Source organism: Kitasatospora sp. NPDC042419 (genome assembly GCF_056437345.1).
The window spans coordinates 1-57,671 of the sequence record NZ_JBWKAW010000016.1 but is presented as its reverse complement, the minus strand read 5'-3'; the positions used below and the strand labels follow the sequence as shown (position 1 = coordinate 57,671).

The window sequence follows — 57,671 nt, the reverse complement described above, 5'->3', positions numbered from 1 at the left end:
GGCTCTCCAGTTCGGTGAGGTAGTCGCGGAGGCCGGCGTAGTCGCGCGGAACGCCCTGGTAGACCGGCACCTCCAGGTTGAACGGCACGCACCGGTGGTCGTCCAGGCCCAGGGGGTTGCCCTGGATGCGGGGGCCGAGCGCCTCGCAGGAGTGCTCGCCGTCCGGCCACGAGGTGACGTCGGTGTTGCGGGCGGCGGCGAGGACCCACTTGTCCTCCGCGGCACCCTCGGCGGTGTCGACGTACCAGCCGTCGGTGATCCCCTGCTTCTTCTGCGGCTTGCTCGGGTTGCGCCGCTTCTCCACCCGCACCAGCTGCCCGGCCCGGACGGTGAGCCGGATGTTGGTCCCGTCGAGCTTCTCCGTCGGGGCTCCCTCGCCGTCGAACACCCATGCACACTCCCCCCGTGGCCGGTCGACGACCCGGAAGTCGCCGTCACGCTCGAACAGTGTGGGGATCTTCTCCATGACCTGCCTGCCCTTCCTGACCTGACCGACCAGTTCCTCGTGGGTGACGGCACCCGTCGCCAGACCGGCCGCCAGCGCGCGGACCAGGTCCGCGACCGAGACCTCGGCCTCGACGGCGACCCGCTTGAGTGCCTTCTTCTCCTCGGGCGAGATCCAGGCCACCAGCCGGGACCAGCCTTCGGGCGGTGTCCACCGCGCCAGCTGCTCCGGGTTCTTCCGGGGCCGGCCGCGCCCCCTGCGTTCCTCCATGGGCGGGACCCTAGGTCGGCAATTGAAGTTGTGTCAATTGGCATAACAGAAAATGGGAGGCCGGGCCCCCGCCCGCCCGCGCCCCCGCGCGGGCGGGCAGGGGCCCGGCGACCCCGAAGGGTCCCGCCGGCCGCCTCCGAAGCGCCCCGCCGGCCGCGTCCACCGACCCCGCCCCGCCGTCGACGTTCGAACGCGGAACGACGGCGCGGGCACACACCCCGGCCGCGACGAAATCCTGCCGAAATATTGCACGGACCGGACCGGGCGGTAGTATCGGTTTCCGCGCTGACTGGCAATCAAGCGCGCGCCATTCATTGGACATTGCTGTCGGGGGGCGTCGGACCGCCCCTCGGGTGGGGACGACGTGGGAAGTCGCCGGGCCGCGCCCCCCTTCCCACCCTCCGCACCGGAACCGGCCACCGGAACCGGTATGAATCCAGAGAGCGTCCATTGGTTTCCATCGCACATTCCGAGCTCGATGTCTTTCCACTCTGCCTCGGCGGCAGCGTCTTCGGATGGACCGTCGACGAGCAGACCTCGTTCCGCGTTCTCGATGCCTATGCCGCCGCGGGCGGGAACTTCATCGACACCGCCGACTCCTATTCGCAGTGGGCCCCCGGAAACACCGGCGGGGAGTCCGAGTCCATCCTCGGCAACTGGCTGGCGGCGCGCGGCCGGCGGGACCGTTTCGTGATCGCCACCAAGGTGGGCCGGCTGAACGGGCTGTCCGGGCTCACCGCGAAGGTCGTCCGGCAGGCGGTGGAGGACTCGCTGCGCCGTCTGCGGACGGACCACATCGACCTCTACTACACGCACGCGGACGACCCCGCGACTCCCCTGGAGGAGACCCTCTCCGCACTCGACGCCCTGGTCACGGAGGGGAAGGTGCGGCACATCGGCGCCTCGAACGTCAGCGGCGCCAGGCTGGCCGAGTCCCTGGAGGTCTCGAAGCGTTCCGGGCTCGCCCGGTACGTGGCCGTCCAGCCCCCTTACAACCTCATGGAACGCGAACCCTTCGAGGGCGGGATCGCGCCGGTCTGCGAGCGCGAGGGCGTCTCCTGCGTCCCGTACTTCGCCCTGGCACAGGGCTTCCTGACGGGCAAGTACCGCGAGGACGCACCCGCCGTCCACAGCGTCCGCAGCGACGCGGCGCGACCGTACGGTGAGATGCCGCGCGGCCGCGCGGTGCTCCGGGCGCTGGACACGATCGCCGCCGGGCACGGCACCGCCCCGGCCGCGGTGGCCCTGGCCTGGCTGAGGGCGCAGCCCCACGTCGTCGCCCCGCTCGCCAGCAGCAGGACGCCCGAGCAGCTCGCCGAACTGATCCCGGGCGCGACCCTGGAGCTCTCCCCGGCCGAGGTCGACTCGCTGGACACCGCGTCGCGGACCACCGCGGCGGACGACCGTGCGCACGTCGGCTGAAGGGGGCGGAGTCGCCGTGTCCCTCGCCCCGCACACCGTCCTGATCGGGTTCGACGCCCTCAAGTCCTTCATCACGGTCGCACGCGACGAATACGAGGCCTGTACGCCGGAGGAACCGCCCTCCTGTTTCGCCCTCCTGCTGGGCACCGTCGTCGACGGTGTCGCGGCCGTCACCGCCGTCCAGTTCGCGAGCAACGTCCGGGCCACCGACCCGAGGGCGCTGGAGGAGTTCGCGCGATCCATAGAGCCGTGCTTCGGAGCCGCCTACCGGAACCCCCGCCGGGGATTCTGGTGCAGCTCGAAGGACCTGCTCCGCATTCACCGGCAGGCGGACAGTGAAGGGGTCGAGATCCTGGGCTCCGTCCACCTGCACCCCGACTGGCACCGGATCGGCCCGCCCGAGGAGCGCGGGCTGCGAATAAGCGAGGATCCGACACCGATGGACCGCTACATGTTCGACAACAGCCGGTACCCGGTGAACATGATCTGCTATCTGGAATCCGGCCCGCAGGGGGCTTCCGCCGCGCTCGCGGCGTGGGGTCCTCCCCCCGAGGGCGAGGAATCGGCGCCGTGCCCCCGCCTCGTCCTGAGGTTCAGCGCCTCCTGAGGTCCGGCGCTCCCCGAGCGGCGGCAGGCCGGCTCGGGAGCGGTTCCGGTGTGCGGTGCGCCGTACACCGGAACCGCCCCCGGCAGGAGCCGGAGCCCTCAGGCCTGCCGCTTCACGCCGATGACCGCCGCTCCCAGCAGGCACGCGGCGGCGGCGGTGACGTAGGCGAGGTGGTAGCCCGCGAGCTGGTCGTCGGTGGTCGCCGCGACCAGGACCATCACCGCCACTCCCACGCTCGCGCCGATCTGCTGCGTCACGACGTTCACCGCCCCGGCGACGGCGTGCTGCTCCCCCGGGACCCCGCTGAGCCCGGCGGACGTCATCGAGGGGAAGTTCAGCCCCTGGCCGATGCCGCTGAGCACCAGGCCGGGCAGCACGTGCTGCACGTAGCCGCCGTCGTGCGGCGTGCCCATCCACAGCCCGGTGCCCACACCGATCAGGACGAGGCCGACGGCCATCAGCGTCCGCGGGGTGTACTTGGCCAGCAGGCGTCCGGTGGCGAAGTTGGCGGTGAGGAACACGGCCAGGGACATCGGCACCAGCGCCAGGCCGGACTCGAAGGGCGAGTAGTCCAGCATCCCCTGCAGGTAGAGCGGTGCGAAGAACAGCATCCCGACCGACCCCATGTACTGGAGGAACGCCGCCAGGCTCGCGGCCCGCACCGAGGCGATCCGGAAGAGGCCGAGCGGGAGCACCGGGTCGGCGGTGCGGTGCTCGCGCACGACGAACAGCACCAGCGCGACCGCCGCGGCGAGGAGCAGGACCCACGCCGAGGCGCCGTCACTGCTCACGCCGACGATGAGCAGGGTGAGTCCGAGCGTGCCGGAGATCGCACCGGGCAGGTCCAGCCGCCCGCTGTGCCCGGCACCGCCGGGCAGTCCGGCGCGCGTCGCGGCCAGCACGGCGAGCCCGAGCAGCACCGAGAACCACAGCACCGAACGCCAGCCGAAGAACTGGGTCAACACGCCGCCCAGCATCACCCCGCCGCTGAAGCTGGCGGCGCCGACCGCCGCGTAGACGCTGAGTGCCCGGTTGCGCGCCGGGCCGGCCGGGAACGTCTCGGTGAGCAGGGCCAGCGCGGCCGGCCCCGACAGGGCGGCGCCGATGCCCTGGGCGGCGCGCGCGGCCAGCAGCACCCCGATGCCGGGAGCGACCGCCCCGACCAGCGCGGACACGGTGAACAGGGCGACGCCGACCTCGAACACCCGCCGCCGTCCGAGGACATCGGCGAGTCGGCCGCCCACCAGCAGGAAGCCGGCGAAGGTGACGGCGTAGGCGGTCATGACCCACTGGAGCGTGCTGTCGTCCAGGTCGAAGCGCTCGCCGATGGACGGCAGCGCGGCGTTGAGCACTCCGAGGCCGCTCACGTCCAGTGCGAGCGCCCCGGCCAGTACGCCGAGTGCCAGCCCCGGCCGGTGCAGCGGCTCGACCGCGGTGTCGGTCATGCGGGCCCGCCGTCCGAGTCGCGGCCGGCGGGCGCCGGACCGGGTCGGTCACTGCGCCGCGGCCGGGCGGGCGCCTCCTCGGGGGCTTCCGGCCCGGCGGTGCCGGCCCGCGCACCGGGAGGTGCGGCCACGGGCACGCGGTGATGCGGGGGACGTCCGGCTAAGGAGCCGTCGGCGCCGGCTGACGCCCTGTCAGAGATCTCAACTGCCATGGGGGTCAGCTTGCATCGGCCACTCATCCGCTGTCCACCCCACCCCGTGCGCACACGATACTGGACCGCCCTCCAGCCGTTTCCCGGCATTCCGCCCACCGTGAGGGGGGCGCCGCCGGTACGCACCCGAGGCGGCCGCGACGGCCGCGACCCGCCCCCGACCCGACCGCGGCCGCCCCGTGGCCGCGGCCGTTCCGGGCGGGGACGCCCGGTTTCGGGCGTGAGGCCCGGGATGCCGTACCGACCTCAGGTCCGAGGGGAATGAACCGGACACTTTGGCGATCAAATCTCGCCATCGCCTCAACCGGCGCCCGAACGTGGGCGATCCTGTGGTCGACGCACTCTTCGTGCTCAAGGTCGGATGAAGCGACCAGCGCTGCGGGATCCTCAGCAGCGAAGTGCCCGGGAGACCGATCGACGAGAGCCGCACTCGTCGGTGACAGTACGCAGTGACCTGCCGATCCGTCTTTTCGCGACCACTCAAGCAACCTCGAAGCCCCTGATCCTCAACACGCACTGCTGAGTCGTGCGGTCGGCGTTTCGGGTACTCCTGCATGCCACGAGAGGAGCAGCGTTGCCCGAGCGCAAACCCACCCATGTCATGTCCAGGTCGAGATCATCATCGGCCGGGCGCCTGCGGCCGACGGGGTCGTCCCACCGCACCTAGCCACCGCGGCGTCCGTTTCCCCGGCGGCGAGGACGAGCCGTGCCGCCGGGTGGACCGGCGCGGCTCGGACCGGGGTTCCCGCCTCCCGGCGCGGGACCGGACACGCCGGTCCCGTCCTCCCGCTGCCCGCCGGCCGCGTCTCGGCACGTACCGCGGCGGCGAGGAGACCCTCCCCCGCACGAGCTGTCCCCCGGTCCGGCCGCCCGGACACCGACCGGCCCCTCCGCCCCGACCGGCCCCTCCCCCGACCGGCCCCTCCGCCCCGACCGGTCGTCCGTGAAGCCCCCACCCGTCCATTCCACCCGCCCTGCTGAGGGAGTCGCCATGCCCCAAGAGCGCGCAGCGCGAGACGTGTCCGCCGTCACCGATTTCCTGCTCTCCCGTTTTGCCGAGCTGTTGGACGTGCCCGCGAGCGCGGTGGACCGCCGGGCGCCGATGCACCGGTACGGACTGGACTCGCTGCGGTCGGTGTCCCTCGCGGCCTCGCTGTCCGAGTTCCTCGGCTGGAGGGTCCCGGCCACGTGGATGTGGCAGTACCCGACCGTCGAAGGGCTGGCCCGCGCGCTCGTCGACGGTCCGGGTGCCGCGCAGCCCGTCCCGGGCACGGAGCGCCGCGGGGCCTCGCACGAGCCGGTCGCGATCGTGGGCATCGGCTGCCGGTTCCCCGGCGGTCCGGACCCGTCCTCGTTCTGGCGGCTGCTGGTCGAGGGCGGCGACGCCGTCGGACCGGTGCCGGCCGCGCGGCGCGAGCTCCTCAACGACCGGGTGCGCTGGGGCGGGTTCATCGACGGCATCGACCGGTTCGACCCGCTGTTCTTCGGCATCTCGCCCCGCGAGGCCGTCCAGATGGACCCCCAGCAGCGGCTGATCCTGGAGCTGTCCTGGGAGGCGCTGGAGGACGCGGGCATCGCGCCCCACAGCCTCCTCGGCAGCGACACCGGCGTGTTCATGGCCTCCTGTTGGGGCGACTACGCCGCGCTGGCCCACTACCGCGGCCCCGACAGCCAGATCACCCCGCACACCGCGACCGGCATGCACGACGGCATCATCGCCAACCGGGTCTCGTACATCCTCGGCCTGCAGGGCCCGAGCATGGCCATCGACGCCGCCTGCGCCGGTTCGCTGGTCTCGGTGCACGTGGGGTGCCAGTCGATCCAGCTCGGCGAGAGCGACCTGGTGCTGGCCGGTGGCGTGAACCTGAGCTTCGTCTCCGACTACTACACCGCCATGGACGCGATGGGCGCGCTCGCCCCGGACGGCCGGTGCAAGTCGTTCGACGCCCGTGCCAACGGCTACGTGCGCGGTGAGGGCGCCGGCGTCGTCGTGCTCGCCCCGCTGAGCGTGGCGCTCGAACGCGACCTGCCGGTGTACTGCCTGATCAAGGGCAGCTCCTCCAACAACGACGGTCTGAGCAACGGCATGACGGCGCCGAACCCCCAGGCGCAGGAGAAGATGCTCCGCACCGCGTACCAGCGGGCGGGCATCGCACCGCACCTCGTGGACTACATCGAGTGCCACGGCTCCGCGACGCCCCTCGGCGACCCGATCGAGGCCAACGCGATCGGCGCCGTCCTGGGCGGCGACCGCGCGGAGCCGCTGCGGCTCGGTTCCGTCAAGTCCAACGTCGGGCACCTGGAGGCGGCGGCCGGCATCGTCGGCCTGGTCAAGCTCGCGATGTCGATGCGCAACGGCGTGCTGCCGCCGAGCCTGCACTACAGCGCGCCGAACCCGCAGATCCTGTTCGACGAGTACAACCTGACCGTCCAGGACCGGCTGACGCCGTGGCCGCGACGGTCCGACGCCCGCCGGGGCGGCGTCAGCTCGTTCGGGTTCGGCGGCGCGATCTGCCACGTCGCGGTCGAGGAACTGCCGCGCCCCGAGAGCTCGCTCCTGCTGCTGGCCGCGGACTCGCGGGAGGCGCTGGCCGAGCGGGCGCTGGCGCTGCGCGACGAGGACGACCTGCGCGCGGTCTGCGCCCGGACGCCCGGCGACGGCCCGTTCCGGCTCGCCGCCGCCGCCCGCGACATGGCCGAACTCAGGACCCAGCTCGACGCCTTCGGCAGCGGCGCGACGGCCCCCGGACTGAGCGTCGGGGAGCACACCGGACGCCGGCCGCGGGTGGCGTTCCTGTTCTCCGGCAACGGCTCGCAGTGGGTGGGCATGGGCCGGCAGCTGCTCGCCGGCATGCCCGTGTTCCGCCGGTCCATGACGAGGTCCGACAAGCGGATGCGGGAGCTGCTGGGCTTCTCGCTCGTCGACCAGCTGCTGGCATCCGACGGCCGCATCGACGACATGGACGTCTTCCAGCCGCTGCTGTTCTCCATGCAGGTCGCGCTGGCCGAGACCTGGCGCTCGCTCGGGGTGGAACCGGACGTCGTCCTGGGACAGAGCGTCGGCGAGTTCGCCGCCTCCCACATCGCCGGCGCACTCGACTTCGACGACGCCTCCCGCCTGGCCGCCCACCACGGCCGGCTCCTCCAGCAGCTGGCCGTGGGGCGCGGCGAGGGCATCGTCGTCATGACCTCCGCGGACGAGGCCGAACGGCACCTGACCGGCGGGCTCACCGTCTCCGGCCGCAACGGCCTGAACTCCACCCTGGTCACCGGCACGCCGCAGGAGATCGACGACCTCGTCCGGCGGCTGACCGAGCAGGACGTCACGAACCACCGGGTGCGGATGGGCCACGCCCCGCACTCGGCGCTGGTCGACCACGTCCTCGCCCCGCTGAAGGCCGAACTCGACGGCATCAGGCCCCGGACCACCCGCATCCCGATGATCTCCACGGTCACCGGCGAGATCGTCGACGGCTCGGAGCTCGGGCCGGACTACTGGGCGGACAACCTGCGTCGGGAGATCCGGGTGGTCGACGCCCTGACGAACCTGCGCGGCCACGACATCGACGCGGTGATCGAACTCAGCCCGCACCCCGTCCTGCTCAAGTCGGTGTCGGAGATCCTGACGGCGGCCACGCTGCCCTCGCTCCGGCGCGGCGCCGACGAGGCCGCGACCCTGCTCGGCTCGCTCGGCGCCCTGTACACCGCCGGGCTCCCCGTCGCGGCCCACCCGTTCCTCGCCGGCGACCGGGGGCGGCACGTCGCGCCGGTCCGCGGCGACGCCGCGGCCGACGAGCAGGTGCACCTCGTGCCCGTCACGGCCCGGACGGCGGACGCGCTGACCGACACCTGCCGCGAACTGTCCAACCACGTCGAACGCGACCCTGGCCTGCGGGTCTCCGACCTCGCCTACACGCTCGCCGCCCGGCGCACCCACCACAACCACCGGATCGCCCTGTTCGCCCGCAACCGGCAGGACGTCCTGGACGGACTCGCCCGGGTCGCGGCCGGCCAGGCGCACCCCGACGTCGTCACGGGCACGGTCTCCGGCGGCACCGACCGGCGGGTCGCGCTGGTGTTCTCCGGCGGCGGCACCCAGTGGGTCGGCATGGGCCGCGAGCTCCTGCGCACCCACGCCGGCTTCCGCACCTGGATGAACGCCTGCGACGCCGCCGTGCGCGCGGCCGGCGGCTGCTCGGTGCTCGATCAGCTCGCCGCCCCCGCCGACGGGGCCAGGTACGAGGAGATGGACTTCCAGCAGCCCGTGCTGTTCGCCCTGCAGGTCTCGCTGGCGAAGGTCTGGATCGGGCTCGGCATCCAGCCGACCGCCGTGGTCGGGCACAGCCTGGGCGAGGTCGCGGCCGCCTGCGTCGCCGGCGCGCTGTCGCTGGACGACGCCGCCCGTGTCGTGGTCACCCGGTCGCACCTGCTGGAGCGCAAGGCCGCCGCGGGCGCCATGATCTCGGTCGACCTGCCGGAGGCGGAGCTGCTGCCCCGGCTCGCCCCCTACGCCGAGCACGCGGCCGTCGCCGTGGTCAACAGCCCCACCAGCGCTGCGGTCTCCGGCTCGCCCGAGGCCGTCGACGCCCTGGAGGCCGACCTCAGGCGGGACGGGATCTCGGTCCGGAGGATCCGGGTCGAACGGCCCGTGCACAGCCCCGGCATGGACCCGCTGCTCCAGCCGCTGCGCGCGGGCATCGACGGCATCACCCCGCTGACACCCGGCATCGACTTCCACTCCACGGCGCTGGCCGACACCGTGAACCCGGTCGCCGACATCGACTACTGGGTGCACAACCTGCGCAACCAGGTCCGGTTCGCCGAGACGATCGGTGCGCTGGTCGACCAGGGCATCGGCACCTTCGTCGAGATCGGCCCGCACGAGACGCTGCGCGGCGCGGTCGAGGAGATCGCGCTGACCCGCGGTGCCCGGGTGCACGCGATCAACTCCCTGCGGCGCGACGAGAGCGACGTCCGCTGCCTGCTGGGCGCCGCCGCGTCGCTGTACGTCAGGGGCCTCCCGCTGACCTTCGAGCCGCTGTTCGCCGACGACGTCGAGGTCGTGGAGACCCCGCTCGTCCAGTGGCAGAAGGACCGCTACTGGATCGACACCGACCCCCGGCAGGCACCCGCCACGGCCCCGGCCGTCGGGACCGCGGCCGGTGTCGCGGCCGGTGTCGCGGCCGAGACCCGTCCGGTGGAGGACCGGTCGGCGCAGGGCGCGCCGGCCGCGGACCGTCCCGTGGCGGACCGGCCGGTGGAGGAGGTCGTCCTCGCCGAACTCGCCGACGCCCTGGGCGTGTCGGTGGGCAGGTTCGACGCCGACGCCGGCCTGCGCGACTTCGGCCTCGACTCGATGCTGGCGATCCGCCTCGTCAACCGGATGCAGTCGCTGTTCGGGCACCGGGTCTCGCCGGTGGTGTTCCTGGACGGCCGGAGCATCTCCGAGGTCGTCGGCCACTTCGTCGGGCTCACCGGCGGAGCGGCCGCGGCCGCTCCGGCACCGCCCGCACCGGCCCCGGCACCGACGCCGGTCCCGGTCCCGGCCGCCGCACCCGTCCCCCGGACCGCGCCGGACCGGGCGTTCCTCGACGAGCTGTCCGACCTGGACGCCGAGGAGCTGCTGGACGAGCTGGACGCGCGCGGCCTGCTGGAGGCCACCGACGCCCCGGCCGCGGAGCAGCTGCGCGCCGACGGCCTGGGCCTCGAACTGGCGCCGACCTCGCACGGCCAGGCCTCGCTCTGGTTCATGCAGATGGTCGCGCCGGACGCCGTGCCCTACAACTTCATGGTGACCGCCCGGATCCGGGCCGCCGTCGACGAGAAGGCCCTGGAGCGCGCCGTGCGGGCCGTGCTGGACCGGCATCCCGCGCTGCGCACCCTCTTCGTGGAGGCGGGTGGCAAGCCGTACCAGGTCGTCCTGGACGAACCGGTGTACGAGTTCGTCGTGGCGGACGGCTCCGCGATGGACGACGAGCAGGCCCGCGAGGAGCTGGCCCGGTACGGGCACGAGCCGCTCGACCTGGACAACGGGCCGCTCGTGCGGATCGTCCTCCTGACGCGCGGGCCGGCCGACCACTACCTGCTGGTGCTCGTCCACCACATCGCGTCGGACGCGGCGTCGGCCGACGTCATGATCCGCGAACTCCAGGCCTACTACGAGGGCGCCGACCCCGCCGACAGCGCGCCGGTCGCCCCGTACACGGAGTTCGTCGAGTGGGAGCGGCAGTGGCTGGCGGGACCGGCGGCCGGCGCGGCCCTGGACTGGTGGTCGGGGAAGCTCGCCGACCCGCCCGCCCACCTCGACCTGTCCGACAAGGAGCGGCCGCCGGGCGTCACCTACGAGGGCCGCGACATCGCGTTCCGCTGGAGCGCCGAAGAGACGCGCCTGCTGCGGGAGTTCGCGGTGCGCGAGGGCGTGTCGGTGAGCACCGTCGTGCTGGCCGGGTTCTTCGCCACGCTGAACCGTGCGGTCGGCACCGAGGATTCGGTGCTGGCCACCGCGATCGCCCAACGCGCCGAGCCCGGCTGGGAATCCGCCATCGGCTACTACCTCAACACCGTGCTGGTCCGGGCGAACCCGGCCGGCGACCGCAGCTTCCGCGACCTGCTGCGCGAGGTCCACGCCTTCTCGCTCGGCCTGCTGGAGCACATGAACTACCCCCTCGACCTGCTGGCGTCCCAGCTCAAGCCGCCGCGGGCCGAGGGCCGCTCCCCGTGGTTCGACGTGGTGGTGAACTGGCTGTCCTCGGACGCGTTCCCCCGCTCGGTCAAGCTCTTCCACGGGGTCGGCGACACGCTCACGCCCGACGGCGCGCTGCCGCTCGAACCGCTGCAGGTGCGCAGGCACCTCGCCAAGTTCGACCTGGAGATCTCGATGGCCGACATCGACGGCGAGGTGGCCGGCCACGTCCAGTTCAAACCGAGCTACCTGGAGAGGCCGACCGTGACGGCGCTGCTCGCGCTGTACCGGACCGTCCTCTTCGCCTCGATCGCCCAACCCGACCTGGCCCTCGGCGACATCGCGCCGACCGGCCTCCCCGAGGAGACGGACCAGTGACCGAAACCCTGCACTCCGAGTTCGTCGCGCAAGCGGTCAAGAACCCCGACGCGACCGCGGTCTACTCCGACGCCGGCGTCCTGACCTACGGCGAACTGAACGAGCGCTCCCAGGCGCTGGCCGAGCGGCTGGTCGCCGACGGCGCGGGCCCGGGCGTCCCGGTCGGCATCTGCGTCGAGCGCACCCCCGACCTGCTCGTCGGCATCCTGGCCGCCCTGCGCGCCGGATCCTGCTACCTGCCGCTGGACCCGAACTACCCCGCCGACCGGCTGACCTTCATGGTCCAGGACAGCGGGACCCGCCTGCTGCTCACCACGCCCGCGTCCCGGGCCAGTTGCCCGCCCGGCCCGACCGTGGTCGTGCTCGGGGAGAGCGTGACGACCGAGCCCGGCGCCGAGCCCGTGCCGGTCGTGCCCGAGGACACCGCGTACGTCATCTACACGTCGGGGTCCACCGGCAGGCCCAAGGGCGTGGCCGTCCGGCACGGCGGCTGCGTGGCGATGCTCGCCGAGATGGACCGGGTCCTGGAGGGCTGCGACCTGAGCGGGGTGTCGGCGGCCAGCTCGGTCTGCTTCGACATGTCCGTGATGGAGATCTTCAACGCGCTGTGCCGCGGCGGCGCCGTCGTGCTCGTCGAGAGCGCCGTGCACCTGCCGGAGAGCCGCCACGCCGACCGGATCACCCACCTGAACGTCGTCCCGTCGGTGATGAACAGCCTGCTCGACGCCGGGGCCCTGCCCCCGAACGTGCGCTCGGTCGTGTTCGGCGGCGAGGCCCTGCGCCGCAAGCTGGTGGACCGGACCTACCGGGAGACCGCCGCCGACCGGGTGTTCAACGCCTACGGCCCCACCGAGGGAACCGTGTTCTGCTCGTTCGGGCCGGTGCCCGCGGACGGGACGGGCGAGCCGACGATCGGCCCGCCGACGACCACCGACCTGGTCTACGTGCTCGACGAGAACCTGAAGCCGCTCCCGGCCGGCGAGTCCGGCGAGCTCTACCTCGGCGGCGTCGGCCTCGCCCACGGCTACGTCAACCGGCCGCGCACCACCGCCGAGCGCTTCGTGCCCGACCCGTTCCGGGCCGGCGAGCGGATGTACCGCACCGGCGACGTCGTCGAGTTCACCGAGGACGGCGAACTCCGCTTCCTCGGCCGCACCGACCACCAGGTCAAGCTGCGCGGCTACCGCATCGAGCTGGAGGAGGTCGAGGCCCGGCTGACCGGCTGCCCCGAGGTCCGGGAGGCCGCCGCCGTCGTCCGGGGCAACCGGCTCGTCGGCTACGTCGTGCCCGCCGGCGACGCGGCGCCGCAGGACGGCCCCCGGCTGGACGCCGCGCTCCAGGGCGCCGTCACCGGCAGGCTCGCCGTCGAACTGCCCGACTACATGGTGCCCGCCACGCTCGTGTTCCTGCCCGCCCTCCCGCTCGGGCCGGGCGGCAAGCTCGACCGCAACGCGCTCCCCGAGCCGCCGGCCGCCGGCACCGGCGGGCCGCTGACCGCCGCCGCCACACCGACCGAGGTGGCCCTGTCGGAGATCTGGGGCCAGCTGCTCGACCTCGAACCGTCGGCCATCGACGTCCAGGCCGCCTTCTACGACCTCGGCGGCGACTCGCTGCTGCTCATCCGCCTCGCCCGGCTGATGACCCGGCGCTTCGACCGCCGGGTCCGCGTGCCCGACCTGTTCAGCTTCCGCGACATCTCCTCCCTCGCCCGCTGGCTCGACGACGAGAGCGGCGCCACCCCCGAGGTGGTCCAGTCGGCCCGGGCGCGCGCCACCGCCCGCCGTGCCGCGCTGCGCGGCCGCGGCGGCGCGACCGGTCGCTGAGTCCCCCACTCGAAACGAAGCAGGAGCCTTCCCATGACCGACAGCCCCGAGCAGGACTACGACCCGGGCGATGTGGCCGTCATCGGCATCTCCCTGCGGGCGCCCGGAGCCCGCACCAAGGAACAGTTCTGGGACAACCTCGTACACGGCAGGGAGTCGGTGTCGTTCCTGGCCAAGGACGACATCCACGTCGACGAGACCCTGATCCACAGCCCGTTCTACGTGCGGGCCTGCGGCGTGCTCGACACGTACGACAAGTTCGACCCCTCGGTGTTCGGCATCGGCGACCGGATGGCGGCCGCGCTGACCCCGGAGAACCGGCTGTACCTGGAGAGCGCCTGGGAGGCGCTGGAGGACGGCGGCTACGACCCGGTCCGGCTCAAGGCCGAGGTCGGCATGTACGGCGCCAACAACCCGCAGACCGCCGCGCTCTACAGCTCCCCGCCGGACCGGGTGTCGGTCGGCCCCGAGGCGATCGAGGCCAGCCTGGCGTGGTCGCCGGACACCATGACCTCCAACGCGCTGTACTACATGGGGCTCACCGGCGAGGCCGTCACCGTCGCCTCCGTCTGCGCGGGCTTCCACTACGCGGTCCACCTGGCCTGCCAGTCCCTCCTGCTCGGCCAGACCGACGTGGCGATCGCCGGCGGCGCGATGGTCCGCCTGCCGCACCCCCGCGGTCACCTGTGGGAGGAGAACCGCATCCTGTCGAAGGACGGCCACTGCCGCCCGTTCGACGCCAACGGCACCGGCACCGCGCTGTCCAGCGGCGTCGTCACCCTGCTGCTGAAGCCGCTGGGCCGGGCCGTCGCCGACCGCGACCACGTCTACGCCCTGGTCAAGGGTTCGGCCGTCAACAACAACGGCGTCAGCGCGATGGCGTACGGCCTGGCCCAGCCCGAGCGGCTGAGCGCGTGCATCGCCGCCGCCATGGAGGTGGGCGGCGTCACCCCGGACACCGTGTCCATGTACGAGGCCAACGGGCTCGGCCTGCCGATGACCGACGAGCTCGAAGTGCACGCGGCGGGCATGGCGTTCGGGAAGCAGACGGCGACCACCTCGATCGGCGGGGTCAAGGGCAACGTGGGCCACGGCGGCGTGGTGTCGGGCGGCTTCGGCGCGGTGAAGGCCGCGCTGGCGCTGTACCACCGGACGCTCCCGGCGACGATCAACCTGACGGAGGTCAACCCGGACCTCGACTTCCCCAGCACCCCGTTCGTGCCGCAGGTCGAGGGCGCGGCCTGGGAGCCGGAGGCCGGCATCCGCCGCGCGGGCATCACCTCGATCGGCGGCGGCGGCTACAACGCGCACCTGCTGCTGGAGGAGGCGCCGACGGCCGCCGTCCGCGCCCCCGAGGAGGAGGGCAGGCCACGGCTGGCCACCCTGTCCGCCATGGACGACGACGCGCTGGCCCGTCAGCGCGCCCGGCTCAGGGACCGGCTGGAGGCCGACCCCGAACTCCGGCTGGACGACGTCTGCTTCACCCTCAACCTCGGCCGCAAGGTGATGGCCCGCCGGTGGGCGGCCGTGGTCCGCACCCGTGCGGAGCTGATCGCGGCGCTGTCCGACGACGCACGCGGCCCGGCCACCACGACCGCCGCCGCCCCGCGGACCGACCCCGGCTCCTTCTCGCGCGACGACCACGGGATCGTGCCGTCCGGCACGGACGCGCAGGCGCTGTCCGACCTGGCCGCCGCCTGGGTGACCGGGCAGCAGGTCGACTTCGACGCCCTGCACCGGGGGGAGGCCAGCCACCGCGTGCCGCTGCCCACCTACCCCTTCCAGCCGCGCCGGTTCTGGCGCACGGACTGGTGACCGTGAGCACGCCCGCACTGGACACCCCGGACCCGGCCGCCCCGGAGCCGGCCGCCCCGGAGCCGGCCGCCCCGGACCTGGGCGACCCGGCCACCTTCGCGGACCACGACCTGCACGGGTTCTGGCGCACCCTGCGGGACACCGCCCCGGTGCACTGGAACCCTCCGGCCGACGGCCGCCGGGGGTTCTGGGTGCTCTCCCGCCACGACGACATCATCGCCACCTACCGGGACAACGTGAACTTCACCTCCGAGCGCGGCAACGTGCTCGTCACGCTGCTGACCGGCGGTGACGCCGCGGCCGGCCGGATGCTGGCGGTCACCGACGGCCACCGGCACCACGAGCTGCGCAAGATCCTCCAGCGGGTGCTCTCGCCGAGGGTGCTCGACGAGGTCGCGCGGACGGTCCGGGTCAACACCCGGCAGTGGATCCGCGAGGCGGTCGAGTCCGGCGGCTGCGACTTCGCGGAGCAGATCGCCGGCCGGATCCCGATGACCACCATCTCGAACCTGCTCGGCGTGCCCGAGGAGGACCGGGACTACCTGCTCGGCCTGACCAAGACCGCGCTGTCGGCCGACCACGAGGACGCCGACGACGTCGACTCCGAGATGGCCCGCAACGAGATCCTGATGTACTTCATGGACGTCGTCGAGGAGCGGCGCGAGTCCCCGGGCGACGACGTGATCAGCATGCTGATCGGCAGTTCCGTCGACGGCGTGCCGCTGTCCGACGAGGACGTCGTGCTCAACTGCTACAGCCTGATCATCGGGGGCGACGAGACCAGCCGGCTGACGATGATCGACTGCGTCCGCACGATCGCGGCCCGGCCCGAGCAGTGGCGGCGGCTCAAGCACGGCGAGGTCGCGGTCGAGACCGCCGTGGACGAGGTGCTGCGCTGGGCGTCCCCCACCATGCACTTCGGGCGCAGCGTCGTCCGGGAGACCGAACTCCACGGCGTACGGCTGCGGCCGGGCGAGATCGTCACGCTGTGGCACGCCTCCGGGAACCGGGACGAACGGGTCTTCGCGCGGCCCGAGGAGTTCGACCTCGGCCGGACCCCCAACAGGCACATGGCCTTCGGCTACGGCCCGCACTTCTGCGTCGGCTCGTACCTGGCCAAGGTCGAGATCGCCGAACTGCTCAAGGCCCTGCGGGACTTCACCACCGGCTTCGAGCAGACCGACGAGGCGATGCGGATCCGGTCCAACTTCCTGACCGGGTTCTCCACGATGCCGGTGCGGTTCACCCCCGATCACTCCGGACTGAAAGAGGTCGACTGATGAGCGGCAACCCCTTCGACGGCGGTGAGGGCGACTGGCTGGTCGTGGTCAACGACAGCGGGCAGCACGCACTCTGGCGGCCCCACCTGGAGGTGCCGGAGGGCTGGCGGGTCGTCCACTCCGGCCCGGACCGCGAGGGCGCCCTCGACCACGTCGAGCGGCACTTCACCGCGGCGGCGGGAACGCCGGCGACCTGACGCGGACAGACACCCGGCCAACGACCGCAGGAGCGCGGATGAACATCTACATTTCAGGACAAGGGGCGTTCGCGGTGCAGGTCGCGGAAGCCCTGCTGGACAGAGGGCACAAGATCGTCGGCGCGGCCGCCCCCCGGCTGCGCAAGGGCAAGTCCGACGAGGGCAACGCGATGTGCTGGGACCGCCTGCGCTCCTGGGCCTACCACAGGGACACACCGTGGACGGACTCGGCCGAGCTGCGCGCGATGCACATCCCGGACGGGGTCGACCTCATCGTCGCCGCGCACTCGCACGCCTTCCTCGGCCGCCACACCCGTGCCAGGGCCGCCGTCGCCACCATCGGGTACCACCCCAGCCTGCTGCCGCTGCACCGCGGCCGGGACGCGATCCGGTGGACGATCCGCGACGGCGACAAGGTGACGGGCGGGAGCGTCTACCACCTCACCGAGCGCACCGACGCCGGCCCGCTCGCCGCCCAGGAGCACCTGTTCGTGCCCCCGGGCTCGACGGCGCAGAGCCTGTGGCGCGACCACCTGGCGCCGCTGGGTGTGCGGCTGCTCCTGAAGGTGGTCGCCGACCTCGCCGCGGGCCGGCGGATCGAGGTCCCCCAGGACGAGAAACTGGCGACCTGGGAGCCCGCGATGGGCGCGCCGCCGCTGTTCAAGCCCGAACTCATCGCGCTGCCTGGGACGACGCCGGTCGACAGCAGCAAGTGGGCGCTCCACGAGCGGTGAGACCCGCGTGCCGCTCGGCCCCCGGCCCCGCACCCGCCCCGGGTGCGGGGCCGGGGCGTTCGCGCCGCCGGGGCGTTCGCGCGCCGGACCGGTGACCGCCGGGACCGGCGCGCGTCCTCCGTCCGTCGCCCTGCGCACCGGCGCACCGGCGCACCGGCGCACACGTGCACGCCGATTCGCGCGCCTCCACCGTCTCGACGGGGCCTCTAGAATGAGGGACCATCGCGAGTGGTCGGTCCGCGCACGCACCGAACGTGCGCACGGGGTAAGGGAAGAGGTGTGCCGTGCCCGACGCAGCCTCCGTTGCGTCCACGCTCGCAGCGAAGCTGGACCGGCTGTTCGACGTGGTCCGCCGTCCGGACCGTGAGCAGTACAGCCACGAGGAGGTCGCCCGGGCCTGTCGGGAGGCGACCGGCGAGAGCTTCTCGGCCACCTACCTCTGGCAGCTCCGCACCGGCCGCCGGGACAACCCGACGAAACGGCACCTCGAAGCGCTGGCGCAGTTCTTCCAGGTGCCGCCCACGTACTTCTTCGACGACCGGCAGAGCGCCCGGATCGCCGAGGAGTTGGCGCTGCTGGGAGCGCTGCGCGACGCGGGCGTGCGGGACGTGGCGCTGCGCGCGGTGGCGCTCTCCCCCGAAGGGCTCGGCACGATCAGCGACATGATCGAGGCGATCGCCCGCCGCGAAGCCGGTGGCAGGTAGCGGAAATCGACGTCGAAGCGGTTCTCCCGGCGCTCGCCCGTCCGTAGGATCGCCTCCCGACCGAGGGCGGTCGGACACCAGGGGGTACAGGCGTGGGGCAATCGGGTGGGGTCGATCGCGAACTCTGGCGGCGATGTCGGGGAATCGCGGAGTCGATACCGCTTCCTGAACCGTTCGGCATCACGGCGCTGAGCGAATCGCTCACGCGGCTGCGTGGCAGACCCATCGAACTGATCCCCCTCTCCGGCCCGGCGCCCTCGCCGTGCGGCGTGCTGATCAGCACCGACCGGGCCGACTACATCGGCTACGCGGTCGACACCACCGCACTGCACCAGCAGCACATCGTGCTGCACGAGGTCGGCCACCTGCTCTGCGGTCACACCGGCGGCACGGGCCTGAGCGCGACGGTGGCGCGCGAGCTGGCACCCCGGCTGTCGGAGGAGCTGGTCCGGCGGGTCCTCGGCCGGTCGGTGTACACGGAACGGCAGGAGCAGGAGGCCGAGCTCGTCGCCTCGCTGACGCTGCACCGGGTGCTGCGGCGTCCCCGGCCGACGGCGTTCGGCCGGCTCGGTGACGGGATGGCGCAGTTGTGGCACACGGTCGGTCGGCCCCGGCCGCGGCCCCGGCCGCGCGGCGCGGCGTGGCGCGGGTGACCCGGCTGCCGGCGCCGGCGGCCTGCCTGTCCGGTGCGGCCGCGCTCTGGGAGGACTGGGGCGGACGGGTGCGCGCCCGGCGCGACCACCGCAGACTGGGTCCGCTCTGGTCGGCGGTGCGGTCGGTGCATCCGGAGATCGAACTCGTCACCCAGGACGAGCACTTCGGGCGTGCGGGGAAGCGCCGGCCGGACGTCCGGTTCGCCCTGTACCGGCGGATCATCGAGATCCGGGACGGCCAGCTGTCGCTCCGCTCCCACCTGCATCCTCACGTACCGCTCTGGGTGCGGGAGGTCACCGGACCGGCCGGCACCGGGTCGACCGGCGCCGAGGAGGCCGGCGCCGAGGAGTTCGCCGTCGTGGTGGAGGCTGCCGCCCTCGCCGCCGCGCTGGAGGCGGCCCGGGCCCGGCACCACTTCCCCGCCGGTCCCGGGGAGGGGTTCGTACCGCACCCGCTGGTGGCCGGGCTCCGCGAGGAGGCGGCCTGGCTGGTCAAGGTGGCCGCCGCCTACACCGGTTCACCGGCCGTGGCCCATGTCCGCAGGCGGGTGCGCGAGGAGCTGGCCAGGGCCAGGGCCACGGTGCCGCACTGACGCGCCGGGCACGGGTACGGATACACGCACAGGCACGAACACAGGCACCCGCCGGCCCGCCGCACGGGGGTGGCGGCGGGCCGGCGGGCACGGACCGGGCGGTTCAGGCCCGGGCCAGCTCCGGCATCAGCTCGTACACCAGCTCGGCGGAATCGGGATCCGCCTCCAGGCAGGCGAGCAGGTCGGCCCTGGCGTTGTCCGCCCGGTCGAGTCCGATCAGGCAACGGGCCCGCTGCAGCCGGGCGTCCAGGTCCTCGGTGGAGTCGACCACCTCGTCGAGCAGCGGGAGGGCCTCCGCGAAGCGCCCGGCGTCGTGGTGGACCACGGCCAGGTTGAACCGGATGCCGGGCTCCGTGGAGAGCTCGACGGCGCGCGCCAGGTTGCTGCCGGCCCCGTCCAGGTCTCCTTCCTGGTAGCGGAGTTCGCCGGTCAGCGCCCATGCCTGGGCGCAGTCGGGGTCGGCGGCGAGCGCGGCCGCGTAGGCCTCGGCGGCCGCCGCGGTGTCACCGTCGGCGACCAGCAACTGGCCCTTCAGACAGAGCAGTCGGGAGTGCTCCGGGGTGCTCGCGAGCCCGGCCCTGACGTCCTCCCAGGCGAGCTGCCGCGCTCCCGATTCGAGCAGCAGGGCGGCCCGGTTGAGGCGGGCGTCGCCGAACTCCGGGTCGAGCTGCAGCACGTACCCGAAGTCCGCCACCGCCGCTTCGGTCTGGCCGAGTTCGGCCAGCACGTCGGCCCGGTTGAAGTACGCCTCGGGGAAGGGCGGCGAGAGCCGGATGGCGCGGTCGTAGTCGGCCAGGGCCTCCTCCGGGCGGCCGAGGTCGCGCCAGAGCATGCCCCGGTCGAAGTGGTACTCGGAGTAGTTGGGGTCGCACTCGATCACGGCGGTGTAGTCGGCGACGGCTTCGGCGTGGCGGCGCAGGCCCGCGTACACCTGTGCGCGGTTGTAGCGGAGCACGGACCGGTGCAGCGCGTGCTCGTGCGGCTCCAGGGTCTCGTCGAGCCGCGCGATGCAGCCGTCGAGGAGCTCCAGCGCCGCGTCGAGGCGACCCTGGTGGACCTCGATCAGCGCGAGCCCGTTGCGGTTGAACACGACGCGCGCCTCCCGCTCCTTCGGGTCCGGGTGCCAGCCGGCGAAGGCGATCGCCTGGTTGACCCAGGCGCGCGCGAGCTGGTGGTCGCGCCGCCCGGCGTCGAAGTGGCGGGTGTGGAGCATGGCCGTGGCGTACGCGGCCTGCATGTGGACGTCGGGCGAGGTGCTGAGCGCCCGGGCCTCGTCGTACAGCGGCAGTGCCCGCTCGGCCAGGCCGAGTGCGGCGAAGGAGGTGGTCATCTTGGTGGTGAAGGCCCACCAGTTGGTCGGGTCGCCGTCGTGGGTGACCAGCCGCCGGCCGCGCTCGCCGATGTCCACGACGGCGTGGTAGAACCCGAGGTCCATGCAGTGGTCGAGGGCGTGGCGCAGCGTGGCGGCGCCGGCGCCGGACGGGTCGCTGCCGTGTTCCGCGTGCCAGGTGATGGCGCCCAGCCGCAGGGACGACTCGCCGACCGTCTCCAGCTCCGCCCGCCGCAGGTCGTGCAGCCGGGCGCGTTCGGAGCGCGGCACGGCGAGGTAGGCGGCGAGCTCGTCGGGGTCGTCGCCGACGCCGTCGGCGGCGATGTAGGCGCGGCCGAGGGCGGCGGTGTCGGCCGGCGGCCGGAGCTCACCCGCGCCCGCGGCCGGGTCCGCCCCCGGTACGTCGAGCACCGCGCAGCGGGCGGCGAGCGCGTCCGGCAGCACCTCGTTCCCGGGGCCGTCGGGCCGCTCCGGCGGTTCGGCGCCGGTGGTGACCACCACGGTGAGCAGCTCCGGGTCGATCCGCCGCAGCAGGACGGCGAGGAACTCGGCGTCGGTGGGGTCGGCCCGGTGGGCGTCCTCGACGATCAGCGAGCGCGGGCCGGGGCCCGCCGCCCGCAGGTACGCCTCCAGGAACTCGACCAGGCCGTGGGCGATCCGCAGCGTGCGCAGCGCGGAGTAGAACCTGGTGCGCTCCTTGGGCACCGCCAGCGAGGTCAGCGTCTCGCGGGTGGCGGGCACCAGGCCGCGCAGTTCCGGCGTGGTGGAGAGGATCTCGATGTCGTGCCGGGTGACGGCCTCGGGGCAGCGCGCGAGCGCGTCCGGGACGATCGCGCGCAGGATCGATCCGACCGCCGTGTAGGGCCCGCGCAGGCGCCGGTCGGCGTTCACCAGGGCGAGGACGGGCGGCAGGTCGAGCCGCTCGCGGGCGGCGGCGCGGTCGGGGCGCCGGGCGGCGCGGACCCAGTGGTGACGGTGCTCGGCCATGACGCAGCTGCCTTTCGTGCTTCGGTGCGATGACGTGGTGGCGTGGTGGTGCGGTGGTGGTGGTGCGGTGGCGTGGTGGTGCGGTGACGCGGGTGACGTCTTGAGGCGGCGTCACGGTGGCACGGGGCGGGGCGGGGCGGGCGGGCGGGTTCGGGACCGGGGGTTCGGGGTCAGGCCGAACGGGCGGCCCGGCGCTCGCGGACGGCGAGGACGACGACGGCGGCGGTCTGCGCGAGGCTGAGCACCATGAGGGCGAGCGAGTCGAGGCGGCCCGCCGTGGAGGTGTGGCCGCTCAGTCGCAGCCACACGTCGTGCAGGAGGCGGTAGGCCGTCGGCACGACGACGGCGGCGAACATCGTGAGGGTCGCCGCGTAGCCCACGAGCATCAGCCAGGCGTACCAGCGGGCCGCCTTCCGGTCGACCGGGTGGTGGGCGGACAGGTCCAGCGGCGGCCGCCCGGTCACCCGCCGGGCGGCGTTGCGCAGCACGTCGGCGGCGGCGGCGTGGAGGTTCACGCTGCCCAGGAGGGTGCTGAGCAGGACGTAGAGGTCGGTCCGCAGGTAGAAGAAGCCCTGCCAGGCGAGGCGCAGGACGGTGGCGTAGGCGATCGCGAGGCAGAGCGACGCGACTCCTCCGGCGCTGCCGAGCGTCGCGTCGGCGACCAGGGTGAGGACGGCGATCGCCAGGACGTCCGCCAGCATGCCCGCCATGATCGGCAGGTAGCGCTGCCGCCGGGGCACGCCGACCAGCCCGTCGAGGGAGGTCTCCAGGACGAGGTACACCAGACGGTGGCCCACGGAGAGCCTCGACCGCAGTCCGAGCCGGCGGCCGGCCAGCGCGTGGAAGGCCTCGTGGAGGGCGAGGAGCGGCGCCTGGCCGAAGAACAGCATCAGCACGACGAGGGTGTAGGACGGGCTGAAGAAGATGTTGTCGATGCTCGGGACCAGCCGGGGGACCCGGATCATCTCGACCACGGCGACGGCCGTCACCAGCGCGTAGCCGGTCATGGCCGGCCGGCTGAACACCGCGCGGCCCAGCCGTTGCCAGCGCACCGGCTCGGGTTCCTCCGCGGGGGCGTCGGCGGGGCGGACGAGGTCGAGGTCGACGAGGGCCTCGATCAGGTCGGCGATGTCGACGCTCTCGCCGTGCACGGTCTCGTAGCGCTCGGCGGCCTCGCGCGGTGTGGCGCCGTCGGCCAGCATCCGGACGAGTTCGGCGCCGTCGGCCGGAAAGACGGCGTAGGTGTCGGTCTCCGGGCTGCCGATGGTGACTTCGTCGGCCTCCGGCAGGTAGACGAGCCGGCGGAGCGGCACCGGGCGGTCCAGGTCGGAGCCGGGGGTGCCGGAGCCGCTGTCCACGGAGGCGTGCACGGATCCTCCTGGGTAGGTGGGCGAGGGGCGGGGGGAGCGGTGCCGGCCGACTGTGCCGCGTCGGGCCGGCACCGCGTCCCCGTTCCCGGGGAGGGGTGGGATCAGACCTGGACCATGCAGTCCCACGGCAGGTACAGCGCGCGCGCCGTGCTGGTCAGACGGACCGGGCCGGCCTTGCGAACGACGATCTTCTTCATGACGTTCACCTCCTTTTGCGGTTGGTTACCGGGCAGCCATGAGCTGAGATGAATGCGAATCTGACGCCCACTCACATCAGCTCGGCCAGCACCAAGAGTGCTGAGCTTGCGGCGATCGCGTCAAGGCACCGAATCGCCCGGCTCGGGCGGCACCGGGGCACCTGGAGTGATTCCGCAGGTCGCAAGCGGCGTCCGGCAAGCGGCACCGGGGGCTCCGGGTCGGATCCGCGCGGCCCGACAGGGGAACCTCTCGCCAAAATATAAACTGAAATAAATGACAGACAGTCAGAGATCTACCCCAGCTGGAGTACTCGACGGAGTGCCGCCCGGAGGCCGACTGCGGCGCAGGTGCGGCCGGGTCGGCCCGGGACCGGCCCTCGGCCGACCCCGGCGCCACCGTCGACGCGCTCGCGGCCCGGGTCGGCGACAGCGACCGCCCCCTGGAACGAACTGCCGCTGACCGGCCACGGGAAGCTCGACCGGGACGCGCCGCCGGCGCCGGCGGAGGACGGCTTCCGCCCCGGCCGGGCACCCGCGGACCCGGAGGAGGCCCTGGTCTGCGGGGTCCTCGCGGACCTGCTGGACCGGCAGGAGGTCGGCGCGGACGACGACTTCTTCGACCTCGGCGGCCACTCCATGCTGATGGTGCGGCTGCGGGACCGGCTGGACCGCGAGGCCGGGGTCCACCTCGGCATCGCCGACCTCTTCACCCACCCGACCGCCGCCGCACTGGCCGGCCTGTTGAGAGCCCGCGGCGTCCGCCGGACACCCTGACGACGTGACGGGGCGTCCGGCGGGGCGGGACCGGGGCGGACACCGAGCCGGTGCCCGCCCCGGTCCTGCTGCCGCGTCAGACCACGGCCGCGGCGGCGGTCTCGGACCCGCCGTCCCGGTGCGCGGCGTCCCGGTGCGCGCCGTCCTCGTGCCCGCCGTCCTGGTGCCCGCCGTCCCCGACCGCGAGGCGTCCGGCGGTGAAGACGTACCGGACCCGGCGGAGGGCGTCGAGGTCGGCCAGCGGGTCGCCGTCGACGACGAGGACGTCGGCGCGCATGCCGGGGGCCAGGGTGCCGGTGTCGGCCAGCCCGAGGGCGTGGGCGGGGCCGGTGGTGGCCATGTCGAGGATCTCGGGGCGGCTGAAGCCGAGGGAGGCGAAGAACTCCAGCATGCCGACGTAGTCGCCGAAGCGGGCTCCCGGCACCCCGGCGTCCGTGCCGGCGATGAACCGGACTCCGGCCTCGCGCATCTCCCGGATGACCCGGGCGAAGGCCTCCGCCCGGTCCGGCCCCAACTGCCCCAGGAACAGCCGCCAGTCCCCCGACACGCACCGGCAGACGGCGATGTCGCGCTCGACGATCCGGCGGGTGGTCTCCAGGTCGTGGACGATGCCCTCGGCGGTGCGCCAGGAGCAGTGCTCCAGGGTCCGGACGCCGGCCGCCACGCAGTCGGCGATGGTGTCGGTGCCGTGCGCGTGCGCGGCCACCCCCAGCCCGTGCCGGGCGGCTTCGTCGACGATCAGCCGGAGCCGGTCGGCGGTGAACTGCGCCTCCCACATGCGCGGCCCGTTCGGTGTGAGGGCGCCTCCGGAGGCCATGACCTTGATCAGGTCGGCCCCGGCCGCCGCATTGCGGGCGATCCGGTCGCGGATCTCCTCCTCGGTGGCGACCTCGCCCCCGAGGAACCCGCAGTGGCCGCCGGGCGAGGTCAGCGGCGCGGTCGCGGCGAGGATCCGCGGACCGCGGGCCTTCCCGGACCCGATGGCCTCGCGCAGCTCCACCGCGAGCGCGTCGCGGTCTCCGAGGTCCCGCACGGTCGTCACCCCGGCCGCGAGCATCTGCTCGGCGCGGGCCGCCATGGCGGCGGCGAGCTCGGCGGGGTCGGCGCGGGCCACGGCGGCCACCGGGTCGGGCCCGGCGTCGAAAGCGAGGTGGACATGACAGTCGATGAGACCTGCCATCACCGTCGCCCCGGGGCACCGCAACCGCTCCACCCCCGCGTCCACCGAGCGTTCCAGCGCCGCCGCGGAACCCACGGCGGCGACCACGCCGTTCTCCACGAGCACGGCACCGTCCTCGACCACCCGGCCCGCGGGTCCGGTGACGACACGGTCAGCGGTGATCAGTAGCGTCTTCACGACTGCCTTTCGCATAAGCCTGGGAGATGGCGACGAGTTCACGGGCGTCGGCCCCGAGCCCGCCCCCCGAGGGGAACGCCACCCGCGCGGCGGGCAGCGCGGCGTCGGGGTCCTCGACGGCGGGCTTCAGGGTCAGGGCCTCGGCGATGTGGCGGGCGAGCCGGTCGGCCGGTCCGCCGGCGAGGTCGTCGGCCGGGGCCACGCGCGCCAGGTAGGGGCTCAGCCGCACCAGCCCGTCGCGGCACTCGATGAGCCGGCGGTAGAACCGCTCATGGGTCCGGCGAAACCGGATCCGGTTCCAGCGGGACCCCTGCGGCTCCCGCTTCAGGACGAGTTCGGGATACGCGGTGACGAGGGCGGTCCACAGCGGGGCGAGCCCCTCGTACATCCGGCGGTGGTGCAGCACCGAGCGGACGTGCGCGACGAGTTGAGCGCCGGCCGAGTAGCCGATCCCGATCACCACCAGGCCCATCGCCCAGTCGTTCACCGACCAGTTGACGGTGTTGAACGCCTGGTACGACCCCGGTTCGCGGATCCGCAGGCACACCCAGACCACCCGGTTGACCGAGGTGACCGCCAGCACGGCCAGTCCGAGCGTCATCGTGCGCAGTCCGAGCGCCAGGTGCCGGCTCGCCATCCGCGCGTAGCGGGCCGCCCAGAGCGCCGAGGTCAGGTAGGCGTAGAGGAAGTAGGCGTTGCCGACGACGTAGAACGTCGCGATGGACGGCCGCGCCATGTGCGGGGTGCCCAGCGAGTGGCCCCGCAGGGCCTCCGGCGTGGCGAGCATGCACAGGACCAGGGTGGCCACCACCGCGCCGAGCAGTCCCGTGTTGAACCGCATCCGGAAGCGGTACCCCTGGTACCCGCCGCGCAGGGAGGAGACGAAGAACAGGATCAGCGCCGCCAGCCCCGCCATGTAGATCGCGTTGAACGCGAGCTTGCCGACGCCGACCGCCGTGGCCGAGTCGATCGCGCGGAGGGCCTGCGGGAAGCTGAGGATCTCACCGGTGGTCAGCAGGAGCAGGCAGGCCACCAGAACGCGCAGGGCTCGGTCGTGCGGCGCGCGCACGAGGTCGATGGTCTTCCATATCGATCCGATGATCAACATGAAGGTCACGGGCTCCTGGAACACTACGTCCACCCCCAGCGGGAGCCGAGGGCGGAGCGCAGCGGACCGACGGCGGCGTCCTCCGGACCGCGGGGCGTGACGTGGTCGGTGACCACGGCCCACTCCTGGACGATCGTCGCGACCAGTTCGGCCTCGCGCTCGTGGTCCTCGGTGTAGCAGGGCCGGCGGAGCCCCCACCGCCCCTCGCCCCACCCCTCGCCCCGGACGTACTCCGGGCCCAGGTCGGGGAACCCCTCGACCGCGTCCCCGTCGTCCTGGTGATCGGCGATCATGTGACCGATCTCGTGCAGGATGATGTGGTCCTGGTGGACCCGGGTGGTCTCCCGCTGGTAGAAGATGCACTCGTCGTCGGCCCGGGACATCCAGAGCCCGAACGGCCCGGGGACCGGGAGCGACCAGGGGATCAACCGGATCGGCCGACCCCGGTGCTCACCCAGCCTCCGGCACAACTCGTCCACCCGCAGAGGGGGCTGGATCTCCAACTTCCGTAAGAGGCGTTTGCAGGACCGGCGTAGGTCACGTTCGTGTACAGGCACCCGCCCATGGTCACATCCCGGGATCCGTCGTTGCAGCCCGATCGCGACTTTCGCCATCCTGATCGACCTCGAACGGGCGGAGCGCGCGACGCGACCGCCGTGACCGCCGTGACCGCCTCCGCCAGGGGGACGGCCCCGGCGGTCCGGGGGAGCGACGGGCCGACCGCGCCCAGGGTACCGAGGAGTTGACGGACCACCAGACTGACGGCCCGACAGGTGGACGGCTCGACAGGTGGTCGGTTCGACGGGCCGGCCGGTCAGTCGTCGATCCGGTGGGCGGCCCAGAACGGCGCCAGGTCCTCGGCCGCGACGGCCTGGGCCGCGGCCTTGAACGCGGGAGTGCTGCTCACGCCGTACCAGTGCTCCCGCGCGTAGCCGCGCAGCAGGCCCTCCATCACGTCCGCTCCGAGCAGCCGGCGCAGCTCGTGCAGCGCGCACGCGCCGTACCCGTAGACGACCGCCTCGTACCGGTCCGGGTGCTCGTCCCAGTACGCCATGCCGTTGGTGGTCCGCTCCTGCGGCGAGGACCACGCGACGCCCTTCCGGCAGCCCGCGCCGTCCCGGCCGAGGGCGAGGTCCGTGGCGTACTCGGCGAACGACTCGTCCAGCCACGGCCGGCCGTACTGGTCGTCGCCGACGATGCCGTACCACCACTGGTGCGCCACCTCGTGGGTGAGCGCGGTCCGGTTCACCCGGTCCAGGACGAACCCCGGGTACTCCATGCCGCTGAACCAGAACTCGTCGTCCAGGACGGCGTCCAGCTCGGCGTACGGGTAGGCGCCGAACGCGCGGGAGTGCGTGTCCAGCGCGGACTGCGCGACGGCCAGCATCGCCCGCGCGTCCGCCGCGCCGACGCCCGCCGCCGTGTGGACGGTGACCGCGACCCCGCCCGCGGAGACGCCGGACACCGTGCCGAACGGGCCCGCCGCCCAGGCGAAGTCACGGACCTGCCGGGCCGTCGCCGTGGTGACGGTCCGTCCGGCGGAGCCCGGGGCGTCGGTCGAGCTGCCGGTGGCGGGCACGCCCAGACCCGCCGGGTGGTCCAGCGCGACGGTGAAGTCGGCGGCCAGGGTGTAGAAGGACTCCCCCGTCCCGGTGTACGGGTCGAGGTGCCAGCCGGCGGCGTCCCGCACCGCGAGCACCGGCAGCGCGTTGCCGAAGTAGGCGTACGCCCCGTGCCGCCCGAACCGGTCGGCGCTGTCGGCGAGTTCGGGCGCCCGGACGGTGAGGCCGAAGCCGATCGTGTGGCGCCCGCCGGGACCGAGCGGCGCGGGCAGGGCGAGCCGCAGCGCGGTGCAGTCGGCCGAGAGCTCCGCCTCGGCGGCTCCGGTCGGCGCCGTCACGGCGACCGCGGGATCCGAGCAGCCCCCGCGGGCGTTGCCCCACAGTCTGAGCCGGACCTCCCGGAGCGGCTCCGAGGAGGTGTTGGTGAAGCTCACCTCCTCGTGCCCGGACCAGCCGCCTCCCGAGGAGTCACCGGTCAGCGCGACCGTGTAGGCGGCCGCGCCCGGGGCCCGGGCCTGCTCGGACCGGCCGCCGCCGACGGGCCTGAAGCCGGCGGCGGACGGCGCGGAGCCACCGCCGGACGGCGCGAAGCCGGTGGCGGTGGCGGTGGCGGTGGCGGTCAGTGCGAGGCAGCAGAGGAGTGCCGACAGGAACCGTGCGGACCTGCTCATCCGTCCTCCCCGGGAGCCGGCGACGGGGTCAGGGTCGGGGTCGGGGTCGTGTGCGGAACGGCCGGGCTCCGGCCGGAGCCGGAGCCCGGTCCCGGGCGGTCGTCGCTCACCGGCCGCCGCGGCCCTCCCGCCGGCGCAGCACCGCCCGCTCCACCGCCCGGTCCACCGCCGGCAGGCAGGCGGCGATGTCCGTGTGGACCACGTACTCCACCGACGCCACCGTGTGCAGGCCCTGCACCAGGAAGGTGTACTCCCTGCCGCGTTCCAGCAGCAGGACGATCGGCTTGTCGAAGGCGCTGGCCCAGCCGATCTCGATGTGGGTGCCCGGGGAGGCCGGGTGGCCGGGCAGGGCGACGAAGACGTCCGCCTTGCGGATCTCGTCCTGGTCGAGCCGGGTGCACTGCTCAGGCCGCATCAGCTCGGCGCCCCACGCCTCCCGGCGGTGGGCGTTGTGGACGGAGAGGCCCTGCGCCTCGAAGTGCTTGATCAGGACGTCGAACGGGGCCCGGGCGTCGGCCGGCATCTCGCCGGTCTCCGGGTCCAGGAGCTGGATGAAGGGGCCGGCGAGGAAGATCGAACGGATGCCCGGGTCGGGGCGGGAGCCATCGGGCGGCGGGACGGTCATGGGAGTACCTCCGGAGCGGCGCCGGTGCGCGGTGTCGGGTGAGGGCCGACCGCGGAGCGGTCGAGGGCGGCGGGCGGTGGACCGGGTCAGTCCTTGCGGAAGCACTGGATGAAGGCGTCGCCGGCGGTCCCGCCGTGGGTGTACTCCGTGGTGTCGTACGCGACGAACGGGTGCCGCTCGACCCGGATCGAGCGGAAGTGCGGGAGGTACTGCCAGCGCAGCTCCGGCTTGGTGCTGAAGAACGGGATGAACACACCGCCGGGGCGCAGCACCCGGACGACCTCCGGCATGGTCCTCGCCCACAGCTCGGCGTCCGTCCAGACGTCCATGTCGAGGGCCGGGTCGAAGAACATCCCGTCGATGCTCCCGGACGGCAGCTCGAAGATCCGCTCGAAGAAGTTGCCGCGCTCGATGGCGAGGTTGCCGGGCAGCTCCGGGTGCCGGGCCCGGAACAGGTCCTCGACCTCGTCGAAGAGCTCCAGCACGGTGTGGCTGCGGGTGGCCGGGTTGCCGGCGATGCGCAGCGCGGAGAGGCCGAGGCCCAGCCCCACCTCGTAGAAGTCCCGGCCGTACTCGCAGAGCATGTCGGCGCTGGCCCACATCAGGTCCCGCTCCCAGGCCTGCATGGCCTGCTCGCCGCCGATGCTGAGGGTCACCTCGCCGTTCTGCTCGATCAGTTCGATGGCCGGCTTGGTCTGGCTCTCCATGGTTCTCCCTTGGTTTGCGGGTGGGTCAGGCGCTCCGGGGGACGACCCCGAAGTGGCGCCGGGCCGTCGAGACGGCGAGGTCCTGCACGGCGAACACCGTGAAGTAGTAGGCCTGCGGGGCCGTTCCGGGATCGAACCGGACGCGGAACGCGACCTCCTCGGCCCGCCCGCCGACGAGCCGCAGCCTCGTGGTGGCCGGCTCCACGGTGGTGTCCTCGCGCAGGTAGGTCGGGACGAACAGGCCCAGCCGGACCGGGCCGGACCGCGCCGCGGTGACCGTGGCGCGGACCTCCAGCACCCCGCCCTGTTCGACCTCGTCCGGGGCGTGGGCGAGCAGGGCGGGGGCGTCCGGGATCCGGAAGGTGACGTCGCCGCAGCGCATGCAGACGGCGCAGGTGGTGTCCAGGACCTGCGGGAGCAGGCCGCGCCGGGTGAACTCCTGCGCGGGCCGGCCGCAGTGGCAGGTGACCTCCCGCACCTGCGGGTCCAGACTGCTCCGGTCGCCGAAGTGCGCCGGGTAGTTCATGAGCTCGTTCTCGGGGTCGGCCGCGACCTGTTCGGTGATCGCGTGGTCGAGGGACTGCAGGTCGGCCGTGAGCGAGGTGTGGATCTGCTCGGGCGACTGGTCGGCGAGGTGGGTGGGCCTGGCGACCCAGAGGTCGACCTTCCGGGCCAGCTTGGTCAGCCGGGGCCGCAGCGGGTGGTTGTGCGGCAGCAGGTCCGATGCGAGGTAGGCGGTGAGCCGGCCTCCCACGGTGAGCAGCAGCGGGTCGGGGCGGTGGTCCGCCGGCGCCGGAGGCGGCGGCGTGTCGTCCGGTGCGCCGGGCAGTCCGAACCGCATGAACGCCGGGTAGGGGTGGGAGCCCGCGAGGCTGGCGTTGAGGGTGTCGACGGAGTCGGCGCCGACGAGGGCGCCGTGCATCCAGGCGACGTTCTCCGGCCGGTCGGAGTCGTGCACCGACACGGCCGAGACCACCGTGCGGGCCGGGCCGTCGAGCGCGTTCAGCAGCAGCTGGTACTTCGGGTCGTACAGGGCGAGGTCCGCGAGCGGTCCGCTGTTGCAGGCGCTGAGCACCACCTCGACGGCCTCCACCCGGTTGAGCGGCACCAGCTTGTCCTCGGGCTTGTAGCAGGGCAGTCCGTACGCGCAGCGCGGGCCGAGCAGTCCGGGCACGGCCGGGGCCGAGCCGTTGAGGCCGCAGATGGTGAACTCGCCGAGGTTGACGCTGTCGTCCTTGCCGTGCCCCTGGAAGGCGACCCGCCGCCACCGGGTGCCCAGGATCTCCGCCTGGATGTCCGAGCGCTCGAAGTCGCGGTCGTCGAAGACCCGCACGCCGGCCGGCCGGGGCGGCCGGTCGGTGTCGGTGAACAGGCCCACTGCGTCGACGTCGGCGGCCGGTTCCGCGTACTGCTTGGCCACGTTCCAGACCACCGAGGCGCCGTCGCGGCCGCTCAGCAGGGTCAGTCCGTGCCGCGGGCCGCGGTAGGTCGTCATCAGCAGCGCCCGGACGGGGTCGAGGGTGAGCCGGTCGTAGCAGCCGACGACGAGCAGCGAGCCGCCGTGCCGGGCGCGGAAGGCGGCGGCGTCCGCCAGTTCCTCCTCGTGCGCCCAGGTCCGGGCGAGCGGGCGGGCCAGCTCGGCGAGCCCCTCGGGCAGGTCCGCCTCTCCGAGGAGGATGCCGACGTCCAGCGGGTGGGGCTGCCGCAGGCCGCCGTACAGCCGTCCGGCGAGCTCGACGCTCGTCGCCAGGTCGGCGCGGCCCTCGGTCGGGACCGGCACCGCCCGGAGTGCCGGAGCGTCCAGGAACTCCTTGACGGCCTGGGGTAATTGCCGGTGGGTGACCTGGCGGAACAGGGGATCGGAGCCGGTCGGCCGGTCGGGCCGCTGGTCGGCGGGGGCTGCGTTCATGAGGGACCACCTCGGGTTGTCCGCGCCGGGAGCGCGGATGGGAAGGGAGGGACGGGAGGAACGGGAGCGGCTCCGGGTGTCATTGCGGGCACAGTCGCGGGAGCGGTCGCGGGGACGGTTCCGGGCGCGGGCCGGCGGGTGGACGGGCCGGCGGGCCGGTGGGGTGCGCGGATCCGGCCTGGGCCCGGAGACCGGCGGGGACTGTGGGGCCGACGGCGGCTGCGCGGACTGCGGGGGCGACGGACCCCGGTGGTCGGGTGCCGGGCCGTCACGCCGCGTACTCCACGACCGGGGCGGACCGCCGGGCCAGCAGTCCCCGGCAGGCGAAGGCCAGTCCGGCGGCGGCCAGGGCGGTGCAGGTCGCCACGGCGAACACCGTCCGCGGCCCGAGCGGGTCCATCAGCAGTCCGCCGACCTGCTGGCCGAGCGCGTCTCCCAGGACGGTGGCCAGCGACGCCCAGGTGAACGCCTCCGCCAGTGACCGCCCGTCGGCGATGCCGCTCACCAGGGTCATCTCGGTGGCGGAGACCAGGGCGATGGGCGCGCTGCCCACCGCGAGCGCCACCGCCAGGCCCGCCTGGGAGCCGGCGAGCAGCGTCAGCCCGGTCCCGAGGGCGTAGGCCAGCAGCAGCCGGGGGAAGCGCACCTGGGGGGCGACCTCGGACTGTGACCGGCCCAGCCAGAGGGCGCCCAGTGCGCTGCCGATCCCCCAGCACGCGTACACCACGCCCGCGCCGCCCGGTGCGCCGTGCTCGGCGACGAAGGCCGGGATCGCCAGGGTCAGCAGTCCGACGGGGACTGCGGAGACGGCCATGACGGCGGCCAGCGCCAGCATGGCCGGTTCCCGCAGCGGGCCCAGCAGTTGCCGCGGTTCCTTCGGGGCGCCGGGCGCCTCCCGGGCGTTCGGGGCGACCGGGTCGGCGCCGTGGGTGCCGTCCGTGCTGCCGTTGCTCTCCGGACTGCCGGTGCTGCCTGCGCCGCCGGCACGGTCGGTGCGGTCGGTGCCGGACGGCAGGCGGGTGTGCGCGAGTCCGAGGGTGCCCAGCCCGCCCAGGACCGCGACCGTCGTGAGGGCCAGGCCGGCCGAGCCGACCAGCATCAGCGCCGCCAGCATCAGCGGCGCACCGATCACCAGGACCTCGGTGAGCAGCGCCTCCCAGAGGTAGGCCGTCTCGCGCTCCTCCTCCCGGAGCGGCAGCCGCGCCCAGAGCGAGCGCATGCAGGCGTTGGCGGGCGGCAGCACCACCCCGGCGACGACCGCGGCCGCGGGCTGCTCCCAGCCGCCCGGGCGGGTCACCCACACCAGGACGGCGAGCGCCGCCGGGTAGGCGACGGCCGTCACGCTCAGCACCGCCGCCCGTCCGCGGCGGTCGAGGCGGCGGGCGATCAGCGGGCTGCCGAGGGCCATCCCCAGCGTGTACAGCGCCGCGACCAGGCCGGCCTGCGCGTAGCTGCCGCCCTGTTCACGGACCGTCAGCACGATGGCCAGCGACATCAGGTAGACCGGGAGCCTGGAGACGACGCTCCACCAGGCCGCGCCGGCCACCCGGGGGCGGGTGAGCAGGTCGAGGAAGCGACGGGGCAGGCCGCTGGTCACGTGGTCGGTCTCCGTTCCGTGGCCGCCCGGGGGCGGCGGGGTCGGGCGGCGCGCCCGCGCCGCCCCCGGGGTGGTGCGGGCGGCACGGGGCGCGAGGGTGTGGGGGCGGCGGCGTGGACGTCACGGACGCCTGGACGCCCTGGACGTCTGGACGTCTGGACGTCTGGACGTCTGAACGTCTGAACGCCTGGGATTCGCGTCGCGGGCGGGGATCAGAGGGGGACGACGTCGGCCTCCCGCTCCGGCACCACCTCGATCGTGAACCGGTCGAGCACCTCGCGCATACGGGCTTCCACCTCCCCCACCGACCCGCCCACGACATGGGCGTACCCCGAGGCGTTGTGCGAGGCCCGCCGGGCCGTCACCGGATCACCGGTGCCCACCTTGAGCACGGCGTCCACGACCCCCGGCATCGCCAGGATCTCCTCGCGGGAGGTGATCCGCCGGATCCTGCCGGACCCGGGCAGCGGCAGCAGCAGGTCACCCGCACAGCGACGCTCACGGTAGTCCAGTTCCGGGCGGCGGCCGAGGTAGACCGCCAGGGTGGCCCCGAACACGTCGAACCCGTACGCGTGCCCGTGGTTGGCGGGGATCTCGCAGCCCGCGAGCCGCACGCCGATCTCGCCCGCGTACACCTCGCCGTCGATCAGGAAGAACTCCATGTGCGCGTAGCCGTGGTCGATGCCCATCCCGGTGACGATGCGCTGGACCAGCGCCGTCAGGTCGACCGGCGGTCCCTCGCCGGTGCCGACGCTGATGTTGGCGTTCATCGCGCCGTCGACGATGTCCAGCGGGCGGCAGGGCATCGCGCTCGGCCACGTGTCCAGCACCTCGCCGTCGAGGATGAGCGCGCACACCTCCCACTCGGTGCCGCCGAGGTGCTCCTCCACCATCCACCGCCGCGCGCCGAGGTCGATCCCGGCGAGGTCGCCCGGCCCGGAGAGGCGGTGGGTGTCCACGCAGGCGAACGAGTCCACCGGCTTGAGCACCACCGGCCAGCCGTGCCGGCCGGCGAACCGCGCGATCTCCTCCGCCGACTCCACCCGCGCGAACTCCGCGGTCCGCAGGCCGACTTCACGGAAGCAGGCCTTCATGGCCGCCTTGTCCCGGACCAGGGTCACCTGCTGCCGCGTCAGGTGCGGGAGGCCGGCCAGCTCCGCGAACCGCTGGGCCTCGGCCTGCCGGGGCTCCGACGGGTTGCAGAACCGGGTCGGGGGCACCGGCAGCTCCGCCGCCCACTCCCGGTACCGCTTCGCCTCCTCCTCCGCCGCCACGCCCTCGCGCACCCAGAAGGCGGGCAGGTGCGCGGTTTCGAGGAGGTAGCCCTCCGGCAGGTCCTGCGCCGTCCCGGCGAACCGCAGCAGGACCAGCCGGCCGGCCAGCTCGCGGGCCGCGTAGCGGGTGAACGAGGACGGCCGGTCGTCCACCATCAGCAGCACCTCGGCGCCGGTCACACCGCCTCCAGCACCTGGCGGACGGCCTTGGCGGCGAGGGCCTGCTCCTCCTCGGACAGCTCCGGGGAGAGCGGCACGCACAGGGTGCGGTCCAGGAGGTCCCTGGTCCGGGCGAAGCCGTCGCGGCTGAGCGCGAGCGGGCCCTCGGGGGCGTGGTTCCACGGGAAGCCGTCACGGTAGATCGAGCGGCGGCCGGTCAGCACCGGGTGGTCGGGCAGCAGGTACTTCCCGAGCGTCCAGTTGGCGATGCCGGCCGCGGTGAGCGCGGCCACCGCGGCGTCCCGCAGCCCCTTGCTCTCGCACCGGAACCGCAGGCTGACCTTCACGTCGCCGGCCGCCCGGGGCAGGGCCTCCAGGTCGGGCCGGTCCGGCAGCTCGGCCAGGGCGATGGCGTACATCCGCTCCAGACCGGCGAGCAGCACGTCGAGGTGCCGGAACTGCTGGCACTGCACGGCCGCGACCTGCTCGCTGGTCACGAAGTTCTCGCCGAAGTGGGCGTCCTGGTTCCACGTCGGGTAGTGCCCCGGCACCCGCGCCGAGCCGTGGTCGTGGTAGCGGCGCATGACCGCCCAGGCCTCCTCGTCGCCGGTGACGAGCAGCCCGCCCTCCCCCGAGGTGAGGACCTTGTTGTGGTGGAAGCTGAACGTCCCGGCGTACCCGGCCGTCCCGACGTACCGGCCGTCGGGGAAGCGCGCGCCGAGGGACTGCGCGCAGTCCTCGACGAGGTACGGCACGCCGGTGGGCAGCGGCGCCACGGTGCCCTCCATGTGGGCCGTGATCACCCGCTGCGCGTCGGGCGGCAGCAGCGTCGGGTCCATCGAGAGCGAGTCGTCGGCGTCGACCAGCACCGGGATCAGGCCGCAGGACAGGACCGCGCCGGCCACCGCGACGAACGTGACCGCCGGGATGTGGACCAGGTCGCCGACGGCGGGCCGGGTGGAGATCAGCGCCAGCCGGAGGGCCTCGGTGCAGTTGTGGACGGCCAGGGCGTGGCCCGCGCCCAGCCGGTCGGCGACCGTCCGCTCCAGCCGGGAGGCCATGCTCTCGTTCTCGGTCTGGTACCGGAACAGGACCTGGTGCTCGATCACCTCCTGCAGCTCCGCCATGTCGGACCAGTCGAGGTAGTTCGCTCCGTAGGGCAGGAAGCGCTGCCCGAGCCGCTTGTCGAGAGAGCTCATGGTGTGTCGGACTCCGTGATCGGCTGCGCCGCGCCGTCGACGACCATCTCCTGGCCTCGGTAGTTGCGGAGCAGCAGGCCTTCGGGGGTGGGGGTGTAGGAGGGCTGCGCGATGGGGATCTTGCCGATCCGCGTGGTCAGCACGTACTGGGGGACGCCGAAGCCGGTGATGTGGCCCTGGAGGCCGGCCATGATCTCCCACCCCTTCTCCACGGACGTCATGAAGTGCGAGACCCCGGTGACGTTGTCGCAGTGGTAGAGGTAGTACGGCCGGACCCGGATCCGCAGCAGCTCGGTCATCAGGGTGCGCATGGTGTCGACGTCGTCGTTGATCCCGCGCAGCAGGACCGTCTGGTTCCCGACCGGGATCCCGTGCCGCAGCAGGCGGTCCACGGCTGCCGCGGCCTCCGGGGTGATCTCCTTCGGGTGGTTGAAGTGGGTGTTCAGCCAGACCGGGTGGTAGCGGGAGAGCATCGAGCAGAGCCCGTCGGTGATCCGCTGCGGCAGCAGCACGGGGAACCTGCTGCCGATCCGGATGATCTCCACGCTGGGGATCGCGCGGAGCCCGGCGATGATCTCCTCCAGCTTGCCGTCCTGGTAGGAGAGCGGGTCGCCGCCGGTCAGCAGGACGTCCCTGATCTCGGGGTGGTCGGCGATGTAGCGCAGGTCCTCGTCGTACGAGCCGCCCTCGTCGTCACGGAAGTACGTGCCCTCGACGTCGGTCGTGTGGAACTTGCGCGTGCAGTGGCGGCAGTAGACCGGGCAGGCCTCGGTGACCAGCATGATCACCCGGTCCGGGTACTTGTGCACCACCCGGTTGGTCTTGCGGTAGTAGGTGTCCCCGACCGGGTCGACCTCGGCACCGGGGAACTCCATCAGCTCGCCGAGCGCCGGCACCGCCTGCTGCCGGACCGGGCAGTCGGGGTCGTCCGGGTCCATCAGCGAGGCGTAGTACGGGGTGACGCTCCAGCGGTACTTGCCCGCCACCCCGGCGATGGCCTTCTCCTCGTCGGTGCTGAGGTTGATCCACTGCCGGGCCTTGTCGGCGGTGGTGATGCGCCGGCGCATGTGCCAGCGCCAGTCGTCCCAGTCGGTCTCCGGGACCCTGGGTCGGATCAGTTCGGGACGGGTGGCAGCCGTGGGTTCGCGGAGGGTGTCGGACATGGCGGCTCCAGCGCGGTGGGGCGGGCTCAGAGGGGAGGCGGGTCACGGGGCGGCGGGCACGGCGGAGGCGGGGTCACGGTGGGGCGAGCGCGAGTTGGCGGACGGCGCGGGCGACGCGTTGCGCGCCGCGCAGGTCGTCCAGGGCCGGGTCGAGCAGGTGCCACGGCCCGGCCGCGTCCGCCGCGGACGGTGCCCACAGGCCCGGGTCGCCGGGATCCTCGGCCGAGGGCAGCGGGAGGACCCCGGCGACCGCGGCCGCGAGGTCCCGTTGGGCGGCTCCGAGGGCCGGCAGCAGGGCCAGCGGCGCCCGCCGGGCCTGGGCGAGGGCGAGCGCCCCGAGCACCGGCGAGGCGAGGAACACGGCGGCGTCGGCGTGGAGCGCGTCCGGATCGGCCTCCGCGGCCCGGCTCAGCCGCAGGCCCGGCTGCTCCGCGAGGCCCTCCAGTGCGGACCGCAGGAGGTCGAGCCCGGTGTCGGCGACCACCTCGCAGCCGCCGGTGTGCCGGAGCGCGGCGGCCGCCAGCCCGGGGAGCACCCCGGTGGCGAAGGCCTTCGCCTCGGTGTCGGGCACCTCCCAGAGCGAGAGCAGCAGCAGGGTGCCCGAGCGGGTCCGGCTCCGGCCGGTGCGCTGCGGGGCGAGGACCCCGGTGGGCCGTGCGCCGCGGACGGCGGCCCCGCGCGACGGCAGCCACCCCGGCCGGTGGGTTCGGCCGACCGCGCGCTCCGGTGGCGCGGCGGCGCCGGACGGACCGGGGTGGCCCGAGTCCAGGTGCACCACCGGCACGCCGAGGCCCAGCAGCCGCCCGGTGGCCGCCCGGTCGTCGCAGACCAGCGCCGCGACCGGCGGCGGGTCGGGGTCGGGCCCGGCCACCCGGCGGAGGTCGCCGAGGTGGGCCGCCACCCGGTGCAGGGCGAGCACCGAGTCCAGCTGGTCCTCCCGGGCGCTGAGCAGCACCCGGGGGCCCTGCGGGGCGCGTTCGTCCGGAGCGGGCGGGGCCAGTGGGGCCACCGGGGTCTGCGGAGCGGAGGTCAGTAGTGCCACGGTCCCACCGCCCCGAGCCGGGCGACGTCGTCGCTGTAGCCCGCGGCGGTGGTGGAGCACCCGCTGCACACCTCGGGGCCGCGCTCGCGGAAGTAGTCGGCGTGGGTCCGGAAGACGGGGGTGTCCAGCCGGATCACTCCCTGCTCCCGCAGCGGGGCGCCGCCGGGCCCGTCCTCGCCCTCCCGGTGGGGGATGCAGCTGCAGGCGTACATCCGCCCGTACTTGCCGTCGACGTAGATCACGTCGTCGGCGACGTGGCACAGCGGTTCGGCGGCGCGCGGCGTGACGGACCGGGTGAAGTACCGCTCCTGCTCCTCCGGGGTGTCGCCGTAGAAGCGCTTGCCCATCGGGACCAGCACGGCGGCCGGGTCGGCGTCGTAGATCGGGTCGCAGACGCTGCGGACGTGGTCGGCGTCCGGGTAGGTGACGGTGCGGTCGAGCTTGAGGGCGGACAGCTCCCACTGCCGCACCCCCGCCTCGGTCAGCACCTGCTGGAGCTGCGGCATCTCGGTGTAGTTGTGCGGCCCGACCACGGTGTTGACCCTGGGCAGGACGCCGAGCGCGGCGGCGTCGCGCAGGCCCTGCAGCCCGCTGTCGAACATGCCTGGGGAGCGCCGGTAGACGTCGTGGGTGGCGCCCGAGGAGCCGTCCAGGCTGACGATCACCTGCGCCAGGCCGGCCTCGGCCAGCCGGGGGGCCTGCCGGGGCAGCAGCGAGCCGTTGGTGATCAGGGACATCTTCATCCCGGCGGCCGTCCCCGAGCGCACCAGCTCCACCACGTCCGGGTGCATCAGCGGTTCGCCGCCGGTGAAGCGGACGTAGCCGACACCGGCGTCCCGGGCCTTGGGCAGCAGGTCGTCGAAGTCCTCCCGGGAGAAGCGGAACGTGTCGCGGGAGAGCGCGAACTCGCACATGAAGCAGTCGGCGTTGCAGGCTTCCAGGATCCGGATGAAGAGGTAGCGATCACGTGCACGCACGGGGCGGGGACCTTCCAGGCGACTCACGGGACGGGTGGGACGGGGCCGGGGGCGGGGGCCGGGCCGGGCCGGGCCGGGCCGGGCCGGGCGGAACGCGCGGGTCGGACGGGACGTGGCGGCGGGTCAGTCGGGCGGGCCCGCCGCGCCCAGGGTCCCGAGCAGGGCGTCGGCCACCTGGGCCGCGCCGCCGGTGCCGACCGCGGCGGTGAGGGCGCCCCAGTCGGCGACCCCGGCGGACCGGCGCAGCGCCTCCAGGAGGCCGTCGCGCAGGGCACGGCCGACGGCCCGGCGGTCGTCGCCCCGCGCCGCCGCCCCGATCGCGCCGTAGATCAGCTCCAGGGCGTTGTCCTCCCCCTCGGAGCGCAGCGCCAGCGCCTCGTCCTCGGCGAGCACGTCCTTGGGCCAGAGCACCCGCAGCCGGGCCCTCAACGCCTGGCTGTGGTACCGGCCGTTGAAGATCTGGCTGAGGTTCTGCGGCGGCAGGCAGACGGTGGGGACGCCCAGCCGGCCCGCTTCCAGCAGGGTGGTCAGACCCGGTGAGGTGAGCAGGACGTCGCAGTGGGCCAGGCGTTCCAGGAACGCCCCGTGGCCGAGCGGGCCGGTGGTCGTCCGGGCCGGGGCGATCGACGCGTCGACCAGCCGGCCGGCCAGGTCGGCGGGCAGGTTCCCGGCGATGTGCACCTCGTCGACCCCGTGGGCGGCGAGGGCCTCCAGGGCGGCCGGGACGACCAGGCTCGGGTAGTGCCCGGGATCGCCGAGCCTCGGTGCCCGCAGGCCGCCCAGACTGATGAGCGCCCTGCGGTACGGGCCGGCGCCGCCCCGCCCGGGGGCGCGGCCGGTGTCCGCGCCCGGGGCGACCGCGCGCTCCGGCACCGGGGCCCGGGGGCCGGCGATGACCGCCTCGACCCAGCGCAGCGCCCGGGCGTCGGCCAGGACGTCCAGGCACTCGGACGGCAGCTCCACGCTCTTCTGCGCGCAGTACACCGTCGCGTCCAGGGGCAGTGCCTCGCGGTCGCCCTCGGACCAGAGGAAGGGCAGGCTGTCGACGAACACCGTGGGCACGCCGGCGGCCAGCAGCGCCTTCGCGGCCGCGCCGTCCAGGACCACCACGGCGGCCCGGACGCCCTGTGCCCGGACGATCTCGCGGACGGCGGGGGCCAGCCGGCCGGGGTCGTCCGGCAGGTCGTACCAGTCGTCCACGGTGTGCTCGGCGAGCAGCGGCCGGCCCAGCCCCGAGGCCAGCCCGACGAACCGCAGCGGTGGGGTCGGCCGGTCCCGCAGCGCGGTGAGCACCGCGCTGAGCTTCCCCGAACTGCCCCACCCGAATTCGGCCCCGACCAGCGCGACGGTGGCGGGAGCGGGCCTCGGGGTGGAGTTCTCGGCGTGCGCAGCGACATCGGACGGCATCGGTTGTCTCTCGCATTCCTGGGACGGCCGACAGGGTGGTGGGCGGAGCGGGCACCGCGCACCGCGTGCACGGAAACCGCCCCGGGAGAGATCACGCAAACCCCGCCGCCGGATCGGTGCGGCGAGGATTCCTTCGAGCACAACCGTTACGCATACGGCCGATCGGCACAAGGCTCCGGATCCGCATTCAGGCTCACGAGTGAATAGCCCGATCGATCGACTAACTATCATCCGATCATTGCGAGTTGATGATCCGTCCCCGAACCCGCCACCGGACCCGCCGCCGAATCCCCGACCCGCCCGGCCGGACCGGGAATTGAATCGCCCACCGAGCGTCCGGCGGCTAGGATCCGCTTCCATGGGCTACCTCGAAGCCACCGGCCTCGGTCACGTTCTCGCCGACGGTCGCGAGCTGTTCCACGACGTCTCCTTCCGCGTACCGGCGGGCGAAACGGTCGCACTCATCGGCGACAACGGTGCGGGCAAGACCACGCTGCTGCGCACCCTGTCGGGCGAACTCCCGCCCCAGCAGGGGTCGTTCCGCGCCCAGGGCGCGCTGGCCGTCATGCCGCAGTTCATCGGCAGCCTGCGCGACGACCGGACGGTCCGGGACCTCCTGCTCACCGTCGCCCCGCCGCCGCTGCGGAAGGCCGCCGCCGGTCTCGACGCGGCCGAGCTCGCCATGATGGAGACGGACGACGAGCCCACCCAACTCCGCTACGCCCAGGCACTGGTGGACTGGGGCGAGGCCGGCGGGTACGACTACGAGGTGCTCTGGGACACCGTGACGGTCGCCGCGCTCGGCACCCCCTTCCAGGTCGCGCAGTACCGCGAGGTCTCGACGCTGTCCGGCGGCGAGCAGAAGCGGCTCGTCCTGGAGGCCCTGCTCCGGGGCCCGGCCGAACTGCTGCTGCTCGACGAACCGGACAACTACCTGGACGTCCCCGGCAAGCGCTGGCTGGAGGAGCAGCTCGCCCAGACCCGGCAGGGCGTGCTGCTGATCACCCACGACCGCGAGGTGCTGAGCCGCACGGCCGGCCAGGTCGTGACGCTGGAGGGCGGCTCCGCCTGGACCCACGGCGGCGGATTCGCCACCTGGGCGGACGCCCGGGAGGCCCGCTGGCAGCGCGCGGCGGAGCTGCGGCAGCGCTGGAGCGAGAAGCACGAACAGCTCAAGGAGCTGGTCAGGACGCTGCGCCAGCAGTCCTCCATCAGCGACGAGATGGCCTCGCGCTACCACGCCGCCCAGACCAGGCTGGCGAAGTTCGAGGCGGCCGGGCCGCCGCCCGCACCGCCGCGGCGCCAGCGGGTCGCGCCGGACCTGCGCGGCGGCCGGACCGGGGTCCGCGCGATCACCTGCCGCGAGCTGGAACTCAGCGGGCTGATGCGGCCGTTCGACCTGGAGGTGTTCTTCGGGGACCGGGTCTGCGTGCTCGGTTCGAACGGCTCCGGCAAGAGCCACTTCCTCCGCCTGCTGGACGAGGCCGCCGGGGACGCGGCCCCGACGGTGGCGCACACCGGCGAGTGCCGGCTGGGCGCACGCGTCCGGCCCGGGCTGTTCGCCCAGACGCACCGGCACCCGGAGTGGGCCGGCCGGACCCCGGCCGACATTCTCGGCGCCGGCGAGGGCGACCGCGCCGGGCTCGACCTCGAACGCGCGATGTCGGCCCTGAGCCGCTACGGGCTGGCCGGCGCCGGCCGCCAGAGCTTCGAGACCCTCTCGGGCGGCCAGCAGGCCCGCTTCCAGATCCTGCTGCTGGAACTGGCCGGTGCCACCCTGCTGTTGCTGGACGAACCGACCGACAACCTCGACCTCATCTCCGCCGAGGCGCTGGAGGAGGCGCTGGCCGCCTTCACCGGAACGGTGGTGGCGGTCACCCACGACCGCTGGTTCGCCCGGGTGTTCAGCCGTTTCCTGGTCTTCCGGGCGGACGGCCGGGTGGTGGAGGCCGACGAACCGGTCTGGGACGAGGGCCGGGTCAGCCGCGTCCGCAGCTGACCCGGATCCGCCGCGGCCGCCGGTACCGGGGCCGGCGGCGGCGCTGGCTCAGACCGCCGGCTTCCACCCCAGCGCGGGGGCGAGCCGGGTCGCGATGTCGGTGAGGATCTGCACGTAGTCCCGGTGGCCGAAGGTGAACGGCAGCGCGAAGACGACCTCGTCGACCTCCCGGAACGCGGCGTGGGCGTACAGCCGTTCGGCGATCTCGACGGACGTCCCCACCAGGTCCGCCGCGAACATCGTGCGCGCCGGCCCCTGCGGGGCGGTGGTGCGCGCGAGCCGGCTCCGGGCGTAGTCCAGGTACTTCCCGCGCTGCTCCGCCGAGGCGCTGTCGGTGGGGATGACCACCAGCCCCTGGGAGACCCGGGCGCGCGCGCCCTCCGGGTGGTGGGCGCGGAAGGTCTCGATCTGCGAGCGCTGGATCTCGGCGAAGTCCTCCGACTCCTCCGCCCGCACCACGTTGCTGGTCAGCAGGCCGAGCCCCTGCTCGCCCGCCCACCGGGCCGAGCGCAGGCTCCCGCCGCCGTACCAGACGCGGCTCGCCAGGCCGGGCGCCACCGGCTGGACGCGGTCGGAGTACACCTCGATGCCCTCGACGCCGCTGAAGTCGGTGGCGGGCTCGCCCTTCACGAAGTCCAGCAGCCGCCGCACCCGCTCGTAGCCGAACTCCTCGGCCTCGGCGGTGTCCGGGTACAGCGCGGGGGCGACCTGCTCCCAGTGGCCGGGCCGTCCGACGCTGATGCCGGGGTTGAGCCGGCCGCCGGACAGGATGTCGGTGGTCGCGAGGTCCTCGGCCAGCCGCAGCGGGTTCTCCCAGCCCAACGGGATGACCGCGGTGCCCAGCTGGATGCGGCTGGTGCGCTGCGTCGCCGCCGCGAGCACGGCGACGGGCGAGGATATGCCGTACTGGAGGTGCCGGTGGCGCACCCAGGCGCTGTCGAATCCCAGCTGTTCGCCGAGCTCGATGAGCTGGAGCGTCGACTCGTGCCCCCGGCCCGGGTCGGCCGGGTCGAACAGCCCGATGGTCAGGAACCCCAGCTTGCGAAGGGGCTGCGAAGGCGACGGCACCGGTTCCTCCGTTTTCCGCGACGGGCTCGGCACGGAGCGGCGCGGTTCGACTGTCACGGCCCGGAGACCGATCGCCGGGCGTCCGGCCACACTCACACGCGGTCGGGGGACGATCAAGTGGCCCACCGGAAACGTCATCGGGAGCAACACGCCCGTGACGTACCCGCAGCAGACCGCGCCGGCGGCTCGGCTGCGCGACCCGCGGCGACGGCCCGGCCCGGCCCGGCCCTGCCCTGCCCTGCCCTGCCCTGCCCTGCCCTGCCGGCGAGCGGGCTACTCCGGCGGCGCTCCCCGTCGGTCCGCGCTGCGGAACAGCGGCTTCCCGGCGTGCAGCCGGCGGCGGATCCGCCGGTAGCTCGGCCGCCCGAGCTTGGGCAGCCGGCCCTCCCGGGCCCGCTTCGCACCCCCGTCGTACAGCTGCGGGACGAGGATCTCCCGCGCGGCCCTCAGCTGCTCCTTCGTCGGGTCGTAGGAGTCGATCTCGACCTCCAGCTCGCCCGTGCCGTACGAGGCGGACTTGTCGGACAGCACCAGCGCCCGGCCGTGGACGGCCCCGGCCACCTCGAAGGTGAAGTCGTTGTAGTAGCCGCAGACCATGCCCTCGGCCCGCAGGTCTCCCCCCACGTACACCGAACCCCAGGAGACGAGGTCGCGCACGACGAGGTCGCCGAGGACGACCAGCATGCCGATCCGGGAGACGTAGTCGTCCAGGAAGCCGTGCACCACGAGGTCGCCGTCCACGATCAGCGCCACGTCGTGGTCGAGGTCCTCCGGCACGACCAGGTCGCCGTGGTGGACGTACCACCCGTAGCCGGAGTCGTCGAGGTAGTCGGAGATGTTCGTCAGCCGGCCGATGCGCTCGGCGTACGCGCCGGCGTCGGGCAGCCGGTCGAACCGGGCCCGCCAGTCGGAGGTGGTCAGCACGGCTCCTGCGTCTCCCGTCGTGCGGCCGCGCGCAGGGACCGGACCTCCAGCAGGTCACGGGCCTGGGCGGCGTGGTCGTCGTCCGGACACCCGGCGATCGCGGCGAGCACGGGCACCGGGAGCTCGGGGTTCTCCATCATGGCGGAGCAGCGCGCGCATTCGGCGGCCCAGCCGAGCAGGAGGTCGCGCGGGGCGGCCGGGTTCCTCGCCAGGTCGTCCAGGTGGCCGCCCGCCGGCGCCGGGTCGACCGCGCGGGCGAACTCCGCCAGCGCCGCGGGCGGGACGTGCCGGTTGGTGACCGCCCTCTGCAGGTGGTGGATCGGGCTGCCGACCATCGCGCCGAGCACCTGCTCCGGCGGCTCCGTCCCGACGGCGCCCTCGATCCGGTCGAAGCTCGCCCGCTCCTCGCCCTCCTCGACGGTGCTCGCGCAGTAGCCGAGCGCGAAGCCGATGAAGAGGTCGGCCGGCCAGTTCGGCTGGGACAGCGCGTTCCCCTCGTGGAAGTACGGGTTCAGCTCCAGCGCGTGCAGGCGGCGCAGCGACTCGGGCGGGGTGGCCGGGTGGTCGAGGACCGTGTGGACGAGGCGGCGGCGCTCCTCCCACTCGTCGGGCTCGGGCTCCCGGTCCGCGGCGGCGTCGGCGGCGGCGAGCCCGGCCAGGGTGTCGACGAGCCGGTCGAGCGCGGCGGGCGGGGCGAGCAGGTTGTCGCCGAGCGCGGCGAGCACCGCTCGGTCGGGGTCGTCCGCGAGCGCGGTCAGCCGGGCGACCGGGGTGAACCAGTTGGCCGCCGCCTCGGCCCGCACCCGCGGCTCCGGGTCCACGGCGAGCCGGGCGAGCGAGGCGGGGTCGTGGTTGCGCCACCGGGCTGCGACCAGTGCCCGGACCACCGGGTCGGGATCGCCCGCGAGGGTGGTCAGCAGGGGTGCCAGGTCGCGGTGGCCGCGGCGTTCGACGGCGGTGCGGCGCACCCTCGGGTCGGGGTCGGTGAGGTCGGCGTCGCTGCTGCGCCCGAGCGCCGACAGGACGCGGCGCACGCGCGGGTCCGGGTCGCCGGCCAGCGCGTCGAGCTCCTCGGGCCGTACGCCGACCCGGCGGGCGACGGTCAGCCGGACGTCCGCGCACCCGTCGGCGACCAGCACGGCGGCGACCGCGCGGGGCAGTTCCTCCCGGGCGGCCAGCGCGCGGCGCACCGCGTCCGAGCGGTCGGTGGCGAGCGCCGTCACGGCGGCCCCGGGGGTCGCGCGGTGCACGGCGGCGGCCCGCCGCACGCCTTCGTCGGGGTGGGCGGCCAGCCGGGCCAGCCGTTCGGGGCGGGTGGCCGGCTGTGCGGCCAGCGCCCGGGCGACGGCCGTCCAGGCCGGTCCGCCGGCCTCGGCCCGCACGGCGAGCTCCTCCGCCGTCTCGGCGGGCAGGCCGATCCGGGAGGCCGCGATCCGCGCGAGCACGGGGTCGGCGGCCAGCTCGCGCAGCCGCGCCGGCGGGGTCGCGGGCCGCCAGGCCTCGTCCACCAGCAGATCCGTCGTCATGCCGTCCCCTCTTCGCGCCCGTTCCCGACCACCGGTCGGCCACGGGGCACAGCCTCGCACGCCCCTCCGACACCACCTGCACCGGTTCCCTCCCCGTCCCCATGTCCCCGACCCTGTCAGCCGGTTGCCGCGGCGGCGAGGGCGGGCCCGCGGCGGTCGCCGGGGCCGCGGGCCCGGGCCGCCGCGGGCGGGTCGGTCAGGGGCAGTGCTTCCAGGCGAGGTGGTAGACCGTGTTGACGCTGCCGTCGGTGGAGTCCATGGTCATGAAGCTGGTGGTCCTGGTCGTGTCCGAGGTGCCGGCGCTGACCCGGATCTCGGTGTTGATGTTGAAGTTGCGGAGTTCCCCGCAGGGCGCCCAGACCAGGGCGGCGACGGCGACGGTGTCGGTCGCCTGCCAGCTGTCGTCGAGCGCCCCGGTGAACCGGTGGCTGAGCGAGGCGGTCTCGGGCGAGCCCTGGAAGTAGTAGTTGGCCTTCTGGACGGCGCTGGCGCCCTTCTCCAGGTGGGCGAAGCCCCGGTAGTCGGCGGAGGCGATCGCGTAGGTGAAGCCCTGCGGGACGTGGACGTTCAGGTTCAGCTGACAGTTCTTCCGGAAGTCGGTGGGCTTGGAGCCGAGGCCGACCTGTGCCACGTACTGGCTGTAGGTCACGGTGAAGGCCGTGTTGTCCGGGGAGATCGCGATCGCGGCCGTTCCGGCCGGGCATCCGGACCCGTTGACGGTGGCGACGTCGATGACGATCTTGTCCGGCGGAGGCGTCGTCCAGCCGGTGGCGGCGGCGCCGGCGGTGCCGGTCAGCGGGGTGGCGAGCAGGACCGCGGCTGCGCCGCCGACGGCCATGAGGCGTACGGACACGGGCGTTTCCTTCCGTCCAACCGCCGGCTCCCGGTGACGCACCCCCACGTGCGGACCCGGCCGACGGATTGTCACGTACATGTCAGCACGGCGGGTCCACCCCGTACAGGGGAGCGAAACGGCGCACCCCAAAGCGCCGGGGCGGACACACCGGCGCCCGTCCGCGCGCTCACGCCGGGGGGCTCACGCAGGGGCTCGCACCAGGAGCCTCACACCGGCACCGCACCGACGAACCGAACCGGCCCACCCTCCCGGCCATTTGACGGTGGATCGATCGACCGGCCCGCGCCGGGGTCCGGCACCGAATTGCCGACGGAGAACACGGAGAACGAGGAGGCCCGATCCGCCGGATTTCCGGATTCCCGACCGGCCGCCGGAACCACCCCGGCGGGGCGTGCCGCCGGCCGGTGAGCGGGAGCGTCCGCCCCTGGTCGCGAGGGGCAAGGGACAAGGGGAAGAATCCGCTCCTTGCCACTCTCAACTTATAGTCCATCAGGGGACTTGCAGCAAGGCCCCCATGATGGCGCAGAATCTCCGTTCGTCAGCCGGGACCTGCGGAAATTGGAGTTCGGAATGCGTGTGCTGTTGTCTGCCTACGATTCGCGCGGGGGTGTGGAGCCGCTGGTGGCGCTCGCGGTGCGGTTGCGGGAACTCGGCGCGGAGGTCCGGGTGTGCGCGCCGCCGGACGAGGAGTTCGCGAAGCGGCTGGCCGGCGTCGGCGTCGAGATGGTGCCGACCGGGCAGTCGGTGCGCGCGCTGGTGACGGGGAAGACGCCGCCCTCGCCCGGGGGCCTGCCCCGGCGTGCGGCCGAACTGGTCGCCGCGTTCCACGAGAACGTCACCGCGGCCGCCGAGGGGTGCGACGTGCTGCTGGCGACCGGCCTGGTGCCGGCCGTGGCCGGGGTGCGGTCGGCGGCCGAGAAGCTGGGCATCCGCTACGTGTACGCGAGCTACCAGCCGGTCAGCCTGCCCTCGCCGCACCACCCGCCGATGCCGCGGCCGGGGCGCCCGCTCCCGTCCGACGTGACCGACAACCTGGCGCTGTGGGACCGGGACGTCCAGGACGCGCAGGAGGTCTTCGGCGAGGCGGTCAACACCCACCGGGCGTCGGTCGGCCTGCCGCCCGTGGACAACGTCCGCGACCACGTCTTCACCGACCGGCCGTGGCTGGCCACCGACCCGCTGCTGGCGCCGTGGCAGCAGCCGGCGGACCTCGACGTGGTGCAGACCGGCGCTTGGGTCCTGCCCGACGAGCGGCCGCTCCCCGCCGAGCTGACGGCCTTCCTGGACGCCGGCACGCCGCCGGTCTACGTGGGCTTCGGCAGCATCCCCCTGCAGGACCCGGAGAAGGTCACGCGGGAGGCCGTCGAGGCGATCCGCGCGCAGGGCCGCCGTGCGGTCCTCTCCCGCGGCTGGGCGGACCTGGACGCGGTCGACGACCGGGACGACTGCTTCGTCGTCGGCGAGGTCAACCACCAGGCGCTGTTCCGCCGGGTGGCGGCCGTCGTGCACCACGGCGGCGCGGGGACGACGACGACCGCCACCTGGGCCGGCGCGCCCCAGGTGGTGGTGCCCCAGGGCGCGGACCAGCCCTACTTCGCGAGCCGGGTGGCCGGCCTGGGCATCGGCGCGGCCCACGACGGCCCGGTCCCGACCACGGAGTCCCTGTCCGCCGCGCTGGCGATCGCCCTGACCCCGGAGACCCGCGAGCGGGCGACCGCCGTGGCCGGCGCGTTCCGAACCGACGGGGCGGCGGTGGCGGCCGAGCTGCTGCTCGACGCGTCGGCCGGCTGAGGACGGTCGCCGCGAGGCTGCGGACCGGTGCCGGGTGACGGTGCGCCGGGGCCCCGCCCCGGCGCCCCGGAGGGGGAACGGGGGAAGCGGGCCCGGGCCCGACCCGGCCGGGGAAACCGGCCGGGTCGGGCCCGGGGCACGTCCGTGGGCGGTGCCGGGCGGCGTCAGCCGCGGCGGCGGAGCCGGGAGACGGTCAGCAGCGCGGCGCCGGCCAGCAGGACCACCAGCGCCCCGGCCGCGGCGAACCAGGTACCGGCGGCGCCGGTCTCGGCCAGGCCTCCGTGACCGCCATGCCCGCCGTGGTCGCCGTGGTCGGGGACCGGGTGGGGCGAGGGCTTCGGCGTGGGCCGGGGGGACGGCCGCGGGCTCGGGGACGGCGAGGCGGTCGGGGAAGCCGTCGGGGAAGCCGTCGGCGACGGCGAAGCGGTCGGCGAGGCGGTCGGCGAGGAGGTGGGCGAGGCCGTCGGCGACGGCGACGGCGACGGCGACGGCACGACCACGTCGACCGCCGCCCGGCAGGCCGCATCGGTGCTGCCGGCCGGGCAGTTCCCGCCCGGGAGGCTGCCGGTCACGGTGTTGCGCAGGGCCTTGTCCCCGTTCGCCGGGTTGGAGACCGTCACGCTGTAGGTCAGCGTGGCACTCGCACCGGGCGCCAGGCCGAGGGTCCAGTTCAGCGACGGCACCGCGTACGTGACGCTGCCGCTGTCGACGGCGGCGTCCTGGTTGTAGGCCGCGTCGTCCAGGACGGCCGTGAGGTCGTCGGCGACGGTCAGCGCGTCGATCGCGACGCTCCCGGTGTTGGTGACCTTCACCTGGTAGCCGACCCGCTCGCCGGGGGCCGCCGAGGCCCGGTCGGCGGTCTTGGCGACGGTGTAGGCGGGGGCGGCGACGACGGTGTTGCGGACGGTGTTGCTGGTCCGCTGCTGGGAGCGGCCGGTCTGCTCCCCGCTGAAGGAGACGCTCGCGGTGTCGTCGAGCTTCGTCCCGGCGGCCGTGCCGGGGGCGACCAGCGCCTTGAAGGTGATCGTCGAGGTGGCGCCCGGGGCGAGGTCGGCGGCGGTGCAGGTGACGGTGGACCCGGCGGCGCTGCAGTTCGGGTTCGACCCGTCGACGTAGCTCAGTCCGGCCGGCAGGGTGTCGGTGACGGTGATGCCGGTGGCGGTGTCCAGGTCCGCGCTGGTGCCGTCGCCGTGCCGGTTGGCCAGGGTGAAGGAGTAGGTGATCTCGCCGCCGGCCGCGATGTTCCCGGGCGGGTTGTCGTCGGTGGTGCCGGGCGGGGTGTTGGCCTTGGCGATCTGCAGGTCGGGTTCGACGGCTTCCAGGGCGAGCCAGACGGCCTGGGGGTGCAGGGCGTCGCCCTGGCCGGTGATCCGCAGCACCGCCTGGGTGCTGCCGGCCGGGAGTTTGCCGGTGATGTCGACGATGCGGGCGTCGTAGCCGATGTTGTTGACCGGGGCGGGGTCGCGGTCGGTGATGTTGGTGCCGGTGCCGTCGGCGGCGACCCGGTCGATCCGCCCGGTGAACGCGTTGTCCGCGACCACGGTGCCGAGCGGGGTCGGCATCAGGAGCGTCTGCAGCGAGGCGGTGTCCGCGCCGACCTGCAGCGAGTCGCCGGCGATCGGGGTGTCGCCGTCGCCGACCGTGACGCCCATGGTGGCGGCCGCGGCGTGGCCGGCGGGGGTCCGGATGCCGCTGAGGGTGAGGGTGGCCTCCGCGTTCGGCGGGCGCACCAGCTGGTAGCCGTCCCAGACCTGCAGGTAGCGCAGCGGCTCGGCCGGGTTCTCGTAGGCCACCACCAGCGACCAGCCGCCCCAGCAGCCGACGTTCTGGCCGCCGAAGTCGGCGGTGGAGGAGCGCCCCTGGCAGGCCTGGATGTCCGCGACGGTGTAGGAGCCGCTGCCGGCGGCCCGGACGATCGCGGTGACGTCCTTGACGCCGGCGTGGGCGGTGACGTCCTTGGGCGGGGTGCCGCCGGTCTGCTGGTCGAAGTAGTCGTAGACGTCGGCGGTGAGCCGCTGGTAGCCGCTCGCGCCGGGCACCTTCAGCTCGACCTGGTTGGCCTTGGTCGCGTCGCCCGAGGTGGAGGTGACGGAGGTGCCGTCCGGGTTGAGCTGCCAGTAGAGGCGGGCGGAGAGCACGGTGGAGCCGGCCGGGATGGTCAGCGTCGCGGAGGACGCGGTGTTGCCGGGGGCGGCGGGGTCGGTCTTCACCCACTTGGTGCGGCCGTTGTTGTAGCTGTTGTCGTTGCACTCGTCGCCCTGGCTGTCGTCGCAGGCCAGGACCGAGTTGGAGGCCATGGTCAGGTTGCCGTGGGTGAGGAGGGTGACGGCCGGGTCCGGGCCGATCGGGCGCTGGGTGCCGGCGCCGCGCGGGGCCGGGCGGTGCTCGGCGCCGGTGGCGGTGCCGGGTGCGGCGGCGAAGAGGCTGCCGGCCGCCAGGACGCCGGCGAGCGGGAGCAGCGTGCGGATGGTCGGCCGGGGACGGCGGGGACGGTCGTGCGGCACGTCGGGTGCCTCTCGGGTGGGGGACGGTGGGGGTGCGGTCCGGATCCGGTGTCCGCCCGCCCCCCGCTTCCGAGCCCCGGACGGCCGGTACCGGCCCGATCGACGATGGCACCGGGTGATCCGCCTGCCCCGGCAACGCGCGGCCGGGTCACACCTTTGGCCGCACACTCCGGCGCCACCCGGTCGCCACCCGGTTCGGCACCGGGCGGCGACCGGGTGGCGCCCCGTGGCACCCGTGAAAACGGGCGTACCCCCGGTTCCCCGTCGTCCTGAGGACGGGGAACCGGGGGTACGCCGCCCGGGGGCGGAGGGCTCAGCCGCGGTCGGCCGGGGCGGCGGCGCGGAACGCGGCGAGCTCCTCGGTCAGCGCCCTGGTCACCGCGCCCGCCTCGGAGGCCAGGTAGAAGTGGCCGCCGGGGAAGCTCCGGAGGCGGAACCCGCCGTCGGTGACCTCGGACCAGCGCTCGGCCTCCGCCCGGGTCACCTGCGGGTCGGCGTCCCCGGTGAAGACGCTGACCGGGCAGCGCAGCGCCGCTCCGGCGCGGTGGACGTAGGTCTCCACCGCCGTGTAGTCGGCCCGCAGGCTCGGCAGGATCATCTGCTGGATGTCCTCGTCCTGCAGCAGCGCCGAGTCGGTGCCGTTCAGCCGCTGGATCTCGGCGAGGACGCCCGCGTCGTCGCGCAGGTGCACGGTCTCGTGGCGGACGGTCGTCGGCGACCGCCGGCCCGAGGCGATCAGGCCGAGCAGCCGGACGGAGGACTCCTTCTCCAGCCGGCGGGCGGTCTCGTAGGCGAGGACGGCGCCCATGCTGTGCCCGAAGAACACCACCGGGCGCTCGGTCAGGGGGCCGAGCACCCCGCAGAGCTCCTCGACCAGCCGGTCGACGCTGTCGAGGCACGGCTCGTTGCGGCGGTCCTGCCGGCCCGGGTACTGGAGGGACAGCACCTCGACGCCGGGGGCGAGGGCGGCGGACAGCGGCTGGAAGTAGCTTGCGGAGCCGCCGGCGTGCGGGAACGCGACCAGGGTGAGGCCGGCCTCGGGGGCAGGGTGGTACTGCCTGAGCCAGAGTCGGCTCGGCTCCAGGGGGTCGGGCATGCGGTGGGTCCGTTTCTCGTGGTCGGGTCGGTCGTACCCGCGTGCGGGCAGCGGAGTCGGATGGCGGGCGGTGGAGCGGGGTCGGGCTCCGAGCAGTCTGTCGGTAGAGCATCCGGTACGTAAAGCAGTCACCCGGCCTGGTGACGGGTGGCAGGGCCCGCCGACGGGGGGTCAGGCCCGGTAGCGCACCGGGAGTTCGGCGAGCCCGCGCAGGAAGTCCGAGGAGCGCCAGCGGAGCCGCTCCGGACCGACGGCGAGTTCCAGGACGGCGAAGCGGGACAGCACCTCGTTCAGCGCGACCTTGATCTCCTGCCGGGCCAGCTGCTGGCCGAGGCAGAAGTGCGGGCCGTGGCCGAAGCCGAGGTGCGCCGAGGTCGGCCGGGAGATGTCGAACGCGTGCGGGTCCTCGCGCAGCGCCGGGTCCCGGTTGGCGGCCGACAGCAGGAACCGGACGAGCTCGCCCTCGCGGATGACGACACCGCCGGCCTCGACGTCGGTCAGCGCGACGCGGTTGGTGGTCGAGAGCAGCGACCCCCGGTAGCGCAGCGCCTCCTCGACGGTGGCGGCCGCGAGCGACGGGTCGGCCCGCAGCTCGGCCAGCTGGTCCTCGCGGGTGAGGAGTTCCAGCAGGGCGCTGGCGATGACGTAGGCGGTCGTGACGTGGCCGGCGAACAGCAGCACCGAGCCGAAGCCGACGAGCTCCTCCCGGGTGAGCGACGAGCCGTCGTCGAGCTCGGCGGTGACGAGCTCGCTCAGCAGGTCGTCGGTGGGCCGGGCGCGCTTGGCCTCGACGAGGTTGGTGCAGTAGGCCGCGAACGCGTCCTTCGCGGCCTCGCGGACCGGGGCGGACGGCGAGTCCATGTTCCTGACCCGGGTGTGGAACACCTCGCGGTCGGCCAGCGGCACGCCGAGCAGCTCGCAGATCACCTCCAGCGGGAAGGGGTTGGCGAACGCCTCGATGAGGTCGACGGTCCCCTCCCCGGGCAGGCGGTCGAGGATGCCGCGGGCGATGTCGACGAGCCGCGGTTCGAGCCGGCGGACCGTCCGCGACGCGAAGGCGGCGCTGACCAGGCGGCGGTAGCGCGCGTGGTCGGGGTTGTCCTGCTCGAAGAGCACGATCGGGCCGTCGGGGGTCTGCGCGGCGCTCGGCGCGTGCGTGTGGAGGTCGTTGGAGAGCCGGGAGTCGCCGAGGAGGCGGCGGGTCAGTGCGGCGTCGAGGACGGTCCACGCCTCGACGCCGTCGGCCTGCCGGGTGCGGATCACGGGGTGCCTGCGGGCGAGCTGCCCGAGTTCGCGTTCGGCGTCGGGGAGTGAGGAGACCTGGACGAGGTCGAGGACGGGGATCACGGTGGTCCTTCCTGCGAGCCGTGGGACCGGGGACGGGGGCCTGCGAGCGGCGGGGCCGGGGTGTCGGACCCCGGCCCCGGGCCCGGACCGGGGTGTCGGGCCGGGGTGTCGGAGGGGTCGGTCGTCAGGTGGCGGGGACCGGCGGCAGCTCCCGCAGCCACAGGTGCCGGCTCGCGATCCGCCAGCGCTGCCCGACCTTCTCCAGGAGGTCGACGTACGAGCCGCTGCGGCCCTGCTCCTGGTGGCCGTCGTCGAACGCGAAGGCGACGGACAGCAGGGACCGTGCCTCGGCCGTGGTCCCGTCGATCCGGACGATCACCGTGTTGGTGGTGAGGTGGCGCTGGTGCGCGCCGCGGACGTCGACGTTGTGCCGGTACAGCGCGGCCATGGCCGCCACGATGTGCTGACGCGTGGACACCACGGGCGGGTAGCCCTCCGGCCGGGGGGTGAAGGTGAAGCTCGCCTGCTCGGTGAAGAGGTCGCCGAGCGCCTCGAAGTCACCCGAGTCGTAGAACAGGCTGTAGGCGGCGATCACGTCCTGGATCGCGGCCCGGTCGACGAGGAAGTCCGCGTCGAGGTGGCCGGTCGATCCGGGGACGAGGCGGGTCCGGGCGGGTGCGGTGTCGGTCATGTGCGGGTTCCCCTTTGCCGGGAGTGGTCCACTGGTGGAAGGTGTCGCGCGGTCCGGGTGCTCCGGGTGCTCCGGGCGGTCCGGGCGGTCCGGGCGGGACCGCCCGGTCCGGCTGGTGTCATCGGGCCGCCGGGGTGAGGCCGGCGATCCACTCGCGCACGGCCGCGCCGGTCTGTGCCGCGTGCTCGCCGATCATCGTGCAGTGGTCGCCCTCGACCTCCAGGGCGGTGTGCTCGTACGGCCAGGACGAGCGCCACTCCTCGCCGGTCATCGGCTCCTCGGGCGAGCCGGGCACGCAGCGGGACGGCCGGACGAAGAGCGTGGGCACGGCGGTCCGCTCCGGCTCCCAGCCGCGGAACATCCGCCGGTACCGGCCGATCGCCGTGAGCCCGACGTAGCCGAGCGCCGTGAACGCCTGCCGGCGGACGATGACCTCGTAGTTCATCGCCTTGCGCATGCTCCGCGACATGGTGGCGGGCAGGTAGGTGTCCAGCAGGACGAGCCCGGCCGGCTCGGCGCCGAGCGCCTGCAGGCGGGTGGCGACGCCGTGGGCGAGCCAGCCGCTGGACGAGTAGCCGAGCAGCACGAACGGCTCGTCCCCGGCGCAGCGCAGGGTCGCCTCGGTGAGCACGTCGAGCAGGACGTCGCGGGAGGCGGCGAGCGGCTCCTCGGCGCGGAAGCCCGGGACGGTGAGCACCGCGGTGCCGGAGAACCCGTCGAAGGCGGTCGCCAGCCGGCCGAACTGGATGGCGCCGTCGACCGGTGCGAACGGCGGGAAGCAGATCAGCCCCGGCTGTCCGGAGCCGTGCGACATCCGGACGAAGCCCGGGGTCCCGGCGAGCCGCGCGGGGTCCTCGGAGGTCTCGCGGAGGCCGGACGCGCCGACCAGCAGCGCCTCGGCGTCGTCCATCTGGCCGCGCAGGGCGAGGTTGCGGTAGACGGAGCCGAGCAGTTCGTTGGAGTCGTCGGTGCCCGGCGCCGGGTGCGTCGCGCGGCGGGCGCCGGATCCGGCGCCGAGGGCCTCGGCGAGGTGCGCGGCGAGGGCGGCGGGGGTCCCGTGGTCGTAGAGGAGGGTCGACGCGAGGTCGAGTCCGGTGGCCTCGGCCAGCCGGTTGCGCAGCCCGACGGTGGCGAGCGAGTCGAACCCCAGGTCCCGGAAGGGCTGTTCGGGGTCGATCGCCCCGGCGTCGGCGTGGCCGAGCTGGGCGGCGACCTCGGTGCGGACCAGGTCGAGCAGTTCGGCGGCGAGGAGCGCGGGGGACCGTTCGACGGAGCGGTCCCGGAGCGGGTGCCGTCCGCTCGCGTCCTCGGGGGCGGCCACCGGTCCGGCGGCGTCGACGAGTCCGGTGATCAGCGGGCGGGGGCGGGCGGCCGTGTAGCTCTGGGCGAGCAGCGGCCAGTCGACGTCGGCGACCGTCGCGTGGGTCAGGTCCTCGTCGAGGGCCTGGCCGAGGGCGGTCAGGGCGGTGGCGGGCGCCATCGGCCGGACGCCCAGGCGGTCCAGGTGGCGCCCGGCCGCGCCGTCGGCCATGCCGCCGGCCGCCCAGGGGCCCCAGGCGACGGCCGTCGCGGTGAGCCCGCGTTCGCGGCGGCGGAGGGCGAGCGCGTCGAGGTAGGCGTTGGCGGCCGCGTACGCCCCCTGGGCCGTGCCGCCCCAGACGCCCGCGCCGGAGGAGTAGAGGACGAACGCGTCGAGGCCCGCGGCGCCGAACAGCTCGTCGAGGGCCAGTGCGCCGGCGACCTTGGCGGTGACGGTGGCGGCGATCGCGGCGTGGTCGGTGTCGGCCAGCCGGGCGGGCCCGGGCACGCCGGCGGCGTGCACCACCGTCCGGATGTGCGGGAGTTCGTCCTTCAGGAGGTCGCGCAGCCGGGCGGCGGCGTCCGGGGCGGCGAGGTCGCAGGCGAGCGGCACGAGGTCGACGTCCGAGGCGGCGAGGTCGGCGCGCAGCCCGTCGAGCCCGGGGGTGTCCGGGCCGCGGCGGCCGAGGACCAGCACCCGTTCGGCGCCGTGCTCGGCCAGCCACCGGGCGGTGTGGGCGCCGAGTGCGCCCGTGCCGCCGGTGATCAGTGCGGTGCCGCCGGTCCGCCAGGGGCGGGCGGGCCGGGCGGGCGGGGCGTCGTCCGCCGTCCCGGCGAGCCGGCGGACGAAGGTGCCGAGCGGGCGGACGGCGATCTGGTCCTCCGTGCCGGGGCCGGCCAGGACGGCGGCGAGGACGGCCAGGGCGCGGTCGTCCGGAGCGGCCGGCAGGTCGACCAGTCCGCCCCAGCGGTCCGGGTGTTCCAGGCCGATGACGCCGCCGAGGCCCCAGAGGCCGGCCCCGACGGCGGATCCGAGGTCCTCGCCGGTGACGGAGACGGCCCCCGCGGTCAGGCACCAGAGCGGGGCGCCGGTGCCGGCGTCGCCCAGGGCCTGGACCAGGGTGGCGGTCGCGGTGACGGCGCGGACCAGGCCCGGGCCGTCGTCGGTGGCCGCGTCGCCGTCGCCCTGCTCCGCCCCGAGCAGCGAGACGACCCCGGCGAAGCCGTCCGGGCCGCCCGACTCGCCGATCCAGCGGGCGAGTTCGGCGCGGTCCGCGGTCTTGGCGTCGAGTTCCCGGCGCAGGACTTCGGCCCCGTGGCCGGACAGCGCCTCGGCCACCGCGTCGCCGAGGCCGCCGCCCGCGGCGGTGTGGACGAGCAGCCAGCGCCCGGACGGTCCGGTGCCGGGCGCGGCGTCGGACCACGGCTCCCAGTGCACCTCGTGGCGCCAGGAGCGGGCGGTGCGCGCGGCGAGGCTGCCCGTCCGCCAGGAGGACAGGGCCGGCAGCAGTTCGTGCAGCGGCGCGTCCTCGGGCACGTCGAGCAGGGCGGCGACCTCGCCGGTGTCGGAGCGTCCGACCACGTCCCAGAAGGCCGCGTCCCCGGGGTCGGCGGCCTGTCCGGCGGCGCGCTCCGCGGTGGGTGCGGCGCCGGCTGTCGTGGTGGCGGGCCCGGCGGGCGGCTCGGGTTCGAGCCAGTAGCGCCGCCCCTGGAACGGGTAGGTCGGCAGGTCGACGCGCCGCGAACCCTCCAGCGTGCCCGCCCAGTCGACGGGCGTGCCGCGGACGAAGGCGGCGGCCAGTCCTGCCGCGAGGGTGGCGACGGGGTCGCGGTCGCGGCGTTGGACGGGAATGCCGACCGCGTCACTGCCCGCCGTGCACTCCGCCACCATCGCCGTCAACACCGCATCCGGCCCCAACTCCACGAACGTCGACACACCCACCGCCCGCGCAGCC

41 protein-coding genes (1 of these 41 running past the window's edge) are annotated in these 57,671 nt (G+C 74.3%); 14 read left to right on the top strand and 27 right to left on the bottom strand.

Features of this window, described 5'->3' with window-relative positions:
- On the bottom strand, positions 1 to 715 hold the 5' portion of the coding sequence (locus AC067J_RS26685; RefSeq protein WP_478303271.1) for a hypothetical protein. Its footprint begins 98 nt before the window's first position; the window shows 715 of its 813 coding nt (coding positions 1-715); the start codon lies at positions 713 to 715; the stop codon falls past the left edge of the window.
- 450 nt (positions 716 to 1,165) lie between these two features.
- On the opposite strand from AC067J_RS26685, the gene AC067J_RS26680 reads away from it, so the two are divergent.
- Both AC067J_RS26680 and AC067J_RS26675 read left to right on the top strand, forming a co-directional pair.
- A complete protein-coding gene (locus AC067J_RS26680) occupies positions 1,166 to 2,137 on the top strand; it encodes an aldo/keto reductase (protein ID WP_478303270.1) in 972 nt (323 codons plus the stop codon).
- Between the two features lie 16 nt (positions 2,138 to 2,153).
- On the top strand, positions 2,154 to 2,744 hold the full coding sequence (locus AC067J_RS26675) for a hypothetical protein (protein WP_478303268.1): 591 nt from the start codon (positions 2,154 to 2,156) through the stop codon (positions 2,742 to 2,744).
- 98 nt (positions 2,745 to 2,842) lie between these two features.
- On the opposite strand, the gene AC067J_RS26670 is transcribed toward AC067J_RS26675, so the two are convergent.
- Positions 2,843 to 4,189 (bottom strand): MFS transporter, encoded by a 1,347-nt coding sequence (locus AC067J_RS26670; RefSeq protein ID WP_478303266.1) that lies wholly within the window; start codon positions 4,187 to 4,189, stop codon positions 2,843 to 2,845.
- Positions 4,190 to 5,392: 1,203 nt separating this feature from the next.
- Between AC067J_RS26670 and AC067J_RS26665 the strand changes: the two genes are divergently transcribed.
- From AC067J_RS26665 to AC067J_RS26625, 9 genes are all read left to right on the top strand, one after another.
- The gene (locus AC067J_RS26665; RefSeq protein WP_478303265.1) at positions 5,393 to 11,461 is read left to right on the top strand and encodes an acyltransferase domain-containing protein; all 6,069 of its coding nucleotides are present in this window, start codon (positions 5,393 to 5,395) and stop codon (positions 11,459 to 11,461) included.
- The gene (locus tag AC067J_RS26660) at positions 11,458 to 13,284 is read left to right on the top strand and encodes a non-ribosomal peptide synthetase (RefSeq protein WP_478303263.1); all 1,827 of its coding nucleotides are present in this window, start codon (positions 11,458 to 11,460) and stop codon (positions 13,282 to 13,284) included. Before AC067J_RS26665 ends, AC067J_RS26660 begins: the two co-directional genes overlap by 4 nt.
- A 33-nt stretch (positions 13,285 to 13,317) precedes the next feature.
- Positions 13,318 to 15,099, top strand: coding sequence for a beta-ketoacyl synthase N-terminal-like domain-containing protein (locus AC067J_RS26655; RefSeq protein ID WP_478303261.1), 1,782 nt, complete (start codon positions 13,318 to 13,320; stop codon positions 15,097 to 15,099).
- Positions 15,096 to 16,379 carry a cytochrome P450 gene (locus AC067J_RS26650; RefSeq protein ID WP_478303260.1) on the top strand — a complete coding sequence of 428 codons (1,284 nt, stop codon included), beginning with the start codon at positions 15,096 to 15,098 and terminating at the stop codon, positions 16,377 to 16,379. Before AC067J_RS26655 ends, AC067J_RS26650 begins: the two co-directional genes overlap by 4 nt.
- Entirely contained in the window at positions 16,379 to 16,576 is a 198-nt protein-coding gene (locus tag AC067J_RS26645) for an MbtH family protein (RefSeq protein WP_478303259.1), read from the top strand. Before AC067J_RS26650 ends, AC067J_RS26645 begins: the two co-directional genes overlap by 1 nt.
- A gap of 38 nt (positions 16,577 to 16,614) precedes the next feature.
- Positions 16,615 to 17,310, top strand: coding sequence for a formyltransferase family protein (locus tag AC067J_RS26640; protein ID WP_478303257.1), 696 nt, complete (start codon positions 16,615 to 16,617; stop codon positions 17,308 to 17,310).
- 284 nt (positions 17,311 to 17,594) lie between these two features.
- The gene (locus tag AC067J_RS26635) at positions 17,595 to 18,014 is read left to right on the top strand and encodes an XRE family transcriptional regulator (protein ID WP_478303256.1); all 420 of its coding nucleotides are present in this window, start codon (positions 17,595 to 17,597) and stop codon (positions 18,012 to 18,014) included.
- Between the two features lie 269 nt (positions 18,015 to 18,283).
- The gene (locus AC067J_RS26630; protein WP_478303254.1) at positions 18,284 to 18,667 is read left to right on the top strand and encodes a hypothetical protein; all 384 of its coding nucleotides are present in this window, start codon (positions 18,284 to 18,286) and stop codon (positions 18,665 to 18,667) included.
- Positions 18,664 to 19,260 (top strand): DUF6545 domain-containing protein, encoded by a 597-nt coding sequence (locus AC067J_RS26625; protein WP_478303252.1) that lies wholly within the window; start codon positions 18,664 to 18,666, stop codon positions 19,258 to 19,260. The genes AC067J_RS26630 and AC067J_RS26625 overlap by 4 nt, the downstream gene beginning before the upstream one ends.
- A gap of 103 nt (positions 19,261 to 19,363) precedes the next feature.
- On the opposite strand, the gene AC067J_RS26620 is transcribed toward AC067J_RS26625, so the two are convergent.
- Entirely contained in the window at positions 19,364 to 21,577 is a 2,214-nt protein-coding gene (locus AC067J_RS26620; RefSeq protein ID WP_478303251.1) for a tetratricopeptide repeat protein, read from the bottom strand.
- Positions 21,578 to 21,747: 170 nt separating this feature from the next.
- A complete protein-coding gene (locus tag AC067J_RS26615) occupies positions 21,748 to 22,947 on the bottom strand; it encodes a hypothetical protein (RefSeq protein WP_478303249.1) in 1,200 nt (399 codons plus the stop codon).
- 545 nt (positions 22,948 to 23,492) lie between these two features.
- Here AC067J_RS26615 and AC067J_RS26610 point away from each other — a divergent pair.
- Positions 23,493 to 23,918 (top strand): phosphopantetheine-binding protein, encoded by a 426-nt coding sequence (locus tag AC067J_RS26610; RefSeq protein WP_478303247.1) that lies wholly within the window; start codon positions 23,493 to 23,495, stop codon positions 23,916 to 23,918.
- Positions 23,919 to 23,994: 76 nt separating this feature from the next.
- On the opposite strand, the gene AC067J_RS26605 is transcribed toward AC067J_RS26610, so the two are convergent.
- The 14 genes from AC067J_RS26605 to AC067J_RS26540 form a co-directional block, all read right to left on the bottom strand.
- Complete coding sequence (locus AC067J_RS26605; RefSeq protein WP_478303245.1) at positions 23,995 to 25,275, bottom strand: amidohydrolase family protein; 1,281 nt, start codon at positions 25,273 to 25,275, stop codon at positions 23,995 to 23,997.
- Positions 25,250 to 26,383 (bottom strand): MAB_1171c family putative transporter, encoded by a 1,134-nt coding sequence (locus tag AC067J_RS26600; RefSeq protein ID WP_478303244.1) that lies wholly within the window; start codon positions 26,381 to 26,383, stop codon positions 25,250 to 25,252. Before AC067J_RS26600 ends, AC067J_RS26605 begins: the two co-directional genes overlap by 26 nt.
- Before the next feature lie 23 nt (positions 26,384 to 26,406).
- Positions 26,407 to 26,766 carry a hypothetical protein gene (locus AC067J_RS26595; RefSeq protein WP_478303242.1) on the bottom strand — a complete coding sequence of 120 codons (360 nt, stop codon included), beginning with the start codon at positions 26,764 to 26,766 and terminating at the stop codon, positions 26,407 to 26,409.
- Positions 26,767 to 27,197: 431 nt separating this feature from the next.
- Complete coding sequence (locus tag AC067J_RS26590; protein WP_478303240.1) at positions 27,198 to 28,616, bottom strand: M1 family metallopeptidase; 1,419 nt, start codon at positions 28,614 to 28,616, stop codon at positions 27,198 to 27,200.
- Positions 28,617 to 28,722: 106 nt separating this feature from the next.
- Positions 28,723 to 29,241: a nucleoside 2-deoxyribosyltransferase gene (locus tag AC067J_RS26585; protein ID WP_478303238.1), complete on the bottom strand. Its 519-nt coding sequence runs from the start codon at positions 29,239 to 29,241 to the stop codon at positions 28,723 to 28,725.
- A gap of 86 nt (positions 29,242 to 29,327) precedes the next feature.
- Positions 29,328 to 29,948 carry a class I SAM-dependent methyltransferase gene (locus tag AC067J_RS26580; protein ID WP_478303237.1) on the bottom strand — a complete coding sequence of 207 codons (621 nt, stop codon included), beginning with the start codon at positions 29,946 to 29,948 and terminating at the stop codon, positions 29,328 to 29,330.
- A gap of 25 nt (positions 29,949 to 29,973) precedes the next feature.
- Positions 29,974 to 31,857: a hypothetical protein gene (locus tag AC067J_RS26575; RefSeq protein ID WP_478303236.1), complete on the bottom strand. Its 1,884-nt coding sequence runs from the start codon at positions 31,855 to 31,857 to the stop codon at positions 29,974 to 29,976.
- Between the two features lie 268 nt (positions 31,858 to 32,125).
- Positions 32,126 to 33,454 (bottom strand): MFS transporter, encoded by a 1,329-nt coding sequence (locus AC067J_RS26570; RefSeq protein WP_478303235.1) that lies wholly within the window; start codon positions 33,452 to 33,454, stop codon positions 32,126 to 32,128.
- 212 nt (positions 33,455 to 33,666) lie between these two features.
- The gene (locus AC067J_RS26565) at positions 33,667 to 34,908 is read right to left on the bottom strand and encodes an ATP-grasp domain-containing protein (RefSeq protein WP_478303233.1); all 1,242 of its coding nucleotides are present in this window, start codon (positions 34,906 to 34,908) and stop codon (positions 33,667 to 33,669) included.
- On the bottom strand, positions 34,905 to 36,086 hold the full coding sequence (locus AC067J_RS26560) for a DegT/DnrJ/EryC1/StrS family aminotransferase (RefSeq protein WP_478303231.1): 1,182 nt from the start codon (positions 36,084 to 36,086) through the stop codon (positions 34,905 to 34,907). The genes AC067J_RS26565 and AC067J_RS26560 overlap by 4 nt, the downstream gene beginning before the upstream one ends.
- Entirely contained in the window at positions 36,083 to 37,249 is a 1,167-nt protein-coding gene (gene blsG, locus AC067J_RS26555) for an arginine 2,3-aminomutase (RefSeq protein ID WP_478303230.1), read from the bottom strand. Before blsG ends, AC067J_RS26560 begins: the two co-directional genes overlap by 4 nt.
- Positions 37,250 to 37,322: 73 nt before the next feature.
- Positions 37,323 to 38,291: a CGA synthase-related protein gene (gene blsF, locus AC067J_RS26550; RefSeq protein WP_478303228.1), complete on the bottom strand. Its 969-nt coding sequence runs from the start codon at positions 38,289 to 38,291 to the stop codon at positions 37,323 to 37,325.
- Positions 38,279 to 39,268, bottom strand: a complete 990-nt coding sequence (gene blsE / locus AC067J_RS26545; RefSeq protein ID WP_478303227.1) for a cytosylglucuronate decarboxylase — start codon at positions 39,266 to 39,268, stop codon at positions 38,279 to 38,281. The genes blsF and blsE overlap by 13 nt, the downstream gene beginning before the upstream one ends.
- Before the next feature lie 123 nt (positions 39,269 to 39,391).
- The gene (locus tag AC067J_RS26540; RefSeq protein WP_478303225.1) at positions 39,392 to 40,675 is read right to left on the bottom strand and encodes a hydroxymethylcytosylglucuronate/cytosylglucuronate synthase; all 1,284 of its coding nucleotides are present in this window, start codon (positions 40,673 to 40,675) and stop codon (positions 39,392 to 39,394) included.
- 358 nt (positions 40,676 to 41,033) lie between these two features.
- Here AC067J_RS26540 and AC067J_RS26535 point away from each other — a divergent pair, with 358 nt between their 5' ends.
- Positions 41,034 to 42,674, top strand: a complete 1,641-nt coding sequence (locus tag AC067J_RS26535) for an ABC-F family ATP-binding cassette domain-containing protein (RefSeq protein ID WP_478303223.1) — start codon at positions 41,034 to 41,036, stop codon at positions 42,672 to 42,674.
- 48 nt (positions 42,675 to 42,722) lie between these two features.
- Here the strand turns inward: AC067J_RS26535 and AC067J_RS26530 are convergent, their stop codons facing one another.
- The 4 genes from AC067J_RS26530 to AC067J_RS26515 all read right to left on the bottom strand — a co-directional run bounded on the left by AC067J_RS26530 (position 42,723) and on the right by AC067J_RS26515 (position 47,030).
- Positions 42,723 to 43,742 carry an LLM class flavin-dependent oxidoreductase gene (locus AC067J_RS26530; protein ID WP_478303222.1) on the bottom strand — a complete coding sequence of 340 codons (1,020 nt, stop codon included), beginning with the start codon at positions 43,740 to 43,742 and terminating at the stop codon, positions 42,723 to 42,725.
- A gap of 273 nt (positions 43,743 to 44,015) precedes the next feature.
- Entirely contained in the window at positions 44,016 to 44,666 is a 651-nt protein-coding gene (locus AC067J_RS26525; protein WP_478303220.1) for a hypothetical protein, read from the bottom strand.
- Positions 44,660 to 46,192 carry a hypothetical protein gene (locus AC067J_RS26520; protein WP_478303219.1) on the bottom strand — a complete coding sequence of 511 codons (1,533 nt, stop codon included), beginning with the start codon at positions 46,190 to 46,192 and terminating at the stop codon, positions 44,660 to 44,662. The genes AC067J_RS26525 and AC067J_RS26520 overlap by 7 nt, the downstream gene beginning before the upstream one ends.
- A gap of 196 nt (positions 46,193 to 46,388) precedes the next feature.
- Positions 46,389 to 47,030, bottom strand: a complete 642-nt coding sequence (locus AC067J_RS26515; RefSeq protein ID WP_478303499.1) for a DUF4360 domain-containing protein — start codon at positions 47,028 to 47,030, stop codon at positions 46,389 to 46,391.
- Positions 47,031 to 47,618: 588 nt separating this feature from the next.
- Between AC067J_RS26515 and AC067J_RS26510 the strand changes: the two genes are divergently transcribed.
- The gene (locus AC067J_RS26510; RefSeq protein ID WP_478303217.1) at positions 47,619 to 48,839 is read left to right on the top strand and encodes a glycosyltransferase; all 1,221 of its coding nucleotides are present in this window, start codon (positions 47,619 to 47,621) and stop codon (positions 48,837 to 48,839) included.
- A gap of 164 nt (positions 48,840 to 49,003) precedes the next feature.
- Here AC067J_RS26510 and AC067J_RS26505 read toward each other — a convergent pair whose 3' ends face one another.
- The 5 genes from AC067J_RS26505 to AC067J_RS26485 form a co-directional block, all read right to left on the bottom strand.
- The gene (locus tag AC067J_RS26505) at positions 49,004 to 51,343 is read right to left on the bottom strand and encodes a DUF7927 domain-containing protein (protein ID WP_478303215.1); all 2,340 of its coding nucleotides are present in this window, start codon (positions 51,341 to 51,343) and stop codon (positions 49,004 to 49,006) included.
- 313 nt (positions 51,344 to 51,656) lie between these two features.
- Positions 51,657 to 52,439 (bottom strand): thioesterase II family protein, encoded by a 783-nt coding sequence (locus AC067J_RS26500; RefSeq protein WP_478303213.1) that lies wholly within the window; start codon positions 52,437 to 52,439, stop codon positions 51,657 to 51,659.
- A 171-nt stretch (positions 52,440 to 52,610) separates the two neighbouring features.
- Positions 52,611 to 53,786, bottom strand: coding sequence for a cytochrome P450 (locus tag AC067J_RS26495; RefSeq protein WP_478303211.1), 1,176 nt, complete (start codon positions 53,784 to 53,786; stop codon positions 52,611 to 52,613).
- Between the two features lie 124 nt (positions 53,787 to 53,910).
- Positions 53,911 to 54,417: a nuclear transport factor 2 family protein gene (locus AC067J_RS26490; protein ID WP_478303209.1), complete on the bottom strand. Its 507-nt coding sequence runs from the start codon at positions 54,415 to 54,417 to the stop codon at positions 53,911 to 53,913.
- Positions 54,418 to 54,535: 118 nt separating this feature from the next.
- On the bottom strand, positions 54,536 to 57,671 hold a 3,136-nt coding region (locus AC067J_RS26485; protein WP_478303207.1), incomplete at its 5' end, for an SDR family NAD(P)-dependent oxidoreductase.

Coding starts and splice junctions, on each gene's coding strand:
- AC067J_RS26655 (WP_478303261.1), top strand. CDS start 13,318: ATGACCGACAGCCCCGAGCAGGACTACGACCCGGGCGATGTGGCCGTC.
- AC067J_RS26590 (WP_478303240.1), bottom strand. CDS start 28,616: ATGAGCAGGTCCGCACGGTTCCTGTCGGCACTCCTCTGCTGCCTCGCA.
- blsG (WP_478303230.1), bottom strand. CDS start 37,249: ATGTCCGACACCCTCCGCGAACCCACGGCTGCCACCCGTCCCGAACTG.
- AC067J_RS26585 (WP_478303238.1), bottom strand. CDS start 29,241: ATGACCGTCCCGCCGCCCGATGGCTCCCGCCCCGACCCGGGCATCCGT.
- AC067J_RS26600 (WP_478303244.1), bottom strand. CDS start 26,383: ATGTTGATCATCGGATCGATATGGAAGACCATCGACCTCGTGCGCGCG.
- AC067J_RS26595 (WP_478303242.1), bottom strand. CDS start 26,766: ATGTCCCGGGCCGACGACGAGTGCATCTTCTACCAGCGGGAGACCACC.
- AC067J_RS26535 (WP_478303223.1), top strand. CDS start 41,034: ATGGGCTACCTCGAAGCCACCGGCCTCGGTCACGTTCTCGCCGACGGT.
- AC067J_RS26670 (WP_478303266.1), bottom strand. CDS start 4,189: ATGACCGACACCGCGGTCGAGCCGCTGCACCGGCCGGGGCTGGCACTC.
- AC067J_RS26665 (WP_478303265.1), top strand. CDS start 5,393: ATGCCCCAAGAGCGCGCAGCGCGAGACGTGTCCGCCGTCACCGATTTC.
- AC067J_RS26580 (WP_478303237.1), bottom strand. CDS start 29,948: ATGGAGAGCCAGACCAAGCCGGCCATCGAACTGATCGAGCAGAACGGC.
- AC067J_RS26500 (WP_478303213.1), bottom strand. CDS start 52,439: ATGCCCGACCCCCTGGAGCCGAGCCGACTCTGGCTCAGGCAGTACCAC.
- AC067J_RS26540 (WP_478303225.1), bottom strand. CDS start 40,675: ATGCCGTCCGATGTCGCTGCGCACGCCGAGAACTCCACCCCGAGGCCC.
- AC067J_RS26645 (WP_478303259.1), top strand. CDS start 16,379: ATGAGCGGCAACCCCTTCGACGGCGGTGAGGGCGACTGGCTGGTCGTG.
- AC067J_RS26620 (WP_478303251.1), bottom strand. CDS start 21,577: ATGGCCGAGCACCGTCACCACTGGGTCCGCGCCGCCCGGCGCCCCGAC.
- AC067J_RS26490 (WP_478303209.1), bottom strand. CDS start 54,417: ATGACCGACACCGCACCCGCCCGGACCCGCCTCGTCCCCGGATCGACC.
- AC067J_RS26510 (WP_478303217.1), top strand. CDS start 47,619: ATGCGTGTGCTGTTGTCTGCCTACGATTCGCGCGGGGGTGTGGAGCCG.
- AC067J_RS26515 (WP_478303499.1), bottom strand. CDS start 47,030: ATGGCCGTCGGCGGCGCAGCCGCGGTCCTGCTCGCCACCCCGCTGACC.
- AC067J_RS26520 (WP_478303219.1), bottom strand. CDS start 46,192: ATGACGACGGATCTGCTGGTGGACGAGGCCTGGCGGCCCGCGACCCCG.
- AC067J_RS26575 (WP_478303236.1), bottom strand. CDS start 31,857: ATGAACGCAGCCCCCGCCGACCAGCGGCCCGACCGGCCGACCGGCTCC.
- AC067J_RS26640 (WP_478303257.1), top strand. CDS start 16,615: ATGAACATCTACATTTCAGGACAAGGGGCGTTCGCGGTGCAGGTCGCG.
- AC067J_RS26560 (WP_478303231.1), bottom strand. CDS start 36,086: ATGAGCTCTCTCGACAAGCGGCTCGGGCAGCGCTTCCTGCCCTACGGA.